This window comes from Chryseobacterium sp. WG14 (assembly GCF_024586945.1).
Taxonomy (GTDB): domain Bacteria; phylum Bacteroidota; class Bacteroidia; order Flavobacteriales; family Weeksellaceae; genus Chryseobacterium.
The window spans coordinates 1-57,671 of sequence record NZ_JALCZD010000014.1 but is presented as its reverse complement, the minus strand read 5'-3'; the positions used below and the strand labels follow the sequence as shown (position 1 = coordinate 57,671).

The window sequence follows — 57,671 nt, the reverse complement described above, 5'->3', positions numbered from 1 at the left end:
GACTTCATACCATCAGAATCTTATCTGAATGTAGTGCTTAAATTTATGAAAAGTAATGAGTTCAAAGAATCTGAAACGTATTTTATAGATCTGAAAAGCAGGCTTTATCCTAAAGTAAAATAATGCTGGGCGGATAAGGAATTGAGTTTAAATAATTGTAAAAATAAAAGAGGCCGTCTCACAACTCGTGAAAACGGCCTTTTTTATGAAATTTTCCTGTACTCCTATATGAGAAGGGTTTTCGTTTAAATGATTCTCAACCCACATCGTTTAGTTGTGAGACAGCTTCTTTTGTCATTATTAGATAATTATAATAAGTTTTGGCTAAAGCCGATGGATGATTAATAAAATATAAAACGGGCTAAAGCCCGTTCCAATTGATAAATATGCTGTAATGACAGAATTTCTCATAAATGCTGCTGAGTAAATTACTAATGTCTGTTATCACAATTGATTGTAAAATCTTTCTGATTTTTATCTAAAAATGTAATGGAAGGGCAGCCAAAAGACTGTGCAATAAATCCAAAAATTACAGGAGGTTTCCCTTTGAACAGATAACCGGTCCATTGAGAATTGTTGGCCTCATCAGTATTGATTCCATTAAGGGGAGTAAATTCTGCCCCGTCACCGCCGGCTGTAGTAATTGTTTTTTCAAATGTTTTTTCATTACGGTCATTGAGTATTACCAATTTGCGCTCCTGAACCATTTCATCCTGAAGATAGTCCTGCAGATAATAGGTGAGATCCTCATATTTTGCCTGATAGGTATCTCCAGGTGTAAGCCTGGAAGACGTAAAGTATTTCTTTGAAATGTCCGCACTTGCTTTCTTCCATTGGACAGGCTTCATTTTATGCTCAACAAAAGGGTTTTTATTCCCGAAATAGGCAACAGCATTCTCATATTTATTTCTGATATCCGGTTCTTTGTGAGCTTCAATCTGAAATCCTACCATGTATGAAGAGCCATCTACTTCTTCACCATCCATGGAATAGAAATCTAAATAAGCAACTGCTTTGAGCTTGTTTAATGGAAGTTTTTCCAGTTTGTTGAATTGATAATTGTAAAGGTAAAGTGAATCATTCTCTGTAAGATGAAGTCCGTTCAGTATTTTACTTCTGTGCTTTGAATCAAGCTCAATATACTGAAGCTGCTCAGGAGAAACATTTTTCTGATTGCTTAAAGCCTCTTTCTGTATAGGCTGGGGATCGGTATAAATATCTGATACAGAAATAAAAATATCTGACAGCGCATCTTTCTGTCCGGAGGAAATTACAGTGACACTGTAAATATTAAAGTTTTTATAATCTATTTTTTCTTCCGTTGCTTTTGGAGTTTTTACAGAATCATTAGTAGCAGTAATTGCTGTTTCGGAGGGCTTCTTTTCATCCTTTTTGCAACTGATAATCGCCAGTTGGGAAAATAAAAGAGCCGCGAAAATCCTAATCTTCTTCATAATTTTTTATTTGTAATGTTTTAGATCCTGTTTACATTTTATTCAGGAATTCTTATATATTTTGTTGACAAGACTCAATAGGTCAGTTTGAAATTATTTTTTGATTAAAAAGATGAACGCAAAGCTTATGAATAATTTCGCTTTATTTTAAGTGGGCAAAGTGATGCGGCTTCGTCGCTGATGAAGATGTATGCTTATCCATACGCTTCGACGAATCAACGAAGTTGATTCTATCCTTTGCTCCCTAAAAATATGGTAATGAAGCTAAAGCTTTACGTTAGAAAAACATATGTTTTAATTTATTTTATAATAAGGTTCTGAATAATACTTACTTGGCTTGATATAAGCTGTATTTCTGTCTGCGTCAAAGATCCATATAAATCTGCGCAGCATATCAGCACCAAAATAGCTGACATTTTGTGTTTTAAGATTTCCTGAGAAAAAAGCCACGGAAATATCTTTGAAAACAAAGTCTCCTAATTTTAAAAAAGGAAGAATTCCCTGTTTGATAGCTAAATTTTGTGCATTGGAATTTTTAAGTGTTTTTTCTCCTATTATTTTTAATTTTTTTTCCAGTTCTTTCTCTTCAGTAAACTCATTACTATATAATACCCCGCCTGAGTATCCGGATTGAAGAGCAAAATAAGACTCCTGTTGTTTCTCACCATCAACCACATTATCGGCAGCCACGATGAATACACCCTGATCCAGCATAATTTTAAGAGGTTGATAACCTGTAAGATCAGGGTTTTTGTCATAGATTACAAATTGACTGTTGTCATAATCAATTTTAAAAGTCTTTCCTTCAAATAGACTGGTTCCTATTTTTCCGTCCGATTCATAGCCTGAGAGCTGGTTGTCAAAAAATCGGACATCTTTCAGGGTTACCGGGCCAATATCCACCGTATTATGATCACTTATTTCTTCTTTATTGAAAATAATATGGTCTGCTTTTCTCTGCCGTTCCGGAGAAATAGAGCCATCTTTCATGGCAATCTGAAACATCAGGTCCAGTGAGTCTTTTTTGTTGACTTGGGACTTTACAATGATATTATTGTATTTTGTAATTCTGAAAGGAATAGTTTGCTGTGCCTGAATGCCAAGATAGCCGGCAAGAAGGAATAATAGGAGATTTGTTTTTTTGAGCATCGTTAGTAGTGATTGGTGTTAAAACTTTAAATTTACCCATTATCTTTGGATCAGCAAATAATATTGTGAAATGGTTGAGAAATTACTTCAAAGCGGCCTTCATTGGGAAAAGAAAGAATTCAAAAGGAATGAGTTCCTGAAAATTGCAGGAAGTACAGATACCTACATTTATTTTATAGAGAACGGAAGTGTCCGGATCTTTATGACAGATGAACATGAAGAAAGGATTATCCGTTTCGGATATACCGGTAATATTATTGTTTCCCTGGATTCTTTTCTTTCCGGAAAACCATCCGGTCTGTACATTCAGGCGATTAAAAAAACAAAGGTAAAACTCGCCTCAAAGAAAGATTTTTATGAAGTTATTCAGTCGGATGGAGAGCATATGAAGTTTTGGATACAGGTGCTGGAAGATTTGGTTTTGCAACAGCTGGAAAGAGAAAAAGATCTGCTGATCAATTCTCCGCGGGAACGTTATAAAAGAGTTTTAAGAAGAAGCCCGAAGCTGTTCCAGGAGATTCCCAATAAATACATAGCAAACTATCTCAGGATGTCACCGGAAACATTATCCAGGCTTAAAAAATCTTGAGTTCAATCAAGATTTAAGAACCCAACGATCTGGATATTTGCATAAAAAAGTGACTATGAAAATTTCAACTTCACAATTGTTGAATGAATTGAAAAATAAGACCCAACAACATCTTCAGTATGCAGAAATGCTCTTACGGAAAACTGAAGATGAGTTAAATTTCAGGATATCAGCAGATAGCTGGAGTGTCCTGGAATGTCTGGAACATCTCAACCGCTATGGAGAATTCTATATTCCGGAAATCAGCCGTAAAATTTCTTCCTCTGTCACTTCTTCCCAATTAACTTTTAAGCCGGGTATTTTAGGAAATTATTTTGCTAAAACGATGCTTCCTAAAGAAAAAATCAATAAGATGAAAACACTTAAAGCGATGAATCCCATTCATAGTCAGCTGAATAAAAGTGTTATTGACGAGTTTATCAGGCAGCAAAAACAGATGTTTGAACTTTTGGAAAAAGCCGGACATATTGATCTGGAGAAAACAAAAACAGGAATCAGTATTTCAAAATGGATCAGCCTGAAATTAGGGGATACCTTTCGATTTGTTATTTATCATAACGAAAGACATATAATTCAGGCCGGAAAAGTTTTGAAGAACATTTGAAACATTGATTGATGAATTCTAAAAAAGTAGTAATTTTAAACTAATGGAAATCATCTGTCAAAAAACCATACAAACTCCGCTTGGAGAAATGATAGCCTGCGCAGTAGATCAGGGGATCTGTTTACTTGAATTCACGGACCGGAAAAATATTGAAAAGCAGTTTAAATCTCTGTCAAAAGTCCTGAATGCTGAAATAGTAGAAAAAGAACACTTCCATTTCATACAGCTGGAGAAAGAGCTTAAAGAATACTTTGATGGAAAGAGACCGCACTTTGAAGTTCCACTATTCATCACAGGAACGGAATTTCAGGAAAAAGTATGGCAGCTCCTCCGTGAAATTCCAATGGGAGAAATAAGAACCTATAAACAGCAATCTGAATTTTTAGGAAATCCGAAGGCCATCCGTGCAGTAGGAACAGCCAATGGTATTAATAAAATTGCCATTTTAATTCCGTGTCACCGTGTGATTGGCTCAAATGGGGAGCTGGTAGGCTATGCAGGAGGAATCTGGAGAAAACAGAAATTATTGGAACTGGAAAAAGCTATTTTGTTTTAAGAATAAAGAATAAAAGTGGTTAATAGTACTGGCATTTCCTGCTTAGTACTAGTCATTCACATATTTTCCGTGCTTCAAAAATACCTGTCCATTTTTCGGTTGCGTACCGCCTGTCAATGTTGATACATTTGAAGAAAAATAATAATGATCAGTTTTAAAGATTTACATCAGGGTGAAGAACCTTTGTTATTAGGCAATGTATGGAATGTACAAAGTGCCGGAATATATGAAAAATCGGGCTGTAAAGGATTGGCGACCTCAAGTTCGGCAGTGGCTCTGAGCTTAGGATATGAAGACGGTGAGGAGATGAGCTTCGAAGAGTACTTTTATATCATTAAAAGAATAAAACAGTCGGTTTCTATTCCTTTATCTGTGGATCTTGAATCCGGATACGGAAATACAGAAGAGATCATTGTATCTAATATAATAAGGCTTCTGGAAATAGGGATTGCAGGAATTAATCTGGAAGATACGTATGTGGTGGATGGTAAAAGACAGCTGTTGGATAGAGAAGTATTTGCAGAAAAACTGAAGAATATTTTCTCAACACTGAAAGACAGAAGGAGTGACATTTTTATCAATATAAGAACTGATCCTTTTTTGTTGGAAATGGAAAATGCATTGGAAGAAACATTAAAGAGAGTGAAGCTCTTCGAAGATCTTAAAGCTGACGGAGTTTTTGTACCATGCATAAGTAATGAAAATGATATAAAAACCGTGGTAAGCGCTACCAGGCTTCCTGTAAATGTTATGGCAGTACCAGGACTTCCGGATTTTAGTGTCCTTAAAAAATTAGGGGTAAAAAGAATGACTTCCGGAGCTTTTTTAAACAGATACATTTACAAACAACTGGAAGTAATGAGTGAAGACATTACGAATAATAAAAGTTTTACCTCTCTTTTTGCTTAATCATGGAAATAAGTGACCAAATAATGTATGAAGCTTCTTTTAATAAAGACTCTTCATTTGAAGGAATCTTCTGGATGGCGGTAAAGACCACTGGAATTTTCTGTCGCCCCACCTGTACGGCACGCAAGCCCAAATTTGAAAATGTGGAGTTTTTTACCAATACAAAAGACGCCATATTAAAAGGATACCGCCCGTGTAAAGTGTGTAAACCCCTGGAAAATCCTGATGTAACCCCTGAGCATATAAAAAAACTGTTACAGGAAATTTCTGAGGATCCATCGTTAAAACTTAAAGATTATGATCTGGTGAAAAGAGGGTTGGAGCCTGCAACTGTTCGCCGGTGGTTCTTGAAACATCATGGAATTACCTTTCACACTTTTCAAAGAATGTCTAAGTTGAATGCCGCATTTAAAAAGCTTCAACAAGGTGAATCGGTTACAGAAGTGGCATTTGAAACAGGATATGAGAGTCTTAGCGGTTTCAATGAAAGCTTTAAAAATATTTTCGGGGTATCTCCTAAAAATAACAGGATAGAAAAGATTATTGATCTCAAAAGAATTGAAACCATGCTGGGAACCATGATCGCCTGTGCTGATGAGAAAGGGATCTGCCTTCTGGAGTTTTCCGATAGAAAAGCACTCCCTACAGAGCTGAAAAGTATTTCCAAACATCTTAATGCCAATATTGTACAAGGGGAAAATCCTCATTTTATGACCCTGGAAAAAGAACTTTCCGAATATTTTGAAGGAAAAAGAACCGTATTTACTGTTCCTCTTTCCCCCGTGGGAACCACCTTTCAGATACAGGTATGGGATATCCTGCAGACCATTCCTTATGGAAGGACAAGGAGTTATCAGGAACAGGCCGATATTTTGGGAAATCCTAAGTCTGTAAGGGCTGTAGCCAACGCCAATGGCTTTAATAAAATATCCATTATCATCCCCTGTCACCGTGTAATTGGAAGCAATGGTCAACTAACAGGTTATGGTGGAGGAATCTGGAGAAAACAAAAATTATTGGAATTAGAGAAAGCTATTTTGTTTTGATTTTCGTAATTTTAAACAAAAATTTACACGTGAAAAAGTTATTAGTTGCACTTTGCATCTCTGTTTCAGCATTCAGTTTTGCACAGGATTATTCCGTACCGGCAGCAAGCCCGCGTCAGAAGGTAGAACAGCAGTTTTCAATGTCTAAGATCTCTATAGATTACGGAAGACCAGGAGTGAAAGGACGTAAGATCTTCGGGGAATTGGTTCCCTATGGACAAGTTTGGAGAGCGGGAGCTAACTCGTCTACAAAAATTACATTCGGACAGGCCGTTAATTTTGGCGGAAAAACAGTTCCGGCAGGAACTTACGGATTATTCATTGTTCCTACAGAAAAAGAATGGAAAGTAATTTTGAATAAGGACTTCCAACAGTGGGGCGCTTACACTTACGACCCTAAACAGGATGTAGTAGATGTTACCGTACCTGTTAATAAATTAGCAGATAAACAGGAGTGGTTTGAAATTACCCTGAATCCTACAGATGAAAACTCAGGAAATTTAGTGATCAAATGGGACATGGCTCAGGCAGAAGTTCCATTGAAGCCCTCTAAACTGGATACCGTAATTAAGATTTCTGATAAACTAAAGGAAATCAAGAAGATAGAGTCAGATTCTACTAAAAAAAGCTAAACTATGAATTTTTCTGTTCAGCCTGTTTTAGAGAATGAAGAACTTCAATTAATCCCCTTACAGCAAGGGGATTTTGAATCTTTATATGAAGTAGCTTCCGATCCTAAGGTCTGGGAGCAGCATCCCAATAAAGACCGTTACCAGAGAGACGTGTTTGAAAACTTTTTTCTGGGTGCTATGGAGAGTGGTGGAGCTTTTAAAATCATTGAAAAAGCTACCGGAGATGTGTTGGGAAGCAGCCGCTACTACAACTTTGATGAAAATGACAGTCATATTTTTGTGGGCTATACTTTCTATGGGACAAAATCCTGGGGAAAAGGAATTAATCCGCAGGTTAAAAAGCTGATGCTGGATTATATTTTCCAATATGTAGATAAAGTTCATTTCCATATAGGAAAAGAAAATTTCCGTTCACAAAAAGCATTAGAAAAATTGGGAGGTAATAAAATAGCAGAAGAGGAAGTTGCCTATTTTGCTGAACCTACAAGAACCAACTTTGTATATGAAATCAAAAAAGAAAATTGGGCATGAAAAAATATAAAATCCAGCAATCGCCATTTATAGTTCCTACTACAGATGGTAAGCTGATTGAAGAGCACTGGGGGAACTCAACCGGAAATTCCAATGTTTCCATTGCTCACATGGTGGCACCTCCAGAGTGGAGCGAGCCTCATCAGACTCCGGAGTTTGATGAATTTACCTATATTATTTCAGGAAAGAAGCAATTTGAAATTGATGGTGAAATTGTAGAACTGGAAAAAGGGCAAAGCATTCTTATTGAAAAAGGAGCAAGAATACGTTACAGTAATCCCTTTTCAGAACCTTGCGAATATCTGTCCATTTGTCTTCCTGCATTCTCTATGGAACTGGTCAATAGGGAAGTGGAAGGAGTAGATTAGAATATAAACACTTAGAATCTAACAAAGCAATCTCAATTTTGAGATTGCTTTGTTTATTTAAATACCTGTTAATACTAGATTTTTCACAATAGTAGTGCTTGTTATCTCTAATTATTTTGTAAGTTCGCGGACTTAAAAAAATAATAACTATTTAAAATATATGAAAAACAATTTATCAATTGTATTACTGATGGGTATTGCCCTTTCTGCCACTTCATGCGCAAGTATGTTTACCGGTACTAAGGATAAAATCACTTTCAATTCCAGCCCTGAAGGCGCAAAAGTATTCCATAAAGGAGTGGAAAAATGTATGACCCCATGTACTGCTGAAATCTCAAGATCATTGAGTAAGCAAACCGTAACATTTGAAAAAGAAGGTTTTAATAATAAGGAGATAAAACTAACGAAGACTTTTAACCCGGTCACTTTGCTGAACATCCTTTTGGGTGGAGCTATAGGGATTGGAATTGATGCTGCAACAGGTTCCTTGACCAAATATTCTCCTAAAAAATATGACGTTGAACTGGAAGCTAAACCTTAATGAATTAAAATAAAAATAGCAAAAGGCAAATTCGAGAGTGAATTTGCCTTTTATATGTACTGTATTAGGTTATTTCTGTTGAACTAATGGTTTACTTCAGGATCTCTTTCAAAAACATCAATGTGTGATTCCATGCTCTTTTGGCCATCACTTCATTGTAATCCGGAGATTTCGGATCTGTGAAAGTATGTTTTGAATGGGCATAAGTGATGATCTGCCAATCGGCATTTCCTTCGTTCATTTCTTTGATCAGGTTATTATAATCATCGGGTGTTACGCTTCTATCATCTGCCGGATTTTCTACCAGAATTTTAGCCGCTAGCTTTTCATTTTTTCTGGTCTGATCTCTTCCCAAACTTCCATGAATAGAAACAACTCCTGCAACAGGTAAATTACCTCTGGCAGATTCTAAAGCTCCTGTTCCTCCAAAACAATATCCAATCACCGCTGTCTTATCGGAAATAGCTCCGTTTTTCTTCAGCTGGTCCAGTGCTAATCCGATTCGTTTTTGATATTCCTTATAATTCTGTTTATAATACCCTGAGCTTTTAGCGGCTGCATCGTTGTCAGCAGGGATCTTTCCCTCCCCATAAATATCGGCGATGAAAGCAATGTACCCCTGTTTTTCAAGCTCTAAGGCTGCCGTTTTAGCTTCTTCGTCAATACCTTTCCAGGCCGGAAGAATTAAAACCCCGGGCAGCTTTTTTCCTGCATTGGATGTGATTAAACCATTCAGTTTTTGGGAGCCGTCCTGATAGGAAACGGTTGCAAGTTTTTGGCTGAAAAGCGTTCCTGAAGCCATAATCAATGTGGTTAATAAGATTGAACGTACCATATTTTATAATTTAGTCATAATATACCTTATAGAGAAGTGCGGATTACAAATGAGGCTGTTTCATTATTTTGTTCCTTACAATGTCAATAAAAAAACCTCAACTAATTTACTTAAAATAACTTAATTGAGGAGATTTATATTTTATTTGGAAGACCTTATAGGGTAACTCCTAAACCGGCAAGTTCCTGTTCCAGATTGGTATCCGGGGTAACATGAATAGTGATAAAACCTAGATCTTTTGCCATCTCAATATTCTTTGCATTATCATCAATAAAAACGGATTCAGCAGCCTGGATATTATATCTTTCCAATAAAACATACCATATTTTAGGATCCGGTTTAATCAGTTTTTCCGTTCCGGAAACGACAATTTTTCCTTCAAAAATTTGAAAGAAATCATAGTTTTCCAATGCGTAAGGGAAGGTTTCTTCAGACCAGTTGGTCAGTCCGAAAAGCTGGTAGTCTGTATTTTTAAGCTTTCTCAGAATTTCTACGTTCTGGGGAATATCACTTTTCAACATGACGGTCCAGTTATCATAAAACGCTCTGATTTCTTTTTCCCATTCCGGAAATTTCTTCACCTGGATTTCTGTTCCTTCCGAAAGGCTTCTTCCTCGGTCCTGTTCGATATTCCATTCGTCCTGAGCGATGTTTTCAAGGAAATATTCCATTTTTTCATCGTCATTGAAATAATCTTTGAAGAAATACCTGGGATTCCAATCCATCAGTACGCCTCCGAAATCGAATATAATGTTTTTTATTTTCATATGAATTAATATTTTTGTAAACCTCCGTCAAAGATTCTTTGAATTTTCGCCACCCTTCCAGAGGAGGGGAATTCTCACAATTACAACTGTATTATTCGTGAGAAGGGAATGATATTATAGTTTTTACGCAGCATTTATCTACTCTGGTTTATAAAACCGATACTGTCCGTCTTCATAATAGGCATTGATGTGCTGAAGCCCATTGGTCAGGATAATTTCTTTGGCTCCAATAACAGAATTGTACCGGGCTGTTTGCTCAAATGTTTTTTCCGTCAGTTTGATTTGCGGAGCTTTACATTCAATCAGGATGACAGGCTCTGTTTTTTCTGTAATAAGAAGGTCAATCCTCTTGGTAAGTCCATTTAAAATGATCTTTTTTTCTGTAATAAGGGCTGATGCAGAATAGGCTTTTACAGTGAGATAATAATGTACCCAGTGCTGCCTTACCCATTCTTCAGGAGTAAGGAGAAGATAAGTTTTACGAATCAAATCATAAATAAAAAACTTATCTTTGTCTTTCTTGAATTTAAAATCAAAAGTTTCCTGAAAATTCAGTTTTGGAAGTTCCATTAATAAGATGAAAGAATTAGATTTAATCCTCAAAAATATTAAAAATAAAGAAGTTTTACCTATTTATTTTTTCCACGGAGAAGAAGCCTACTTTATTGATGTTGCTGTAAAAGCCCTTGAGCATAACTTTTTGGAGGAAGATGAAAAAGCTTTCAATCAAACGGTTACCTATGGAAAAGATACTTCTTACCAGGAAGTTCTTTCTCTGGCAAGGCAGTTTCCGATGATGGGAGACAAACAGGTGATCATCGTTAAAGAAGCACAGGATCTGAGGTTGAATGAAGACGAAAACCGAATTCTGGAATCCTATGTTGAAAACCCGGTACCTTCTACCGTACTGGTTTTCGCACACAAACATAAAAAACTGGACAGCCGGAAAAAAGCAGCTAAAGCTTTAGATAAAGCCAAAGCTCTTTTCCTTAGTGAGTCTGTAAAGGAAAATAATCTTCCGAAATGGATTGCAGATGAGTGCACAAAACTTAATATAAAAACAGCTCCCAATATTTCACATCTCCTGGCAGAATATCTGGGAAATGATCTTTCCAGAATTGCCAACGAGCTGAATAAATTAAAGATCATCCTTAAAGAAGGGGAAGTACTGGATGGAACAATTGTTGAAAACCATATTGGAATCAGTAAAGAATACAATGTTTTTGAACTTCAGAAGGCCTTGGGAACAAAAAATGCCAATGCAGCCTTTAAAATTGCCCATTTTATGGGAAAAAACCCTAAGAATAACCCTTTTGTAATGCTGCTTGCAAGTCTGTATAACTATTTTTCCAACGTTATTATTTATCAGACCATGGCTGGGCAGCCCCCGCAAACTATTGCTTCACAAATGGGAGTTAATCCGTATTTCATTAAAGATTATGCGGAAAGTGCCAGGTTATATCCTTTAAAACATGCCACAAGAGTGATATCTATTTTAAGAGAATTTGATATGAAAGGAAAAGGTCTTGGTGCGGTAAATATGGGGGAAGCAGAACTCATTAAGGAACTGGTGTATAAGATCATTAATGTAGATAAAATTAAGATGAAAGTCTAAATTTTTACGAATCAGGGGAATTTGAATTTTACAGGATATTTTTTTAGGTTTTAAAATATAGGTGTTGATGCGAAAAATTCTTTTTTTGATAGTTTTATCTGTGATTTTCCTAAGCTGTACAGCAAAGAAGGTTGAGGGCCAATTTATAAAAGGAGATCATTATGAATTGAAAAAATCTGAAAATCAAAAAGCGGTTCTGGTTTTATTTCCTTGTTTTCCTTGTGATATTGAGCATACAAAGATGGAAGCAGGCTTCCTGAAAGATATAGAGAAAGATGGAATTACAACGCTGCTTTTAGACTATAATCAGAAGCTCTTTTTAACGGAAGCTGAAAAAGAAGAATACTCAGAAACTTTACTTTCTATATTGGATCAACATAACGTTGATAAGAAAAATGTTTTCATCGGTGGTTTTTCCGGTGGAGGTAATATCGCGTTTTTACTTTCAGGTTATTTAATAAAAAATAATAATTCTGTTCAGCCCAAAGGGATGTTCGTAATAGATTCTCCTATTGATCTGGAACAGCTGTATTATAATGCTCAAAAGGATATTTCAGCTAATATAGATGCTGATGCCGCTGAAGAAGGGAAATTTCTGGTTGAGCTTTTTGAAAAAGAACTGGGGAAACCATCTGAAAATCAAGGGAAATATAAAACAGCTTCACCTTACCTGATTTTGTCTAATTCAATTGAAAATATTCAATATTTAAAAGGAATTAAAACAAGGTTCTACTGTGAACCGGACCTGGAATGGCAACAGCAAAATAAAGGTAGAAAATGGGAAGATCTTAATGCGTTTGTGCTTAAAAAAGCTAATAAGTCATTACTCAATCTTGGAAGTCAAAAGTCAGAATATATAGAAACCAAAAACCGTGGAATAAGAGCTAACGGAAAAAAACACCCTCATTCTTGGAATCTTGTGGAGCGTGGAGAACTGGTGAGATGGATGCTGCCGTGAGTTGGAAAACAGAACGTTGAAAAAATAGAGAATGAAATTTAACCAATAATTTCTTTAATTAAAATAAATACCGGACATTCTGTATTTTAATTTTGCACTATCAACTATCAACTATCAACTATCAACTATCAACTATCAACTATCAACTATCAATTGACAGCCGATATATCTGTTATTGACAAGTATCATTAAAATAACTTTAAAAAGACCATAAAAATTCCGAAATTAGCAGTCTTAATTTAATTAAATCTTTTCGAACAAGTAAATTATGGAGCAAAACATTTTAGATTGTGTGATCGTTGGATCTGGGCCTTCTGGCTTCACCGCTGCTATCTATGCAGCAAGAGCAGACTTGAAACCTGAATTATATACAGGTTTGGAGCCGGGCGGACAATTAACAACCACTACAGAAGTTGATAACTTTCCAGGGTATCCAGCCGGGATTACAGGTCCTGAAATGATGATGGATCTGCAAAAACAGGCAGAAAGATTTGATACCAAAGTTCATTATGAAATGATCACTAAGGCTGAGTTTTCTAAGGAAGTAGGCGGTGTTCACAAATTATATGCAGGAAACAAAGAAATTCTTGCCAAAACAGTAATTATCTCTACAGGAGCTACAGCAAAATATTTAGGTCTTGATGACGAGAAAAAATATGCAGGAGGCGGGGTTTCCGCTTGTGCTACATGCGACGGATTCTTCTACAGAGGAAAAGATGTAGTAGTAGTAGGAGCAGGAGATACAGCCGCTGAAGAAGCTACTTATCTGGCTAAATTATGCAGAAAGGTAACCCTATTGGTGAGAAAAGATGTTTTCAGAGCTTCAAAAGCAATGATCCACAGAGTGGAAAGCACTCCTAATATCGAAGTGAAGTTCCACCATGAGTTAATCGGGATAGAAGGAGAGAACAGCTTGGTAGAAAGAGCCGTAATCATTAATAACCAAACTCAGGAAATTTCTAAAGTAGAGGTTGAAGGAATTTTCATTGCTATTGGTCATAAACCCAATACAGATATCTTTGCAGGTCAGGTAGATCTTGACGAAAACGGATATATCTTAACTGAAAAAGGTTCTTCAAGAACGAATCTTCCGGGAGTATTTGCTGCAGGAGATGTTCAGGACCATATCTACAGACAGGCTATCACAGCTGCAGGAAGTGGATGTATGTCTGCAATGGATGCTGAGAAATATTTAGCTGAATTACATTAATAGTATTCAGTTTATAAAATACAAAGCGTACCAGAAGGTGCGCTTTTTGTTTGTCATATGGATTCTTAATATAGAGCGTTTACAATATAATACAGCGTTTATGTTTTTGTTGGAAAATCGCAAAGACGCAAAGTTTTTAATTTTTTATGTATGGTTGTAAGACGCAAGAAAATCAAAGACTTTTCAGCAAATGACAGCTAATATATTTAGTTATAAAATACAAAGCGTGCCTGAAGACGCGCTTTTTGTTTGTCATATGGATTCTTAATATAGAGCGTTTACAATATAATACAGCGTTTATGTTTTTGTTGGAAAATCGCAAAGACGCAAAGTTTTTAATTTTTTATGTATGGTCGTAAGACGCAAGAAAATCAAAGATTTTTCAGCAATATATTTAGTTTATAAAATACAAAGCGTGCCTGAAGGTGCGCTTTTTGTTTTCATATGGATTCTTAATATAGAGCGTTTACAATATAATACAGCGTTCATGTTTTTGTTGGAAAATCGCAAGGGCGCAAAGTTTTTAATTTTTATGTATGATTGTAAGACGCAAGAAAATCAGAAATTTTCAGTAAAAATATAGCATTATCAATTGTATCTGAGATACAACCTTTGCGCCTTTGCGTATTCCAACAATCACTTCGTGATTAATATCAAAAAATCAATTGAATAATGAAATGGGTAATAAAACATTGATATATTTGTGAAACTACAAAACGATATGAATTTTGCATTCCATTTAAAAGAACTTAACAAAAACTAAAAATGAAAAGAGTAACAGCCATCGGAGGAATTTTCTTTAAATGTAAAGAACCGGAACAAATCAATGAATGGTATAAGACCCATCTGGGATTGGAAACCAGCCCTTACGGAACCAAATTCGACTGGAAAGAAGTGGATTCGGATAAGAAAGGGTATACGCTGTGGAGTCCTTTTAAAGAGTCTACCCAATATTTTGAGCCTTCAACAAAAGAATTTATGATCAATTACCATGTGGAAAATATTGAAGCATTGGTAGAAGAGCTGAAAAAAGAAGGGGTAACTGTTCTGGATGAGGTGGTCACCTATGAATATGGAAAATTTGTACACATCCTGGATCCTGAAGGAAATAAAATTGAATTGTTCGAACCAGCAGGAGAGTAGACTGCTTATAGACAAACTTTCCTGATTTGTCATTTGTTAGGAATCCAGCCTGATTGGTTAGGATTTTGAGCTTGATGCTGTTTTTATTAAATAAGTAATAGAATTGTTTAGATTCCTGCAGAATGACAGAATGGAAATGTTGATTTTGTACATACAAACACCTCTCACGTAGAGTAAAATACCTAGATTTGGATTTCAAACTTTAAAAAAATAATATGGACAAAAAGATTATAAAAATCACCCATGTCACAGGGACGTATACTATTAAGATTGCAGAAGGAAGGCTTAATGAAATGAAAGCCCAGTTGGATAAATGCCTGAACGATGAGCAGGCAGCCATTGTAGTGAAGGGAGACGATGGAGATCAGTTTGTATATCCGTCGGATTTTATCAAAAATAGTTTCATTGCCATCGTAGACGGTGAATAGGGTGGATAAACTCTATACGAAATAAGGCCTGAAGACTTTTAAAGACTACGTTTTTAGTTGTAGAATATAATGACAGAGGTTTTACGGACACAATGAGTGAAAATAATTCACCTGATTTTAAGCTCCTTATTGATTTTTGTTAGAATTTGCGTGGTAAAAGTTTTGCAGAAATTAAAAATCGTTCTATATTTGCACCACTGAAAACAACGGTATAGCCGGGGTTTAAGGAGAGATGGCAGAGTGGTCGATTGCGATAGTCTTGAAAACTATTGACTGTAACAGGTCCGGGGGTTCGAATCCCTCTCTCTCCGCAATCGCGAGAATGATAAATCTTCTAAAGTGCGAAAAAGCTTTTAAAGCCTTCAATTTTTATAATTGGAGGCTTTTTGTTTTTGGAAAAATCGTTCGAAATCTTCAAAAACACTCTAAACTTTTGTGGCAAAATCGTGGCAATTTTTATTTGGAAAAAAAAATGCCGCAGAATACCACATAGCATACTGATAGTCAACATGTAAAATACATTTACGACTTGACTTGAGGGTACTTTAACTTGACATTTATTAACTTAAAAATGTTGAATCATGTTAGAAAAGCAGCTACGGACTAACCTTCAGTGATCTTCTGCCAGCCGGCGACCTGTTCCTGCGAAAAAATGCCGGGGATACGGGGATAGCCCAATGCTTCCGGACTTGGAGCGGTTCCTTCGGTTACGATCAGTCCCGCTGAGCTGCGTGTTCGTAATAGGCTGCCAATAGCTCGTTGGGGATATTGCCTATTGCGCGGCTACGAGTCATGGGAGCCATTACGATATGGTTCTTTAATTTAAATTTTCCTTTCATATAAGGCTCTAAAAGCTTTTTCATTTTGATCGTATATATTATTTTGTTAATACCACAAATGTAGCGTACATTTGCTAACCTATAGTAAGCGCTATACTATTAGTTAGTATATAACCAATTTGAATAAATAAGATTAAGCTTCGCTTGACCCCGGATGACGGGGAAGATTGCCCTCTCAATGAACTGATGGCAAAAAGGATGCGCTATATGCACTGAATGGAACATGGAAGCTACCCATCATCGTTGCCATTCTGGATGGCAATAGCAGGTTCAAAGAGATAGCCCGTGTTGTAGAAGGCATCAGCGACCGGATGCTATCCAAGGAGCTGAAAGACCTGGAGGTGAATAAACTGGTGAAACGCACCATTTATGATACGTTTCCTCCAACAGTGAAATATTCCGTAACGGAGCACACCAAGACGCTACGCCCGGTCATTACCGCATTGAGGGATTGGGGCAAGATACACCGGGCCATGATCACTTCATCGGTCGATTAAAATGATAGAAGCACAACCAGGAATTTGCTATGGATGAATACATATCTACAAGGAGGCCCTATAATGCATTCTTAGCAAGTATTGTTGAGGATTACTTTTTTATGGACATTCCTGTGGAAGCACTTTCCGGCAAAACGGAATTTATTGTGCCATTTCCAAGGATCACTTTTTGCTACTATTTTGACAGGCCTTTTTCCTTGACCAACCACAATACGCAGGAAACAGTTATTGAAAAGATCATTATCACCAAAGTTTCCACCACCCAAATCAGTATTCTGCCAACAACCGATCGTGTTAAAATACTGGGAACCCACATCAAGCCCTTTGCATTGGCCTATTTTACCAAACAGCCCATTCATAAATTGCCCTGGCTCATCAATACAGAGGATCTGTTTGGTGATATAGCCGTTAAATTTCAAAATAAGATCAATGTATGTACAGACCCGGAACAGATGTTTGATGTGATTGAAGACATATTTCTGGATAATGTCCTGGTAAGAGACCTATCGCTGATAACAAGAGCGGTCGAACTGATCGAAACCTCAGATACAAACCTCAGCATTGAAGAACTGTCAAGCCAGTTAAATACGACTGAAAGGACGCTACGCAATCATTTTTATGAACATATCGGATGTTCGCCCAAGGAATATTTGCAGATCGTAAAGATCAAGAAGGTTGCCTATCAACTTAAATATTCCGACCAATCCTTGACGGACATCGCCTTCGATAATCATTATTTTGACCAGGCACATTTTATCAATGACCTGAAAAAAATTACTGGGTATTCCCCCGGCGAGCTTCGCAAGCTCATATCGAATTTCCGATTTTTACAATTTTAAGGCTACACTTATCACTTCCTTTGTATTACCAATTCAGAGGAATATGAAACGAAAGTCATTAGTCAAAATTCACGTTGCAGCTACCATTGTTGCAGCACTTACTATTGTAGCCTTTTTTACAACTTCAGTGATAGCCGAGATCAAGGCTGACCCAGGCTTTATCAGGGAGGTGAAATTTTTCATTCTCTGTGCAATGCCGATAATGATTATTGCAATGCCTGCGCTGAATATTACAGGTACAAAACTGGCAGGCAAATCCCAAAATAAAATAATACTGGTCAAGAAAAAGAGAATGAAGCTGATGATGCTAAACGGCATTGGGCTAATGTCATTGGCGATCTTCCTGTTTTACCGATCGCATTACGGTAACATAGATGGTGTGTTTTTGGGAGCACAGATTGTAGAATTTATTCTTGGGCTAACCAACCTAACGCTGATTGGATTGAACGCAAGAAGTGGTTTTGAGTTGTCGGGAAGACTGAAAAGAGTTAAAAATTAGAAATTAAAAAAAATAATTAAACAATAAACGATGATATTAATAACAGGGGCAACTGGAAATTTTGGAAAGGCTACCATAGACTTTCTATTGAAAAAAGGAATTGCGGCAAACAAAATCGCGGCATTGGTTAGGGATGAGGCAAAAGCCGAAGATCTAAAAGATAGAGGTATCAACCTGAGAATTGGCGAGTACGATAACTATGTCTCGCTAACAGCAGCTTTCGATGGCGTCGAAAAACTATTGTTAGTTTCCGGTTCCGACACCGACAGCCGTGCAAAACAACAGGAAAATGTGGTCAATGCAGCCAGGGAAGCCGGTGTAAAACATATTTTCTATACCAGCTTCGAGCGAAAAAATGAAACGGAGTCATCACCAATTTCGTTTATTGCAAAATCGCATATTGATACAGAGCAGCATATCAAAGCGAGCGGCTTGCATTATACCATTTTCAGAAACAACCTTTACCTCGACGTATTGCCCATGTTAATGGGTGAAAAAGTGCTAGAAACCGGTATTTTTTTACCGGCAGGGGAAACAAAATTCGCATTTGCGTTACGTGCAGAGATGGCTGAGGCAATGGCCAATGTAATGACAACGAAGGAGCACGAAAGTAAAGAGTATGCTATCAGCAATACCGAAAATGTATCCTTAAAAGACATTGCTCTGGATTTAAGTAAAATAACAGGAAAAGAGGTGAAGTATGTCAGCCCTACGGTAGAAATCTACAAAGAGACTTTAACCAAAGCTCATGTTCCTGCGGAATATGTGGAAATGTTTGCAGGCTTTGCCGAAGCGATCAGGAAGGGTGAATTTCAAACTGAAAAAACAGATCTGGAATTTCTGCTGGGAAGAAGACCAACGACCACAAAAGATTTTTTGACCCAACTTTACAGTAAATAATAATAAAATGAAAGCAGCAATATTAAAAGAAATAGGCACAATACCCTTCTATGGAGAGCATGCAGAGCCTATCGTGGAAAGTAACGATCAGGTTTTAGTTAAGGTGAAGGCATCTTCGATCAAACATTTAGATTTGGCGAGAGCTTCCGGTAAACATTATACGACCTATGACAATTTACCCGCAGTTGTGGGTATGGACGGTGTAGCTGTATTAGAAAACGGACAACGGATCTATGCCATGGGCATTACGGGAATGATGGCGAAAAAAGCAATCGTGCAAAAAGACAATTGGGTCATTGTGCCTGAGGGGTTAGATGATTGCACTGCCGCAGCATTGCCTAATTTTTTGGTAGGATCAGATGCCGCATTACGGCTTAAGGGAAGCATAAAAGTCGGCGATATTATACTGATAAATGGCGCAACGGGTTCTACGGGAATGATGGCCGTGCAAATGGCAAAATTCCACCATGCAGGTTTCATCATTGCAACAGGACGTAATCCTGAAGTCCTTGAAAAATTAAAGGAATTGGGTGCCGATCTCATCATTTCGCTCAATCAACCGGAAGAACAAGTCATTAATGACTTTAAGGAAGCATACAGTACCCATCCTTTCGACATTGTTGTTGATTATCTGTGGGGAAGGCCTTCTGAAATGCTGTTGGAAGCCCTGTCAATGCTGCCGTCTCAAAAAGAAACAAAAATCATTACCGTAGGCGGAATGGCAGGACCAGCCATCAATTTAAATTCGGCTAACCTACGTAGCAAAAATATTGTGCTGATGGGATCAGGAATTGGTAGTATTTCAAAGCAGGAACTTTCAGGATACCTGCTGAATTCCTTACCCGAGATATTCGAATATGCTGCAACCGGTAAACTATATGTTGACCTGAAAATATTTCCATTGGAAGAGGTAACCAATGCATGGAGTTTGAACGAGAGTGGCATTGTGATTAAAATATAGATGAAGTTCAACGTGACTTTCGGTATTTGGGAAGGCACAGAAGGGAAATGGAAGTTTTCGGTGGACAACTGGGAATTTTGCCGTATTCTCTTCGGTGAATCCATTATTTCAGATGCCACAACGGGAAAAACCTTAAGGTGAAAGCGGGTGATAGTTTTATTCTTCAACCGGGTTTTTCCGGTACTTGGGAAGCAGTAGAAACCACGCGAAAAGAATTCATTGTGAAATAGCTTAATATTGTTATTTCCGAAAAGTAACGACGGGCATTTGTCCGGTCTTTTTTGCCCGGAACTCCTTGACAATTCTATTATATCTGGAATTTTCCGTAAAAACAGCAACCACTTAAAAAATTTCAAAAAGATTATTTTTTTTAAATATTATCGGTTTGCTCGAAAGTTGTTTCTGTTTGGACTTTAAAGAAAAAATAAATGGACTTTTAAGAAGTATTGTCGTCATTTAAATTGCTTATTTTTGTATAACAAGGGCATGCAGATAAACAAGTGTTATAAATGTTTGCCTTATAGGTTCTAATGTAGCATATGAAAAAAATAGTAAAGGTTCCAACATCACTGATCAGCGGGCCTGTTTCGCAGAATGTACTGATGCTCGATGGCTGTGCTGTCATTGAACAGTGCATTCACAGCATGGAGGCCAAGGGAACTATGTATCTCGAAGAACACCTGCTGCTTATTGTGCTAGATGGAACAGTTGCTTTGACCTATGGAAAGCAGGAATATAACGTTGGAAAGAATGAAATGATCCTTCTAAAGAAAGCAATGTTCGTGAAATATGACAAGGTTGGTAATCCTGATAATGACAATATCTATGACAGTCTGATGTTCAGTATAAAGGATGACCTTTTGAAATCCTTTTTGGCAACATCCGGTATAAAAATTCCGAAGATCGAGGGGGAGGTCAAAGCAGGTGTCTATCCTATGAACGAATGCCTGGTTGCTTTTGCCAATTCCATGAAGCCTTATTTTTTTGACCATTCGACTGTGCACCAGGGTCAGTTACGCCTGAAAATAATGGAGCTTCTGTATGATATTGCTGAGGGAAACCGCAATATGTTTTTACAAATACTGCAGTTGCATGAGCCCGTACGGGCAGATATCCGTCATGTGGTGGAACAGCATTATGCTTCACCGGTATCACTATCGGAACTGGCCTATCTTTCGGGCAGGAGCCTGTCCAGTTTTAAGCGGGATTTTCAGGGAATCTATAACATGACTCCCGCGACTTGGATACGGGAAAAAAGACTTGAAAAAGCCAAAGAGATCCTGGAGACTACGCATATGCCAGTCGCTGACATCTGCTATTCCCTCGGGTTTGAGAATGTATCGCATTTCTCAAGGATTTTCAAAGAACATTACGGACAGGCGCCAAGCGTCTTTCGAAACTAAAATAGATCTGACATGAAGGTATTGGTTATTGGCGCGAACGGGCGCGTGGGTTCTGCCCTGGTAAAAAAGCTGGCAGATAAGGATTATGAAGTGCTGGCAGGCTCTAGAAAAACAGAGACAGCTATTGCTCATCCTAATATTATGCTGGTCCACATTGATCTGTTGAGTGATGTTGAAACACTCTCAGCAGGTTTTAGGGGAGCTGATGCCATTTATTTTGTTTCGGGGTCACGAGGCAAAAACCTTCTGCAGATTGATCTGCACGGAGCGGTAAAAACAATGCAGGCGGCGGAAAGGGCCGGAATTAAAAGATATATCATGCTCAGTTCGGTCTTCGCATTACAGCCGGAACATTGGAATGAGCCGGGATTGGTAAATATTACCGACTACAATATTGCCAAGCACTATGCAGACCTCTATCTTTCCACCCAGACCCAACTGGATTATACCATATTACAGCCAGGGACATTAACGGATGAACCGGGAACAGGAAAAATCTCCCTTCAGGTCGAAAAACCGATGCCCAACTCAATATCAAATGTTGTTGATACCTTAGTAGCCATTCTTGAAAATAGTTCTACCATCGGGAAAGTAATCCTGATGAAGGATGGTGAAACTCCAATTTCAGCAGCATTCGAAACATTATAGTTCCTATTCATTTCCCACACTATTTTTTCCGCTGACGCCTCATACCAATTGCGTTAGCGATGGTATTCCTATATCCTGTTTTCAGAAGCAGCTATTCAGCAGATTATCAGATAGTCTTCTGATACCTTGAGGAATAAAGAACATCAAAAAGAGCTTTATAGTAAAAATACTTGGACGTATTAGAAAAATACTGCTCTGATTATCGCTGTAATTTTGTCTTATGAAAACAACGGTTACCTTTCTTGTAGTGATTTCCTTATTGACAGTGATTTCCTGCGGGAACAGTAATGAAACAAGAATTAAAGATAATAATAACATTATGCAAAGTACAGAAGAACAAAAAACTGGAATACTGCAAGCCATAGACCTGTATGTAGAATCCGGGCGTAGCGGGGATAGCAGTTCGGCAAAAGAAGCTTTTGCCAAGACGGCTACGATGTCATGGACAGAAAACGGCGAATTAAAAAGTGTTCCCATACAGACATTGTATGACATTTTTGACACTAACGGCCCGGGTGAAGCAAGCTATGAGCTAACCACTTTAGACGTTGAAGAAGATGTGGCAATCGTCAGAATTGAATCGCAGTTTGGGGCGACCAGATTCGCCGATTTGTTTACCCTGGTAAAGGAAGGAAACAAATGGAAAATCATCAGTAAAATTTATCATACTAAAAAATAAAAATTATGTCATTAAATAAGAATATCAATACCGTTCAGGATTACCAGGATGTATTGGACGTTGTAGAAGGTTATGTGCAGGGATTGAAAACAGGTAATGTGGAACAGCTGCGTAAAACATTCTATAAGGATGCTGTGATGTATGGACATCTTGGGAGTGACCTATCGCAAGGCAGCATAGAAAACCTGTATACCTACGTTGAAAAATACGGCGCTGCACCCAATATTGTTACGAATGTAACTGTGTTGCACAAAACACCGACCACAGCCACCGTGCGCGTAGAGATGGAGCACGATGCCGCAGATGAGGATTTTACGGATTACCATTCACTCATCAAGATCAACGGCGAATGGAAGGTGGTTGCCAAACTGTTCCATCTTTATAACAAGTAATAATAAATGTATAGTCTTAGGTAATATCGAAAGGCTCTGAGCCCAATCCGATGTTACCTTTCTATTTTAGAAAATTATTTTATGTCAAAATTATTTAGCCCGTTGACTGTAAGATCAGTCACGTTCAGAAACAGAATTTTTACCTCACCAATGTGCATGTATTCATCAGTAGATGGATTTGCCACAGACTGGCATCTGGTACATTATGGATCGAGGGCAATGGGTGGTGCCGGAGCAGTGATGCTTGAAGCTACAGCCGTTATGGAAAATGGTCGGATCGGCGTAGGCGACCTGGGCATCTGGAAAGATGAACATATTGTGCCATTGGGCAAGGTCGCAGATTTTATTAAAAACAATGGCAGTGTTCCAGGTATCCAGCTTGCGCATTCAGGCCGTAAAGGGAGCCAGCTGGTTGCAGGAAAAGATAGCAAGCCTCTGATGCCCGGCGATGCACAAGGCTGGGAAGTGATAGCACCTTCATCAATTCCCTTTTCTGCAGAAATGCAGACACCAAGAGCAATGAGTGCCGACGATATTGCTACCGTTAAACAGGCTTTTGTCGATGCGACTATCAGAGCCTTGAAGGCAGGTTTCGAACTGATCGAAATCCATAGTGCACACGGCTACCTTTTAAATGAATTCCTTTCACCTATTACCAATAAAAGAACAGACGGTTACGGTGGAAGTCTGGAAAGCCGTTCGAAGCTCCTTTTTGAAGTTATCGCGGAGGTGAAAAAAGTATGGCCTGTTGATCTTCCTATCGCCGTACGTATTTCGGCAACTGATTGGATGGAAGAAGGCTGGAAAATTGAGGATTCTGTCTGGCTGAGCAGGAAACTGGTCGACGCCGGTATAGACATTGTGGATGTGTCAACAGGAGGTACGGTTCCCAATGCTAAAATTACAGTGGGCTCGGGTTACCAGTTACCCTATGCAAGTGCAATCAAACGCGAAGTTAAAGAGCAACTATTGGTCGGAACGGTAGGTATGATCACCAATGCGCATCAAGCTGAAACGATTTTAACAAATGGTGATGCCGATCTTATTTATATGGCCCGTGAACTTTTAAGAGATCCTTATTTTCCTTTAAAAGCGGCGAAAGAACTCCGGTCAGAAATTCCGGCACCTAAACCATATGAACTGGCTTTTGGCAGTAAATAATACTAAAGTCAAAAAAACAGCCGGTCAATTAACATCAAAAGCATATATCTATGAGCATTTTTTTAACGGCTATCGTGAAAGCGAAGCCTGAACACCTTGAAGAAATTAAGTCAATGCTGGAAGCTCTTCCCAGCGCTTCAAGACAGGAGGAAGCCTGTATCCGGTACGATGTACATCAGAGCATAGACGATGAAAATGTTTTCATCCTCAATGAAGAATGGACAAATGCCGAGGGGTTGGCAGTCCACAATGAACAGCCTTATTCAAAAGCTTTTTTTGCTTCGTTTGATAGATTGCAGGAAAACCCTATAATCTATCTTTCAAAATAAAGAATTCTACTAACAATACTCATTCAATAAAATAGAACGAAATGGAAAATTTAAAAGATTCTGTAACGATCATCACCGGTGCCTCATCGGGTATCGGAGCAGCAACAGCACTGAAACTTGCGCAAGCAGGCAGTAAAATCCTATTGGTATCAAGGGCTGATGACAAAATATCAAAAGTGAAACAGGAAATCGAAAAGGCGGGCGGACAGGCAGAAGTGTTTGTTGCAGATGTCACAGATGCTGAGCAGATGAAGGCGATGGCAGATTTTGCCATTGCTACTTATGGAAGGATTGACAATCTCGTGAACAATGCGGGTCTTATGCTTTTTTCGCAATGGAAAGATGTGGCCGTTGACGAATGGAATAAGATGATCGATACCAATATCAAAGGATATCTGAATGCAATAGCAGCTGTTCTTCCTGGATTATTAGAGCAGAAATCAGGTCATATCCTCAATATGGGCTCTGTCGCAGGGATCAATATCAATGTGGGTGCAGGAATATACCACGGAACCAAATTCTTTGTAAGAGCGATAACAGAAAGTCTCCGAAAAGAAGTATCAGTACATAATGGCATTAAGATAAGCCTGATCAGCCCCGGTGTCATCAATACCGGATGGGCGGATAAAGTGACCAATAAAGAGGGGGCTTTGATTGCAGCTGAACTCAACAAACAGGCAATAGAGTCTGAAGATGTTGCCAATGCGGTCTTATTTGCATTGAGCCAACCTGCCAATGTCAACGTCAATGATATTGTGGTTAGCCCAACCTCTCAGGACTGGTAGCAATGTCAGAATCTTAACAAAGTATAATCGAGGCCGTCTCACAACTCATGAAAACGGCCTTTTTTATGGAATTTTCCCGTACCCCTATATGAGAAGGGTTTTCGTTTAAACGATTCTCAACCCACTTCGTCTAGTTGTGATACACCTTCGATTTAAAGTTATATACTTTAAATCTATTTGTAAATCGCATGTTTCAGTGATTTAATCTCATTAAACAGGTCGAAATTGAATTAAGAATTCATTTTAGTCCGCTAAAGAATGTATTTATATTTATTTGGATTGTATATGTAATTGTTTAATTATTATAAGAATTGGCACCTGCTAAGATATAAATGTATTATAAAAAGCATTTAGTTTTCTTAAATCCTCCAAAAAAGAGTTCGAGTTTTTTTAATCCGTACTCTAATATTAGAAAGCAAACCACATTTATTTTATTGGCAGTTCAATTAAAAATTATCCAATTTGGAGTTGTTTACTATAATTTTAAAGAACAAAATGTGTACAAAGTTACTTCTGGTTGACCCTACAGATTGAAGATAATTAAGTTGTTTTAAATCAACTATTTAATATTGTTTAAGAATGTTAATAATGGTATTAAGAGTTCGACAGGACTCCCTCTCTCTCCGCTGAGAGGGTCTTTTATTAAAAGATCCTCTTTTTTGTTGTATATAAGCAAACCCCGATCCTAATTTTTAATAACAGTCATTTTCTGTGATCAAATAGTTCAGAATTTAATCTTATTTTTTTATTTTCCTACCGCCCCAAGTCATGCTTGAAAATATCCCATCTTTTATTACCAATGCATGCAAAAATGCTATGGAAAGGTGCCCAACTACAATAAAAAAAAGTAACCAAGCCAAAACTCTGTGGATGTCATGAAGCCATGCATACAAAAGAGGACTTTGATTAAGGATTTCTGGAAGTATTATAGTGGGGGATAATTTGACTTGAAATCCACCTGCAGATAACTGTGCCCAACCAGTTAAAGGTAAAGCAATCATTAATGCATACATGACCCAATGTATACAGTGAGCCAACTTTTTTTCGAATTTTGGCATTTCATCCGGTAATTCAGGAATAGGATTAGCAATTCTGTTAATAAGGCGCAATACGCAAAGAACAAATATTGCAACACCTATTGGAATATGAAGATCAATCAACCAAGGACGGCTATCAAGAGATGTCATCATACCTAAACCTATAAAAATTGTTGATAATATCATGGTAGCCATCAGCCAATGAAGAATTCTTGCAACAATATTAAAATGCACAATAGTTTGGGGTTTTGGACTTTTACGTTGTACCATATTATTTGTTTTTACTGTTCTTCTTTTTACCAATGGCATCTGTAGCTTTTCCGTATCCTATCTCTCGTACCCGGGCATTATATGAATGAGCGTAGATACCTGCTCTTGCTGTTAATACAGGATCCTTGGATATTTCTATCCCCGATGGTACCTTTGTTGGATCAAAGTTAATATCCCTGCAGCCACCTTCAGTTTGATCAAAAACTCTTTTTATTTCCAGTACACCTGCAACTACTTGACGACGGTTTTTGGGCCAAGGTTTTGCTGAATTTTCAATTTCATCACCTGGCTCAGCAAAAGTTATAACCAAATCCCAATAAAGGGATTCTTTTGTAAGACGTCTTTTTAGCTCATCAAAAAGGTAATCATGACTGGCATGTTGGCGTTCCTCCTTCGTCCAAGAATTAAACGAAGCATGTGGTCTCATGGACCAGCGAACAGCATGTTTATCACCATCTGAATCAACTAAAAAGAACGAATTAATAACATTATATTCAGCCCCTGCAAAACTATTTACCCACGGTGCGCTCTCTGCCCAATCATTAAATTTTTGAGCTTCGGGATAGTCTTTAAGAAATGCTGCAACTAGCTCTGGATTTGGCTTGCCGGTCGTGCTGTCGATTTTGTAAGCATCTGAGCGTCTAATAACACCTTCAACATCATGCGTTACAAAAAATGGCTGATTATTAAGTTTCATTCTCCATTGTTGATTATCTTCTGATGATATCATCAAAGCCATGCTAACTGTTCGTGTTGAATTGTCCGCAGCAAAAGGATCAACACTTCCGAGTGAAAAGCGACCTATTACGGAAGAGGAGTCCTGTGAGAATACTCTTGCTTTTGAAAAAGGAGATAGTTTTCCTGTTGGACGAAAAGTACCTTCAAAGCAAATTCCTTTTGAATGTGCCCGCCGGTAGCCGGCAGGGAAGGATTCTGGTGTATCTTTAAGAAAACTTTTTGTAGTAGTTCGGTTTCCAATCAAATCTGCCGACCAAGCAAAGATTAACACTAGCCCTCCCGCAATAATCAGGATAAAAACTAACGGTATAAGTACTTTCTTTGATTTAAAATTCTTTTTATCCATGTGATTTATTTAATATACTAAGACTTTATTCAACAATTTAAGTTGAGATACTTTTGTTGATTTAACAATATTTTCAAAGTTATTGTTTAAGTGACAATGCTTCACTATAGATTACCTTATGGTAATTAGTTACTTTTAAGTAAGCTGCTATACTTTTTAAGAATATTACTTATATTTATATAAAAAAACAACAAGTGAAGAAAGCAAAATTTGAACTCGGTGAAAAATGTTTAAGACAAATTCGAGGAATTAAAGATACAAACCAGTTACTAAGTGGTAAATGGAAGAGTTTGATTATAAGCCATTTGTATTATGACGAAACTTTGCGTTTTATGGATTTAAAAAGAAAAACTGAAGATATTGCTCCGAAAGTCCTTTCGAAGGAGCTCAAAGAGCTGGAATTAAATAAACTTATAAAACGTACCGTTAAAGATACAATGCCTATAACAGTAGAATATGAACTTACTGAATTTGGAAAAGGGCTTCATTCAGTAATCAAAGTGATGAGTGAATGGGGAATAAATTATAGAGAACAATTGTATAATAAATAGATTTTGCTTCGATATTAATAAACCTTAAGAAATTTAATTCATAATAATCGATTTTTTACATATAAACTTATAAGATTAATAAGTATAATCGAAAAAAGAGAGAAATTGGAATATGTCTTTATCATATCCAATTTTTCATTTTTTTTGAAAACCTTTGTCAATGTAACTTCAATTTTTACTTTTGAGATGTGTAAGTGCAGGAATTGTAACTGATAAATTATCAAATGCTTATCTTTCAATATTGCAAAAAATAAATAAAAATTATTTTTAAGTTTGTATTTCAAATTAAAGAGTTTTTTAAATCAAGGAAGTTTATTTTACAAATTATCAAAATATAAGAATTGTGGTAATTTGGTGGCAATGTTCTAAAAGTAAGTTGTAAATTTTATGTTTTCAGTTATTTAATGTTAAGTTCGAATCCCTCTCTCCGCAAGATGCGAAAACGGAAGTTTTCAAAAAGCATCAAAAATAGATAAATCCTGCAAATCACTGATTTTGCAGGATTTTTTATTTATAGCAGTTGCTGTAATTTTCAAAAATACTCCAAAAGCTTGTGGCTCTTCTGTGGCAGTTTTTAAATCGCTTAAAAATTGCCACAAAAAGAATCAGTCTCAAAAGTTGTGGACTCAGCAAAATAACGGTATTAAGTGCTCGATTATAATCCCTATTTTCGTGCAGCTATTCAATCAACATAGAACAAAAAGCTGTAAAACACCTATTTTAGCTTTTTGTTGTATGCCGGGTTTTATCAGATTATTGTAAATAGGGTTGATTAAGCCTTATTTTCTATAGAGTTGTTGATATTTGAGAGGGCTTTTACCGGTAATATTTTTAAAGCATTCATGGAAGCTGGTGAAATTGTTGAAACCACTGGCAAAACAAATTTCTTTTACAGACATTTGGTCTTCTATTAATTTTTGGCAGGCATCTCCTATGCGTATTTCATTCACAAACTGGGTGTAGGTTTTCCCGGTTTTAGACTTAAAGAATTTACAAAAAGAATTAGGACTGAGGCTGGCGATTTCTGAAATTTCTTCCAAACTGATTTTTTCCATATATCTGGATAAGGTATAATTGTAGATTTCCTGGATCCGTCGTTTTTCATCCTCATTAAAGTGGTATTTGAAATGAGAGGAAGCCAAAAAATCATATTCTAAAGAATTACTGATACAGGATAATGCTTCTAATAATTTGATGATTTTCATCGTACCGTCACTGTTGATGACCTCCGGAATTAATTGAGTTAACGTTTCCCGGGATCCACCTTTGACTTGCAGTCCCCTTGAGCTCAGAATAAGCATTTTTTTAAGGTCATGATTTTCGGGAAGTTGTAAAAATTCTTCACCCCAGAAATTTTCATCAAAATGAACCACAAAAACCTCTACCTTATTTCTTTTGGGGCTTTCAAAATATTTGGTATCAAATTGCCAGTAATGAGGCAGGTTTTTCCCGATGAGTACTACATCCCCTTCCTTAAACCTTTCAATAGTATTTCCTACATATTGAGTTCCCGATCCCTTTCGAAAATAGATAAGTTCCAGAACTGTATGATAATGCCATTTATTATTCACATCAGGCATTACATCCTTTCTTGCACTGAAAGAATGTAAAGTGTCAGATGATATTTCCAGAAACTGAGGTTTCATTACTTAGTTATTTCGTCATAAAAAAGTAAAAATAGAATTTTTTTGGATAATATACCTTAATAATTGGATAAAATGAGAGAATTTTGTTTTCGATATAAAGTCTAATTTGGTTGAATAAATTTTAATACTTTGTTTAAATATTTGTTGAATTGATATGAAAGTTGGATTATTTATACCATGTTATGTAGATGTGCTGTATCCTAAAGTTGGAATAGCTACTTATTCTCTGCTGAAAAAATTAGGTGTAAATGTGACTTATCCAATGGGGCAAACATGTTGTGGGCAGCCAATGGCTAACTCCGGTTACGAGAATCTCACCTGTGAAACCAATAAAAATTTTATTAAACAGTTCAAAGACTTTGATATAATAGTTGCTCCTTCAGGGAGCTGCGTTTTACATATAAAGGAACATCTGAAGGGAGATAAGGAGAATCAGGCTGTACCTATTCAGGAAAATATCTATGAGCTGACAGAATTTTTGACAGATGTATTAAACATTAACAATCTGAAGGCATCTTTTCCCCATAAAGTTGGTTTTCATCAAAGCTGTCATGGGCAGAGAGGCTTGCATCTTTCAGGAATGAGCGAGTTGACCGCGGCTTACTTTTCGAAACCAGAACAATTATTACAGCAGGTGGAAAATATTGAGCTGATTCGGCTGGATAAGCAGGATGAATGTTGTGGTTTTGGCGGAACTTTCTGCATTACAGAAGAAGCTGTTTCTTCCAAAATGGGTAAAGACAGGCTGGCAGACCATATTAAGAACGGTGCAGAATATATTACGGCTTGTGACATGTCCTGTCTGATGCATCTGGAGGGTATTGCAAACAGAGAAAAAAAAGAGGTGAAAATAATTCACATCGCTGAAATTTTAAATACTGAAAATGTAAACAGATGAAAAGCCATGCCTCTTTAGCAGAACAATTTAACCGGGATGAAAATCGTGTGGACTGGCATAATGAAACGCTATGGTTTATCCGTGAGAAAAGAGATAAGCAGAGTCATCAGATACCCGATTGGGAAAAGCTAAGGGAAACGGCTTCAAAGATAAAACTGAATGTTCTTTCAAACCTCGATACCTATTTAATGGAATTTGAGCGAAATGCTTTGATTAATGGCATAAAAGTACATTGGGCTGAAGATGCTGAAGAGCATAATAAGATCGTACTTTCAATTCTTCAGGAACATCAGGTAAGATATATGGTAAAGAGCAAATCTATGCTGACAGAGGAATGCCACCTGAATGATTATCTGGAAAAAAATGACATTGAAGTAACTGATACTGATCTTGGCGAAAGGATCGTTCAGCTGGCTAAAGAACAGCCAAGTCATATTGTGCTTCCTTGTATTCATAAAAAGAAAGAAGAGATAGGAGATATTTTTCACGAAAATCTCAGTAGTCCTAAAGGACTTTCGGACCCTCAGCAGCTTACTGAAATAGCACGTCAGGATTTAAGGAAGAAATTTTTACAAAGCCATGCAGCATTGACGGGAGTTAATTTTGCCGTGGCAGAAACAGGTGAGTTTATAGTATGTACCAACGAGGGAAATGCAGATATGGGTGCTCACCTGGCCAAGGTACATATCGCCTGCATGGGATTGGAAAAAATAATCCCCAGGCGGGAACATTTAGGAGTTTTTCTTCGCCTGCTCGCAAGAAGTGCTACCGGGCAGCCAATGACAACCTATACCAGTCATTTCAGGAAACCAAGAGGCGGGCAGGAAATGCATATAGTTATTGTTGATAACGGCAGATCAGAACAATTGAGTAAAGAAAAATTTAGAAATTCATTAAAATGTATACGTTGTGGAGCTTGCTTCAATACCTGTCCTGTGTACAGACGGAGTGGCGGGCATAGCTATCATACAGCTGTAGCAGGCCCAATCGGGTCTGTTCTGAATCCGGTACGGAATATTGCAGACTATAAAGACCTGCCCTTCGCATCTACCTTATGTGGTTCCTGTACCCATGTATGCCCGGTAAAGATTGATCTGCATAATCAGCTTTATGAATTAAGACAGGAAATAATCAATTCCGGCATGGGACAACCCGTGAAAAGTTTCTCAATGAAGCTTCTGGCGAGAACTTTAAGCAATGCGAAAAAATATGAGAAGCTGAAAAAAACAATAAAATTAGGCTATCGGTATGTTCCATTTCTTCTTAAAAACAGTGCTAATCCCTGGTATAAACATCGGGAAATGCCGGAAATGCCAGAAGAAAGTTTTAAAGAATGGTATCAAAAGAATATAGGAAATGGGAAGTAGAGAAGATATCTTATCAAGAATAGCAAAGGTTAAACCTATAGGAAATGAGTTATCATCAGATGTATCATTTATTTCCATATCTGAAAATCTTTTGGAGAACTTTGCGCTGGCAGCTCAGAATAATGGCTCACAAGTAACATTGATAGAAGATAGTACAGAAGTTCTGGCCTACATCAATAAAAATATCGCTCCTGATAAGAGAGTGATTTATAATATCAGAGAATGGCAGGAAAAAAATGAAGAGATAACGGATCAGGAAATAAATGATCCACATACGTTGGAAGATGTAGAGGTAGCAGTAATAGAAGGTAGCATAGGCGTAGCAGAAAATGCCGCTGTCTGGATTACGGAAAGCCAGATGAAGTACAGGGCTCTGCCATTCATTACCCAGCATCTAATGGTGATATTGAAGGCGGATAAAATAGTTCCTTTATTACATGACGCCTACAAAATCTTAACGGTAGAAGAAGGATTCTCATGTTTTATTTCAGGACCTTCTAAAACAGCTGATATTGAACAGTCGTTAGTGATTGGTGCACATGGGGCAAGAAGCCATCACTTATTTATAATAACACAAAATAACGCAACATAACAGAAAATAATATAACATAAAAATGATAAAGCTTACTTATAGCAATAATGAAGAGGGTAACTTACAGATTATCAGACTATGCAAAACATGACACCAGGACCATCAACGAAAGTTTCATCAGAAAGAAAAAGTTATCTCTTTCCACTGATTCTTGTTACCAGCCTCTTCTTTTTTTGGGGCTTTGTTCATAATTTGGACCCTGTGCTTATTCCCCATTTGCGGAAAGCATTTCAATTGACTGATTTAGAATCATCCCTGGTAGATTTTTCTATATTTATTGCCTATTTCCTAATGGCTATTCCTGCCGGGAATGTGATGCGTAAATATGGCTATAAAAGTGGAATTATTTTGGGATTATGCCTCTTTGCATTGGGAGCTTTTCTTTTTATTCCGGCGGCTAATACAAGGATGTATATTTTCTTTTTGGGAGCGCTCTTTATCATCGCCTGCGGGCTGACATTTCTGGAAACCGCGGCCAACCCTTATGTCACCATACTGGGACCACCGGAAACAGCAACACGCAGGCTTAATTTTTCACAGTCTTTCAATGGGCTGGCAGCATTTATAGCGCCTATTGCAGGAGGGAAATATATATTAAGTGGAGAACCGCTTACTGATGCGCAGATAAAGGCACTCTCTCCGCAAGATCTTAATATGTATATCACACAGGAATCTGCCAGTGTGAAAGGACCTTATCTTGTATTGGGAATTATAATTGTAGTGGTAATGCTGCTGTTCGTTTTTACAAAGCTACCGGACATTAAACAGGAAGATGATGGTGATCCATCCAAAATTTCCAATGCCTGGAAACATAAACATTTAAGATGGGCCATAGCAGCACAGTTTTTTTATGTAGGTGCTCAGGTTTGTGTACTCAGTTTTTTTATCCGGTTTATTGTTGTTTCTGCAGGAATTACAGAAAAAAATGCAGTTTTCTATTCCGGATTGGCGGGACTGGCTTTTATGTTGGGACGCTTTGTAGGAACTTTCTTTATGAAATTTATAAAACCCAACAGGTTATTAATGATATATGCTGCTCTGAGTATGCTGCTCACCTTAATAGCCATATTCGGGAAAGGGAGTATTACCATTTATGCATTAATTGGAGTGGCTTTTTTTATGTCCATTATGTTTCCCACTATCTTTTCACTGGGCATTGCAGGTTTGGGTAAAGATACTAAAATAGCTTCTTCACTTATTGTAATGTCTATTGTTGGTGGAGCTATTTTACCATTGGGATTAGGGTATATATCAGATCTTACCCATACTATACAATATGGTTATTTGGTACCATTACTCTGTTTTATTGTTGTATTTGTATTCGGTATGTATGGCTGGAAGCCCACCGGTAACACTTTAGAAAAAAGACCATGAAAAATAAAGTTTTAAAAGTTCATCAAAAAGATAACGTTTTAGTAGCGTTACAGGATATTAAGACCGGAGAAAAAATCCTCTTCGAAGGGCAGGAGTATAATGTATTGGAAAATATTCCAGCAAAGCATAAATTTTTTATTCAGGATCTTCCACAGGGAAGTGACGTATTGATGTATGGTGTATTGGTTGGCAAAACACAGGTGGAGGTGAAGAAGGGAGAGCGTATGAATGTAGAAAATACCAAACATGCCGCAGAGCCATATGCTTACAGGACAGCAGAATACCATTGGATAGCTCCTGAGGCATCTAAATTCAAAAACAGAACATTTGATGGCTACCATAGACAAAATGGAGAAGTGGGAACGGCCAACTACTGGCTTTTTATTCCTACTGTTTTTTGTGAAAACCGAAATCTTGATGTCATTAAAGAAGCGTTGCATAATGAATTGGGCTATGCAGTAGGAGACAAATATAAAGAATATACCCGTCATTTGCTGGAAGCGTACCAGAAAGAAGAAGATTTGGAAAATATCTCTTTAACTTCAGTTATAGAACCCAAAAAGAGGGTTTTTAAAAATGTAGATGGTATTAAGTTTCTGAACCATAGTGGAGGTTGTGGCGGAACGAGACAAGACTCTGCAATATTGAGTAAATTGTTGGCTTCATATGCGGACCATCCTAATGTAGCTGGGGTTACTGTATTAAGCCTGGGCTGCCAGCATCTTCAGGTGGAAGATTTTAAAAGAGACTTGCGGGAAAGAAATCCGAAGTTTGACAAACCACTATTTATATTTGAACAACAAGGATCACAAAGTGAAGAAGCTTTGATTAAACAGGCTATTCATGATACTTTTATAGGATTGACTGAAATCAATACAATAGAACGGAAACCTGCTGGACTGGATAAGCTGGTATTGGGAGTAAAATGCGGAGGCAGTGATGGATTCAGTGGTATTTCTGCAAATCCGGCAGTAGGCTATACGGCAGATTTATTGGTAAGCCTCGGAGGTAAGGTATTGCTGGCCGAATTCCCGGAACTTTGTGGTGCCGAACAGGAAATGATCGACCGGGCTGTAAATAAAGAAACAGCTGAAAAATTCATCAGGTTGATGACGGAATATGATGCACTGGCCCATCAGGCAGGTTCAGGGTTTTATATGAATCCTTCACCCGGAAATATTAAGGATGGGCTGATTACAGATGCCATAAAATCTGTAGGAGCTGCCAGAAAAGGTGGGCATTCCCCTGTTACGGATGTGTTGGATTATACTGAAAAAGCAACTAAACCAGGGTTGAACCTGGTGTGTACTCCTGGTAATGATGTAGAAGCAACAACTGGAAAGACTGCTTCAGGAGCAACGCTGATACTCTTTACAACAGGACTCGGAACACCAACCGGAAATCCGGTTTGTCCCACCATAAAAGTAGCAACCAATTCAGCGCTGGCGATGAGAATGCCTGATATTATTGATATTGATACAGGCCCCATCATTGAAGGTGAAAAAACAATAGCCGAAATGGGAGAGGATATATTAGACTACTGTATAGAAGTAGCAAGTGGAAGGATAACACCTAAAGCAGTGCTGCTGAATCAGGATGATTTTATTCCCTGGAAAAAAGGGGTTAGTTTGTAATTTTAAAAATAAAATAAAATGTTTTCATTAAAAAATAAAAAAGCAATTGTTACCGGAGGTGGAAGTGGTATAGGAAAAGCCATTTCTGAACTGTTTGCAGAACAGGGAGCAGAAGTTCATATCCTGGAACTCAATGAAGCCAATGGAGCAGAAGTTTTATCCAGTATAGAAACTAAAGGTGGTAAAGCATATATACATGCCTGTGATGTTTCTGACCATCAGCAGATTCAAAATGTATTTACCCATATCGGGGCTATTCATATTCTGGTGAACAATGCCGGTATAGCCCATGTAGGAAAAGCAGACAATACCTCAGAAGAAGATTTTGATAAAGTGGTTTCCGTGAATATAAAAGGAGTATACAATTGCCTGCATGCCGCAATCCCTCAGTTGAAGGCATCTGGTAACGGAGTCATTCTTAATATGGCTTCCATTGCAGCTTTGGTAGGAATTCCCGACAGATTTGCCTACAGTACAGCAAAAGGAGCCGTAAAAGCGATGACGATGAGCGTTGCCAAAGATTACATTCATGATAATATCCGTTGTAATTCTATTTCCCCGGCCAGGGTTCACACCCCTTTTGTAGATGGTTTCCTGCAAAAAAACTATCCCGACAGGGTGGAAGAGATGTTTCAGAACCTTTCCAAAACCCAGCCTATAGGAAGAATGGCAGCCCCTAAAGAAATTGCAGCATTGGTATTATATTTATGCAGTGATGAAGCCTCCTTTATTACAGGATGCGATTACCCTATTGATGGAGGCTTTACAACATTAAATAACTAATTTGGACATATGAAATTAATAAGATACGGAGCCGCTGGCCAGGAAAAACCGGGCATAATCATTGATGAAAAATACTATGATGTTTCTCATCTGGTGAATGACTATGATGAAAAATTTTTCTCCGGTAATGCTATTGATGAGCTGAAAGAGAAAATTGCTACAGGAGGACTTACAGAAATTGATAAAACGGTAAGGTTGGGAGCACCACTGGCAAGACCCTCAAAAATTGTCTGTGTAGGTCTGAACTATAAAGACCATGCCGCGGAAACCAATATGCCTATTCCTTCAGAACCTATTTTGTTTTTTAAATCAACTTCGGCCATAGTAGGCCCTAATGATGATCTGATTATTCCTAAAAACAGCACAAAAACAGACTGGGAAGTAGAACTGGCGATTATAATCGGTAAAAAAGCCAGCTATGTGGAGCCTGAGGATGCTTTTGACCATATTGCAGGATATGCTCTTCACAACGACTACAGTGAAAGGGCTTTTCAGATCGAAAGAAACGGACAATGGGTAAAGGGAAAAAGTGCAGATACTTTTGCACCTATAGGACCTTTTATAGCAACAAAAGATGAAATAAGTAATATCAATAATCTCCAGCTTTGGCTAAAAGTGAATGATAAAATGATGCAGAATGGAAATACTTTAAACTTTATTTTCGATGTGGCCTATATGGTAAGCTATATCAGCCAGTTTATGACCCTATTGCCGGGAGATGTTATTTCAACCGGCACACCGGCCGGAGTGGGAATGGGGCAGAAGCCTGAAGCCTGGTATCTGAAGCCTGGAGATGTTGTGGAATTAGGCATTGAAGGGTTGGGCACCAGTAAACAAAATGTGAAATCTTATTTTTAATGAAGAGATATACACTGGCTTTGGACCTTAAGGATGATGAAAATCTGATCCGTCAATATGAGGAATACCATCAGGAAGTATGGCCGGAAGTTCTGGAAAGTATAAAATCTTCCGGAATACGGAATATGGAAATATACCGCACCGGAAACCGCCTCTTTATGATTATGGAAGCTGAAGATCATTTCTCTTTTGAAATGAAAGCTCAGGCTGACAAAGCAGACCCTAAAGTTCAGGAATGGGAAACTTTAATGTGGAATTATCAGCAGGCATTGCCCAATTCCAGGCCGGGAGAAAAGTGGATCGTAATGGATAAAATTTTTAGCTTATAAAAATGATTGATACCCATGTGCACTTCTGGAGATATGATGAGGTTCGGGACTCCTGGATCGATGGCAGTATGTCCACTATTCGGAAGGATTTTTTACCTTCAGATATTGATGAATTGCTGATCCATAATAAGATAGATGGAATTGTTGCTGTTCAGGCAGATCAAAGCCTGGCAGAAACCCGGTTTCTACTGGAACTCGCAGAAGAATATCCTAAGATCCTGGGTATTGTAGGATGGATTGATTTTTTGAGCGGTAATTTCGAAGATCAGTTGAAAGAATTTAAAGGATACCCTAAAATAAAAGGCTGGCGCCATATTGTTCAGGCAGAAGCTAAAGGCTTTCTTATCCATCCTGAATTTGTGGATAATATCAGAAAATTGAAAGCGTATGATTATACCTATGATATTTTAATCCACCATTCGCAGATGGAAGAAGCCATAAGCTTTGTGAGAAAACTTGAGGATCAGAAGTTGATTCTGGATCATATCGGAAAACCTGATATCAAGAATTCAGAGATTAAAAACTGGAAAAGGAATATTTCCATTTTGGCTCAGTCAGAGAACGTTTACTGTAAGCTTTCCGGATTAGTGACTGAAGCCGAACGGGGGAAATGGACAAAAGAAATGCTGGAACCTTATCTGGATATTGTTTTTAAATATTTTGGAACATCCAGAATAGTATTTGGGAGCGATTGGCCGGTAATGCTTTTAAATACAAATTATTCCGAATGGCTGCAGTGTATAAAAGATTATTTACAACAGTTTAACAAAAAAGAACAAAAACAGATACTTGAAGGAAATGCTATTCATTTTTACAATTTATAAAGTATGGATTTACAACTCGAAAATAAAATAATTGTCGTAAGCGGCGGCGCCAAAGGAATTGGAGAAGGAATTGTTCGATTGTTGGCTCAGGAAAAAGCTATTCCTGTTATTATAGGTAGAAATGCAGAAGACAACCAGCAGTTAATCGATGCGCTGGCTGCTGAAAATCTTATAGCCCATGCTGTGGAGGCCGAGCTTACACAACCTGTAGAATGTCAAAGAGCAATTGGTGAAGTCATGTCAAGATTTAGCAGGATAGACGGTCTTGTCAACAATGCAGGAGAAAATGACGGCGTTGGATTAGAAAACGGAAGCTATGAAGCCTTTATGCAGTCATTACATAAAAACCTTGTTCATTACTATCTTTTGGCCCACTATGCTCTTCCTGCTTTGAAATTAACTAAAGGAAGTATTGTAAATATAGGAAGTAAAACAGCAGAAACCGGTCAGGGAGGAACATCTGCTTATGCCGCTGCTAATGGTGGACGAAATGCGCTGACAAGGGAATGGGCCGTGGAATTATTGCCCTATCATATCCGGGTAAATGCTGTGATTGTAGCAGAAGCTTATACTCCATTGTATGAAAAGTGGATCAAAAGCTTTGATGACCCGCAGGCAAAGCTTAAGACAATAACAGATAAAATCCCTTTTGAAAAAAGAATGACCACTACTGAAGAGATCGCCGGTATGGTAGCATTTTTACTGTCTGAAAAGTCCAGCCATACTACAGGTCAGCTGATCCATGTGGATGGCGGCTATGTACATCTGGACAGAGCATTATAAAAAAACAAACGATCAGCAAGTAACTAAACAATAATCTTTAAATAATAAAAGGGAACAATTCAGTTGGTTGTTTAGTTGTAATATTTCTTTTTCAACCAAAGACTGGCTCTAACCAGTAGGATAAGTACAGGGACCTCTACAAGTGGGCCTATAACTCCTACAAACGCTTGTGGTGAGCTGATTCCAAAGACTGCAATAGCTACAGCAATAGCCAGTTCAAAATTGTTTCCTGTGGCAGTAAAAGCAATAGAGGCATTTTTGTCGTAAGGTACTTTCAACGATTTGTTTACAAAGAAACTTACGAAGAACATAAGGATAAAATAGATTACCAGTGGAATAGCTACTTTTAATACATCCATTGGCAACTCTACAATTTTTTCACCTTTGAGACTGAACATCAGGACAATCGTAAATAAAAGAGCGTAAAGGGTGATTGGTGAAATTCTGGGTACAAATTTTCGGTTATACCATTCTATACCTTTTGATTTTACTAAAAAGTATCGGCTTAAAAAGCCAGCTAGAAAAGGAATACCAAGATAGATAAGTACACTCTCCGTAACATCCTTCATGGATACACTGACATTGAAATTTGCTAAACCTAATCTACCCGGAAGTATATTGATGAATAACCATACAAAGAAGCTGTATGTGAATATCTGAAAGATACTGTTTAAAGCAACCAGTAGAGCTGCATATTCTCTATTTCCTTTTGCTAAATCATTCCATACAATTACCATGGCAATACATCGGGCCAAACCGATAAGGATTAGCCCAATCATATAATCAGGCTCATCTCTCAAAAATAAAATAGCGAGCACAAACATTAAAATAGGCCCTATTACCCAATTTAACAATAGTGATATACTGATTACTTTTTTATCTTTAAATGCCGTTGGTAAAAGGGAATAGTCTACTTTAGCAAGAGGAGGATACATCATTAAGATCAATCCAATTGCTAATGGTATATTGGTTGTACCTACGGATAAGGAGTCTGTGACCTTTGAAATGCCCGGAAATAAAAATCCTAAGCCTACTCCGATTGCCATAGCAAGAAATATCCATAAGGTAAGGTATCGATCAAGAAATTTTAATTTTGGTTGCATGCTGTTTTAATTTATTCCTATTGTTTTGCTTCTTCTTTCCATAATTATGGTGTCACGCCAAGTATTTCCAAGTTTTCCAATTTTTTCTCGATGGCCGATGATCCTAAAATCTAAACTTGTATGAAGCGCTACCGTTTCCTTATTCTCTGGAAACATTCCACTCTGCAGTGTCCAGATTCCATTTATTTCACTTTCAGAAATCAACTTCGTCATCAGCATTTTTCCTATTCCCTTACCTTTATGGTCATTAGCGACGTAAATACTAATTTCTGCCACACCGCCATATACACCGCGATCACTAACTGCTGATAGTGCATCCCATCCCACGACGACATTGTCAATGATAGCTGCTAATCGGCTATGCTTTAATTTACTTTTGTCCCAATCTTCCCATGTTGGAACTGTGGTTTCAAAAGTTGCATTTCTAGTTTCAAGGCCTTGCCTATAGATTTCTACGATTTCCAGAAATTGTTCTTTACCAATAAAAACTATGTCCATTCTATTTCTTTATTTGTGAAAAAACATAAAGCATCTCTGTCGCTATCTGTGAACTTCTTTCTGTGTAAACCTGAGTCTGTTCCGGGGTATTGTCAGAAGCTTTAGGATCGTCATATTTTATAGAAAATCTGGCTTCTGCTCCAAATATTATGGGACAGCCTACATCCGCATTGTTGCAGGTCATTATAGCGCCAAATTCATTTTTAGGATTGAATTCGTTATTATATTCTTTAGAAAAACAAATGATAGCTGATTCATTTTGTGCGTATTTTACAGTGTAAACAGGATTTTCAGTTTCGCTAAGTTTTTGGATCTGAAAGCCTTGGTTATCCAGTGTTTCTGCTACTTTTGGGAACATAGCCGTTGCCTCTGTACCTCCTGAATAGCAATACACATTTTTAATGCCAAAATGATGAGACATTGTTTGGGCCCAGATCTGAGACAGGTGGCTTCTTCGGCTATTATGTGTACAGATGAAATTTAACCGGATAGTCTGGTTAGTCTCCACTTTGCTTTGTATGTAATTAACTAATGGCTGTAAAATTGTTTTTCTTTCCTCTGAAATTGTGTCAATTGAAAGAGCCTCAATACTTTCTAAGATTATTTGGTTCATTTTTAGTATTTTAATTTAGACTTCTCTTACTATGTTATATGCACTTTGATAAATAGCCTGTCTTCTTAGCAGCATCCACCTCCAGGTGTACAAGAGTTACTTTGGTTTACCGTAAGCTCAGAAAGATTTTTCTTTTGTTTTTCAGGAGGAATACCACAAGCATCCTGAGCAAGACAGGCTGTAGTTTTGCTTTTCAGCACAAAAGTCTTTCCATTAAACTCCAGATCGTATTTTCCGATGGTGTCACTCTGATATTCCACTTCAATCTCCCTATCTTCAATTCCCAGTTTTTCTTCGGAAATCTTGATAATATGCAGTAACTTTCCGGGTTTTAGACGGTGATCATAATCATTTGCATTCCATAGCTGAAAGTTGACCACTTTCTCATTACGGATGACACCCCCGCAATCAATAAAGTTTTTAGTGACCTGACCTACTTCTGTTACATGAAAGTGTTCAGGAACAAATCTCCCGTTTTCCAATTGAAATTCAACATTTTCCAATGTTGGCAAAATTTCTTTGATTTCTGATAATTTCATTTTATTTAATGTAAATATTTAAATTATATATTGCAATATAACGATGTTAAAAAGTAAAAAAGCTATGAACAACAGCTCGATACTGTAACTTCCTGGTTGAAAAAGCCGTTAAACTCATATTGAAACTGTTTCCAGATCTTCTCATTGATACAGTAGCAAACTGATTTACCCTCGATGGTTCCCTGAATAATACCTGTATTTTTCAGCTCTTTAAGATGCTGCGAAATGGTAGCTTGTGCCAAACCTAATTCTTCCACCAGATCATTACAGATACAGGCTTTTTTGTCAATAATATATTGGAGTATAGCGACTCGTGCGGGATGTCCTAACACCTTAAATGCTATAGCAAGTTTGTTGTGCTGATCTGCAAAAATTTCGGTCTTGGTAAGTCCCATACTACAGTAATTTTAATATTGCAATATTACGATATATTTTAATATACTCTTATATCATCAAAATAATTTTATTGAAGTTCTTGCAGTTAGCTGTAAAGTATATTGATTTGTAATTTGTGGCAGAGGTTATAAAACCTTTTCTATAAGAATAATGCTTGCCCCCCAAAAGTCTAAGCTATGAATTAGCCGGGGACTACAAAGGCCTTTAACTCGCCATTTTTTTATTTTCAAATCTACAGATATCACAATAAGAGTGGTCAGAAGATTGCCCGTTTTTATTTTTTACACGTATTTTCCCAACAGCTGTTACAAATTCACTCTCCGCAACTATAATTTCCACACTGAAATTTGGAGGTTTAAGGTATGTTTTTGCCATGTACTGCCGTACTTCTTCTTTGCCACGTAAAATCTGATCTCCCACAAAAGTCCATATAACGTCATCAGTACAAAAAGCCAGAAAATCTTCATAATCTCCTTTAGAGATAGCAGAATTTGCCTTTTCTAAAATTTCCTTATTGGTCATAGGTATTGATGTTGTTCATTTCTAAATAAACTTGATAGAATTTTTACCAAGGGTAGCCGCACATTAGGGTAATCCGAAAATATATCAAATTACTTTTTGTATTGCCCCGGTGCATATTGTTTTGCTGACTTAGCACCTGTAACCTTTTTTACCTGTCCCGGAGGAAGACCATGATTTCCATTGGGCTTCAGTCTGGGTGCACAGGAAAAAACAAACGATCCGAGAAGAACAGCAAGGCCTAATTTTTTAATTGCATTCATAATGTTTTTTCTTAGTTCATTAAAATATTATGCCAAGTTATAATTAATAGACATTCTTCGAAGATGATAAATGTTGCCAGTATTGCTGATAACCTATAGTAAATGGTAATTAACATAGATTCGATATATAAAAAGCTGGTTTCTAATTATTTATTGGAGTTATTTTTGTTGTAACTTAGTGACATTTATGAATCGCTATGCAAATCACAAAATACATACCATCTTTCAGAGAGAATTGTATCGAAATCTTTAAAAGCAATCAACCCCAATATTTTGCTGTTGAAGAACTCCGGCTATTTGAAAATTTTTTGGATTATGAAATTGAAGAAAACTACTATGTAATTAAGACTAATGGTCTGTTAGTAGGCTGTGGCGGAATTTTTTTCGATGCAAAAGAATAATGAGACAGGACTGTCCTGGGGAATGGTACATGCTGACTACCATGGGCAGGGTATAGGTAAGTTATTAACTCAATTCAGGCTGGATCTATTGAAAAACATGTACCCTGATAAAAGTCTCAGAATCGAAACCTCACAACATACGGCAGAATTTTATAAAAAAATGGTTTTAGCATTGCGGATATTGTTCCGGATGGTTTTGCTGAAGGAATTGATAAATATAGTATGAAAATGGAATTCAAAAGCTAGCCCAACAACTGATAGGAGAAGAGCTTTATGCTATTTCTAAAAATTGAAATTCAATTCACTACAGAGGAAATAATAGCTATAGACAGTGCTTTGTTTTTTATTTGGTGAATTAATATAAATTTTTCTATATTTGCACCACTGAAAACAACGGTATAGCCGGAGTTTAGGGAGAGTTGGCAGAGTGGTCGATTGCGGCAGTCTTGAAAACTGTTGACTGTAACAGGTCCGGGGGTTCGAATCCCTCACTCTCCGCAAGAAAAGTGTAAAAACCGATGAATAGAGAAAATATTCATCGGTTTTTTATTTTAACTCCAAAAAACTGCACAAAATGTTTTTCACTATCATTCAAAAATAAAAGTCTTTTGATATTCTGTATGATTATATGACACCTATGAAAAATGAATATATAAAAGATATTATTAATAAAAAATAATTGTACCAGGTTAGTATTATTGTTGACAAAAATAAATACTTATAAACTTTGCAATACTTATAAAAATACAAAAGCATCCTATTATTGGAAGCTTTTAGTTTATTTAGCCTTGTTAATCAAAAATCCCGGAAGAGCTCCGGGATAATAAATTATTGTTTGGTATGAAGATTTTCCCTTTTTCAAACAGTTAATAAATATAAAAGACTGATGGTTAAAACAAAATGAAGGTCATAATGCTTTTTTGAAAGAGGGAAAAAAGCGGAAGCAATTGAGAGTTGGAGTATTATCATTGAAATGTAACAGAAAGGTTGTATGAGTTGTCATTATATCAACAGAGAAAAGAAACCATACATTCAATTATTGACCTATGAGAAAAATACAAGCAATCATCATACTGTTTTTGTCGCTGAACATTTTTGCACAAAATGTCAACGATAAAATCAAATTATTTGAAAACGATTTCTACCATTGGGACCAATCAAAAAAGAAGACCTCTTTAAAAGATAGAATGTCTTTTTATAATGTCAACGCAGTAAGTATTGCAGTGATTAAAGATTACAAAATAGAATGGTCGAAAGCGTACGGTTTTGCGGATGCATCTGAAAAAAGAGTAGCGACTCCCCAAACGCTGTTTCAAGCAGGGTCTATTAGTAAGACTATTAATAGTTTAGGTATTTTAAAGTTAGTTCAGGAAGGAAAATTAGGTTTGGATGATGATATTAACAATGATCTGAAAACCTGGAAATTCCCTTATGATGATGTTTCAAAAGGCAAGAAAATCACTATAGCCAATTTATTGAATCATACCGCAGGTTTGTCGGTTCATGGTTTCGGAGGATATGAAAAAGGGGCAGCTTTACCTACGATAATTCAAATCCTTGAAGGTCTGAAGCCTTCCAATTCCGGTCCCGTCAGGTCTGTGTTTGAGCCAGGTTTGAAGCTTCAGTATTCTGGTGGCGGAACGACGATTACTCAATTAATTCTCGAAAATACAACCGGCGAAAAGTATGAAGACTACATGCTGAAAAATGTTTTGACTCCATTGGGAATGAATAACAGTTCTTTCAGCCAACCTCCTGTAAAAGATAAAGAAAATTTGTTGGCAACGGGCTATAATTATGATAAAGAGGTGAAAGGGAAGTATCATATTTACCCTGAAAAAGCGGCTGCCGGTTTATGGACAAACCCAACAGATTTAGCAAAATATGTTATTGAAACCCAATTGTCATTATTAGGAAAATCAAATAAAATTTTGTCTAAAGAAATGTCGGAAAAAAGATTGAAAAAAGATTTTGGAACATTTTCAGATGATTTTAGTGGCGTGAGATATTTTAGGCACGGTGGCGGAACTGACGGTTTTATTTGCTTCTATTTGGGAAGTGTCGAAGATGGAAATGGAATTGTTGTAATGACCAATGGCAATAGCAATAAGATGGTAGAAGAAATTGTGGCAAGTATTGCAGGATTGAATCAATTTAAAAATTACCCTTTACAATCAAGTAAAGAGTCAATTGCTGCAACAATAAGAAAAGAGTTGTCAAAAAGTGTAGACAAAGGAATTGAATTGTACAAAAATCTGAAGAAAACTAACCCTAATGATTACAATTTCTCGGATGAAAGTGAACTTAATATGTTGGGGTATGAATATTTGAATAATGGTCAAATAGATTCTGCCATCAAAATTTTAACTTTGAATATGAATGAATTTCCAAATTCAGCAAATGTTTACGACAGCCGTGGTGAAGCTTACTTCAATAAAAAAGAATATCAGCTATCAAAAAAAGATTATCAAAAAGTTTTAGAATTGGAACCAACAAATCCAAATGCAAAAGAAATGCTCCTGAAAATAGAAAAAGAGATAGGAAAGTAATGGATGATTATAGAATTCCTAAGGCTACATTATACAAATAGATGTCCCCAGTATAAAATGGCAAAACAGAATAGGTGAGAAATACTTTTGCGGCAATTTTGATTTTAAGCATAAACAGGCATATAAGCAATCCGGTTGAAATTGTATTTTTGTAATTGACTGATATATAGATCGGCAGGACGGGACAGGATACTCATTATTGGTTTTGTGAATAGATTAGTTAACACAAAATTAATATGTATGAAAAACAAATCTTTACTGTTTAAGCCAACTCTTAAATCTTTACTTTTTTGTGGATTAGCATTATCCACTATTGATTTCAGTGCTCAGACATTAGCATTTCCGGAAGCTACCGGGTTTGGAAGATATACTACGGGAGCAAGAGGTGCTGCAAACCCTCAAATTTATTTAGTGACAAATTTAAATGACAGTGGACCCGGTTCATTTCGTGATGCCGTGAGCCAGCCGGGGCGGTTTGTCATTTTTAAAGTAGGAGGTATTGTTAATTTACAGTCGATTGTTGCTGTGGCTGCTAATACAACGATTGCCGGACAGACTGCTCCCGGAGAAGGAATCGTATTTTTGGGCCCCAGAGTATCATTTACAGGAGCCAATAATACGATTGCCCGATATCTTCGCATCCGTTATGGCGGAACATCTCAAAATCAGGATGCATCAGGAATCGCCAATGGAGCAAATATCATCTTGGATCATATGACTTTTACATGGGGTACAGACGAAGTATTTTCAGTTAACTGGGATAATAACGGTACGAGTCCTGATAATATAACGATTCAGAATTCTATTATAGGACAGGGAATGCACCGTCATAATCATTCTGCAGGAGGATTAATGCAGCCGCCGCCAGGAGGTAAGATCAGTTTAATCGGAAATTTATATATCTGTAATAAAACCCGTAACAATAAAATAAAAGGAATTAATGAATTTGTCAACAATGTGGTTTACAATTGGGGAAATTACGGGAACACCTACGGTCACACTCAATCCGGGGAGGCATACATCATGGGAGGAGATTCGGCAGGAAGTTCTTTTGCCAATATCATCAACAATTATTTCATTGGAGGACCCAATACAAGCACTACAGTTACAACACCTTTCAGTGTAGGTAATGCCAACTTCAATTTATACGGTTCCGGAAATTATTTTGACAATAATAAAAACGGAGTACTAGATGGTACTGCGGTCCCTCAAAACTTAACGGGATACCCTGTAGGAGATCCGGCAGCAATAATGGCTAATCCGTACGATTATCCAATGAAAACCCCCACATTAACCGCTCAGGAAGCATACAATAAAATTGTTACCAGTGTTGGGGCATCCTATCCAAGACGGGATCAGGTAGATGGTTTAATGATTTCAGATTTACTGTCGAAAGGGACAACAGCTACTTATGTTTATGTGCAAACAGATCTAACGACTCAATTTGGCTTTACTAATGGCGGTGCAGGACACGTTTATGGTGCACCGGCGCCTATGGATACGGATAATGATGGAATGCCGGATGCATGGGAAACAGCCAATGGACTGAATCCTAATGTTTTTGATGCTTTGGCAGTAAGCACAACCCATGCTCCGTATCTGAATATTGAGGTTTATATTAACAGTTTACCCAATACAACTCCTCCGGATTTTATTATTCCGCCAACAAATGTGAATTTTACCAATGCAGTGACAACAACAGGAACTTCACCTTCAAGCTCCTTAACCGTGAATTGGAATGATAATGCTGCGAACGAAACTAATTACGTGGTAGAACGCTCTACCGATGGTACTAATTTTACTGTCATTGCAACATTGGCCGCTAATGTAACAAATTATAATGAAGTCGGTTTAACGCCCAATACCCAGTATTATTATAGAATTAAAGCAACGAATGCCTTAGAATCTTCGGTTTACACCTCAAATACCTCAGTAACCACGCCGCCAGTCCCATCAGCTCCCACAAAAGCAATTAACCCAATTCCGGCAACCGGCAATAATAATGTTGATCTGAACGGTGGAAACCTGCTTTTAAAATGGAATGGCAGCTCAAATACAATAACGTACACCGTTTATTTCGGAACAAATCCTTTAAATTTAAGCAATATTGCTACCGTACCTTATTCTGCTACACCGTCGTATCAGCTTACTAATTTAAATACAGCAACCAATTATTATTGGAGAATTGATGCTTCTAATACCCTTGGTGTTACTACAGGAGATGTATGGAGTTTCCGGGCATTGACGCCGGAGCTTGTCGGAAACTGGCCATTTGCTGAAGCTCCTTCCGCAGGGTCACAGATTACAGATGTAACATCTTTTGCTAATCATGGTATACTAGATACAGCTTATGATAATGCCAGTGTAAGAGTACCGGGAAAAGAGAACAATGCCCTCAATCTGGCAACTTCACCTGCTAATATGTACATCGCCAGTATTCCTCATCAGGATCATATTTTATTTGATAATCATTCTTTTACCGTTTCTTTCTGGATGAAAGCGCCAACCAGCATGATTCCATCATCTTCGGCTACAAGCCTTTATGTGTTGTGTAAAGGTTCTTTCACTAAAAATACGGCAACAGGAGCTACCGGCAAACGTTTCAATGTAGAAATCAAAGGAGGTCAGCTGCGATATGCTATTGATGATGATGTTACGAAAAAGGAAATCACATCACCTGTTGCGAATTATTTTACCGATAGCTGGGTACATGTTGTGATCCAGAGAGATATTGCTGCGCATAAAATGAGAATTTATACTAATGGTGTTTTAAGCACTGAAGGAGACGAAACGGCAGTTACAGGTATCGGTGAAGCAAGTGATCTGATCATCGGGAATATTGGTGAACTTGAATTTTTATCAACGGCCAATGCTCCGGCTTCTTACAAAGGTGCTTTCGACGAACTTAAAATGTACAATTATGCATTATCTCCGGCGGAAATTTTTGCTTTGTACAATCAGGCAGTATTGAGTAATGATGAATTCAGTATCAGCAAAAATGCAGGGACAGTATATCCAAATCCAGCAAAAGACCAGATTTCCATTAAGCTTCCTGAGTATAAAAAATCGAGTTTAACAGCAACAATTATTGACTTGGCAGGAAAAATCGTTGTCAAAGAGAAGATTAATACGGATGGAAACGGATTATTTAAATTAAATATTGACGACAAAAAAGTCTCAGGCAATTATCTCCTCAATGTTTCAGGAGAAAACCTGAATAGTAATTTTAAAATTATTATTAAATAAAATCATCAAAGCTTAATTTTGTTCATATTTAAAAAGAAGTCCTTTCAAACCATTTGGAAGGACTTCTTCTTTTAACATTATTTTGAATTTTTCTAACCTTTAGATTTAAAATATTATTTTTTTTTTACGTTCATAAGAAAGTTATCATTATTTTTGAGTTTTTACAATTCAAATGAATAATATGCTTAGGACAAAATTTTTAATTTCCGGCTTCATTTGTGCAATCGTTTGCATTGATTCTTCTCTGAAGGCACAAAATTCTATTCAGATAAAAAATACGTTGAGTTTTTCAAGGAATGAAGTTGTTTCAATACCCGTTTCTCAATTCGCTTCTTTTTTAAAAACGAGCAGCGAATCTGACCTCAGAATAAAAGACGGCAGTAATAAGATACTGCCAATTCAATGGATCGATTATAATGGAGACGGAAAAAACGATGAACTGCTTTTTCAGGCCAATATTGAAGCGGAAAAAACAAATTCCTATACCATTATTGCAGACGCAAAAATTCCAATTCCTGAAAGTAAAATTTCAACATATTCAAGATTGGTTCCCGAAAGAGTAGATGATTATGCCTGGGAAAATGATAGAATAGCATTTCGTGTCTATGGCCCGAAAGGTCAGAAAGAAGCCTTGGAAGGGATAAAAGGAAGCACACTTTCCAGCGGAGTTGATATCTGGCTCAAAAGAACCGACCAACCCGTGATCAACAAATGGTATAAAGGATACCTGACCGATCCTTTGTACTACCACAAAGACACAAGAGGTGAAGGCTACGATCCTTACCACGTTGGCGATAGTCGCGGAACGGGTGGAATTGGGATTTGGGTAAATGAAAAACTTCAGGTGTCACAAAATTTTGTTAGCTCCAAAACTATTGCTGAAGGTCCGTTGAGAACGGTTTTTGAATTAACATACAATTCCTGGAGTGATTTTGGAGTGAAAGAAACAAAACGGATTTCTTTAGATCTTGGTTCCAATTTTTCAAAATTTGAGTCGAATTTTCAGACTGAAAAGCCAGTTCCAAACTACACAATCGGGATAACTCTCCATAAAAATGAAGGCGAAACAAAACTCAATGATAAAAACGGATATTATCTTCATTGGGAAAAAATAGATGATGCTTTTGTCGGAGAAGGTATTGTTGTAGATCCTAAAATTGTTGAAAAATCTATCGCTTTTATATCTGAAATTCCAGACCAGAGTAATCTATTGGTTGTTACAAAACCTCAAAATAAATTGACATATTACGCCGGATTTGCATGGCAGAAAAGCGGGCAGATTCAGACACAAAAAGATTGGGAAAACTTGTTACAAAAACAATCTCAGATCATAGCAAACCCTTTAATGATTAAGGTTAAATAAAAATTTAATGATAAAATTAAAACTTTCTATAGCCGCTTTTTCTTTAATAAGTTTGAGTTTTTCTGCTCAGGTTAAAGATACATTGGCGGAAAAAATACTTGTTTATCAGCTTCCAAACGGAGGTTGGGGAAAACAGCTTAATGATAAATCTGTGGTGAACTATAATTCACCTTTAGATAAAAATCTTTTAAAAAAGATCAAAGAAACGGGTGATGATCACGCAACAATCGATAATAATGCGACATCAAGAGAAATCAATAGCTTAATAAGAGCCTATAAATTCACAAAAAATACAGAATATTTAAAGTCTGCCGAAAAGGGAATTCAATATCTTCTTTTGATGCAGTATAAAAATGGTGGCTTTCCTCAGTATTACCCCAATTCGGCGATTTACAGAAAGCAAATCACTTACAATGATAATGCAATGATCAACGCTTTAACGGTTTTATATAACGTGGCGGAAGGCAAAAATGATTTTGATGTGGTGGATTCTAAATTAAAGGAAAAATCAAAAATTGCCGTTCAAAAAGGAATCGAATGTATCTTAAAAACTCAGGTTTTACAAACAGGAATTCCGACAATCTGGGCAGATCAATACAATGAAATTACCCTTCAACCCGACAAAGCCAGAGCTTTTGAGCCTATTTCTCTGGCCACTGCAGAATCCGTGGGAATTGTAAGATTTTTGATGCAGCAACCTGTTACTCCCGAAATTGAAAAGTCGATAAAATCTGCCGTCAATTGGTTTAAACAGAATAAAATCGAAGGCTACAGCTATAATGTTTCAAAAGTAAATGGAAAAGCAGTCCGCACATTGGCTGAAGATAAAAATTCAGTGATCTGGGCGAGATTTTATGATATAAATACCAATAAACCTCTTTTCGGCGACCGCGACGGAAGTGTAAAATACAACTATCACGAAGTTTCTGAGGAAAGAAGAAACGGCTACAGCTGGTTTGGTGATTTTGCGGATAAACTGATCAATAAAGAGTTTCCAAAGTGGGCGCAGAAGAATAATGTGATGCCTTAGTTTGAAGGTTGAGTGTTTGACTATGAGGAGAGTTTTAGGGTTTTAGAGTGAGAGTGTTTGAGAGTAGAGAGTTGTAGTATTTTTGGTGTCATTGCGAGGAGCGAAGCGACGAGGCAATCTCTTTGTAGAACCTATCGTCTTTCGAAGTAAAGACATTTTATAAGTAACATAAAAAAGAGCTTAACCATAAAGTTTTCATCCTGGAAGGATCTCAACACTTGAAATAACATATATAAAAATAACATAATGAGATTGCTTCGTTGTTCCACTCCTCGCAATGACGGAGCGCACCAGGTGGCTGAGGTTCTCGAAGTAACCATTCCTAATACTCTAGCCCCGATTGAGTGAAAATCCTTTTTTGAAAAAAAGGGTGCAATACTTCGACTCAGCTCAGCATAAACTTCAAGCGGGAAAAAGCTCCTAAAATAAAAGAAAAATATGACTGTAAATAGAAAATGACTGAGTACTACGCTCAGTCATTTTCGTTTCTAATTCTAATTTTTATTTATAAAGTATTACAAATATTGCCTCCTAAAGTTGCTCCAGCTTTTGCCGTCACATCAGATTTTACGGAAGATAAAGACAACATTGGAATTGCATAAGGTGGAGTAAAAGCTGTTCCGCTTCCTGCCGTATTTCCGGTAACATTCGTAAACGTATTGTTTGAAGTAACGGTTACAGCAGTATATCCGGTCATTAAATTGATGGGCTCTTTTACATTTTCAAACACGTTTCCGTCTACACGAATATTTGCCTGAACGCCTGCAGCAATACATTTATTGCTCACAGAACTGTTGAAATAGCTGTTAACGATATGGATTTTTCCAAATCTCACTCTAGGCATACGCTCCCTGCAGCCCGGTGCCCACCAGCAGCGAACGAATGTCACATTCAGTTTTCCGGCATCTGTTGTTGAAGTGTCACTTGAACCGATAAGGTTTGAAAATCTGTGATCAGCAGTTCCACCTGAACCACCGGCTTTTGGAGGCTTTAAATAGTGAAATTTCGTGTAGGAAACCGTGATGAAATCTGATTTGTTTTTAATGTCAAAATTTCCATCAACGCCGTCTCTAAACTCACAGTGATCAATCCATACATTTCGGCAATCGTCTACAATAGCGTTATCCCAACCGTCTGTATCATACGCTCCGGGACCTTCGAAAATCAGGTTTCGGATGATGATATTGTTACATCTTTTAATATTGATAATTCCAGAACCGTCTTTTGTCTGATCCGTTGAAACCAATTTGGCACCGCTCGTTCCGTAGATTGTTTTTCCGGTTTGATCCTGAAATGATAAACGGGCAGTAATCGTAATTGTTCCGGTTACTTTGATGACTTTTATGGCAGTGTTTTCGATAGCGGCTTTTAATTGAGCGTAGGTGGTAACTGTAGTTTCAGCTGCGGTTCCGCCACCGGTTGTTCCGCCGTTTTGAGAAGCCCATCCCGGAGCGAGACAATCAGCCAAAGGAGCCACTGCGTTCGTCATAAGGGTGCTTTTCAGGGCAAAATCGTTTGGGTTTTCCGTCAGATCTGTTTTGATGTCTTCCTGTCCGCAGCCCGTCAGGGTAAAAGCCGAGCATAGAGCCGCCGTTAGAAAGGCAATCTTACATGTTGTTTTCATAGTAATTTTTTGGTATTTGATTAGAAATTAAAATTACATATTCTGTATTTAAATGTTTTATATATTATGGTATTAATATTTATATAATTATAATGTTATTTATTTTGTTTATTCAATCGGTTGCATTTTGATGTATGTTTATTTTAATTTAAATAACTTCTAATTAAAATAAAACTCCTGCAAATTCCAAATGTTTTACAGGAAAAGATCTGCGCAATCCGTGAAATCTGCGGGAGATTTATTATTTATTGAAGACTATTGTACTTCAAAAATATAGGTTTTGCCTTTCTCAGTATCAAAATCAAAAACCTGAGTTTCAGGAACGGGAAAGCCTTTTAATTCAGCTTGATCAGAAACCAAAGGAGTTTTAATGGTATTAATCTGATAATATTCATTCGGGTTTTCTCCTGTTGAATCTTTTAACTGAATCTTAGATTTCAGATTAATATTTTTAGCCATTCTAATTCTCGCATTTCCTCCTAAAGTAGATTTTATAACTAATTTCGTCAGCTTAGAATTTTTCCATTCGATATCAATTTCAAAACCACCTCTTGCTTTTAAACCTTTAACAGAACCGTTTAGAAGAGCATCAGGAAGTGCCGGCAAAATATAAAGATAGCCGTCATAACTTTGAATCAACATCTCTGCAATTCCCGAAGTACAGCCAAAATTTCCATCGATCTGAAACGGCGGATGTGCATCCAGAAGATTCGGATAAGTTCCTCCCGACTGATCTTTTGTGTCCATAGAAACAGGAGATAATTGGTCTGAAATTAATTTAAATGCTCGATTTCCATCTAATAATCTTGCCCACCAGTTCACTTTCCAGCCCATCGACCAGCCTGTAGATTTGTCACCACGATAGATCATTGAATTTTTGGCAGCTTCTGTTAAATCTGGATTTCTGAAAGGTGAAATCTGACCTGAAGGAAACAATCCGTACAAATGCGAAATATGCCTGTGTTTATCATCAGTTCTGTCCATATCTTTCAACCATTCCTGCAACTGGGCGTGTTGCCCGATCTGCATGGGTGGAAGTTTTTGTAATGCAGCTTTTACTTCATCCGAAAGATTTTTGTCTTCATTAAGAACCTTTGAAGCATTAATAAAATTATTAAAAACATCAAAAACCAACTGATTATCCATCGTTGTTCCCGCAGTAATTCCGACACTTTTCATATAGGTATTTTCCGGCGACATGGAAGGCGAAACGACCAGATATTTTTTAGAAGGATCTTGTTGAAGAACGTCTAAATAAAATAAAGCCGAACCTTTTAAAGCAGGATAATATTTCTTCAAAAACTCTTTGTCTCCGGTGTATAAATAGTGATTCCAAAGATGCTGTGTAAGCCAGGCTCCACCCATTGGCCACATTCCATAGAAACCGCCGTCCACAATGCCTGTGATCCTCCATAAATCGGTGTTATGGTGCATATTCCAGCCTCTGGCGTGATACATTTCTTTGGCAGATTCCTGTCCTGTAACCGACAAATCCTGAACCATGTCGAATAACGGTTCGTGCATTTCACTTAAATTCGTATTTTCCGCAGGCCAGTAATTCATTTCTGTATTGATATTGACTGTGTACTTGCTGTCCCAAGCGGGATTGAGTTGATAATTCCAGATTCCCTGTAGATTGGCGGGCTGAGTTCCCGGTTGTGAAGATGAAATCAAAAGATAACGGCCAAACTGGAAATATAAAGCTACCAGATCAGGATCTTTTGAATGGGCAAATTCTTTAATTCTGACATCGGTTGTTTTTTTTGCCTGATCTGTTGTTCCCAAATTTAGGCTTACCCGATTAAAATAGTTCTGATATTTTTCTATGTGAGCTTTTAATTCAGCATCATATTTTTTGCTTAAAGCTGATTTTAAGTATTCCGAAATTTTTTGATCTGGATTTCCTGAAAGATCATTGTATTTTTTAAAATTCGTAGCGATTGAAATATAAATTACCACTTCATCTGCTCCGGAAACATACAATTGGTTTTCAGTTGACGTCAATTTCCCACCTTTTAAAACAGGAAAAGCCACCGTTTTGAAATTAATTCTGCCAGTTTTATTGTCAGCTGAACCGCTCGTTCCGTTAATTATTAGTCGATTTTTCTCTGTAAAAATTGATTTTTTCAAATGTGGAGTAGAAGCATTAATAGAGAAATCCAAGCCTCCTTTTTTACTGGAAGATAGTTTGATCACAACCACATTATCAGCAAAAGAAGTGAAAATTTCACGTTTAAAAGTCACGTCATTCACTTCATAAGAAACGGTGCTTAAAGCTTTTTCAATATCTAAAGTCCGGTTGTAGTTGCTGAAATTTTCATGACCTTTGAAATCCAGAAACAAATCGCCCATCGTTTGATAAGGCATTCCGTAATTCAGATCTTTTGGTGCGGCTCTCGGATAGGTTTTGTTGGAAAGTTTTTGCGCTTCTTCAAACCGACTCTCATTCAACAGTTTCCTGATTTTTTGGATGCTGTCAAACGTATTTTTCGGAACATTATTTCCAGGTTCTCCTGCCCAGATTGTTTCTTCATTAAGCTGAAGATGTTCCTGTGAAACTCCGCCAAAAACCATTGCTCCCAATTTTCCGTTTCCGATGGGAAGTGCTTCGTTCCAGTTTTCTGCAGGTTTGCTATAGGTTAACTTTAAATTCTGTTGTGCCTGAACAGAAATAGAAATAAAAGTTCCAAAAGCCAGCAAAGATATTTTATGTTGAATGATTTTTAGCATAGTTTAAAGTGTTAAATTGTTTGTTGGTTAATCGCAAAGGCGCAAAGTTTTTTTTAATTTTAATAATGCTTTAAGGCGCAAGGATTTTATCTCCGATAAAATTGATTATGGTAAAACTTGTTGAAAATATTATGTTATTGATGTTTGAACAAAATCAGCATGACAGTATTGAAATCAACAGTTAGTATTAGGAATGTCACACTGAGCTCGTCGAAGTGTTCTTGCGTCTTAAAAAATAAATATGTTTAAAATCTTTGCGCCTTTGCGAAAACCAACAAACGATTATTTTAATTACTTATTACCAATTATTTATTACCAATAGTTTTCAGCCAGTCTGAGCATAATTTTTTCCAGTTATCCGTCAATTCGGTTTTATTCATAATTCCGATTTTATGTTCACCTTCAGGAAAAATGAACAACGCGCCTTTCACTTTATTTTTTATCATTGCCTGATAATACAGCATGCTGTTCGTTACAGGAACTGTTTTATCATTTTGCGCATGAATCAACAGGGTAGGCGGTGTTCTTTCCGTTACCCGGTTTTGCATAGAATATTCACTGATTTTTTCCGGAGAGGCATTTTCACCAAGCAAACTGTTGCGACTTCCCAGGTGTGCAAATTCGCCTAAGTCGATAACAGGAGAAAGTAGAATCGCAAAATTCGGAATAGTAGAAATATTCTCCCAATCACCTTTTAATTCTGTGTAATCTGTAGAAATATTACTTGCCATTGCAGCCAAATGTCCACCTGCAGAAGTTCCTATAACTCCAACCTGATCTGGCGAAATACCATAGTGTTCAGCATTTTTTCTAAGATATTTTATAGCCGCCTGAATATCCTGTAAAGGAGCGAGTTCTCTTTGCCTGACATCGGGAGATATGGGTAATCTATAATTTAAAACAAAAGCAGAAATTCCCAATGTGTTAAACCATTTTGCAATTTGGAAACCATTCAGATCGTAGGTAAGTTTGTAGTATCCGCCACCGGGAATGATGATGACAGCCATCTGTTTTCTATCTTCTTTGGGAGGTAAAAACGCGAAAAGCTCGGTTTCTTTTATCTGTACAATTCTGCCGTCTTTTTCTTCGGTTTTTAATGATAATCCTTTAGAATTTGGCATCTGACCTTTTGGCCAGATATTTATTTTTTCCTGTGCGGATATTTGATTAAAAAGTATAATTATTAAGATGAAAACAGATTTCTTCATAGCTTATTAATTTTTTTAATTACTGTAAAGTATATTTGCTAAACCTAACAGGTTTTTAAATTGGTTTAATTTTAAAGAATCTATATTTTTGGTTAATCGCAAAGGCGCAAGGATTTAAGTGTATTTGAATTTTTTAGGGCGCAAGAAAATCATAGATTTTCAGCAAGTTTTTACGGTAATCAATTTTATCTTCGATAAAATCCTTGCGTCTTAAAGCATTATTAAAATTTAAAAAAACTTTGCGCCTTTGCGATTAACCAACATTCCATATTAAGAATTAAGAAAATCTTCT

General features: G+C 37.2%; 62 protein-coding genes, 2 tRNA genes and 2 pseudogenes (1 of these 66 running past the window's edge). 47 read left to right on the top strand and 19 right to left on the bottom strand.

Annotation, left to right across the window (positions count from 1 at the left end; all coding sequences use genetic code 11):
- A protein-coding gene (locus MP478_RS19480; RefSeq protein WP_257201381.1) for an alpha/beta hydrolase crosses the window boundary here: on the top strand, positions 1-123 show its final stretch. It extends 936 nt beyond the left edge of the window; the window shows 123 of its 1,059 coding nt (coding positions 937-1,059); the start codon falls outside the window, past its left edge; its stop codon occupies positions 121-123.
- Between the two features lie 308 nt (positions 124-431).
- Here MP478_RS19480 and MP478_RS19475 read toward each other — a convergent pair whose 3' ends face one another.
- A complete protein-coding gene (locus tag MP478_RS19475; protein ID WP_257201380.1) occupies positions 432-1,454 on the bottom strand; it encodes a hypothetical protein in 1,023 nt (340 codons plus the stop codon).
- Between the two features lie 294 nt (positions 1,455-1,748).
- Positions 1,749-2,603 carry a hypothetical protein gene (locus MP478_RS19470; RefSeq protein ID WP_257201379.1) on the bottom strand — a complete coding sequence of 285 codons (855 nt, stop codon included), beginning with the start codon at positions 2,601-2,603 and terminating at the stop codon, positions 1,749-1,751.
- Between the two features lie 70 nt (positions 2,604-2,673).
- Here MP478_RS19470 and MP478_RS19465 point away from each other — a divergent pair, with 70 nt between their 5' ends.
- The 9 genes from MP478_RS19465 (at position 2,674) to MP478_RS19420 (ending at position 8,379) form a co-directional block, all read left to right on the top strand.
- Positions 2,674-3,192: a Crp/Fnr family transcriptional regulator gene (locus MP478_RS19465; protein WP_257191083.1), complete on the top strand. Its 519-nt coding sequence runs from the start codon at positions 2,674-2,676 to the stop codon at positions 3,190-3,192.
- A 55-nt stretch (positions 3,193-3,247) separates the two neighbouring features.
- Positions 3,248-3,796, top strand: a complete 549-nt coding sequence (locus MP478_RS19460) for a DinB family protein (protein WP_257191084.1) — start codon at positions 3,248-3,250, stop codon at positions 3,794-3,796.
- A 43-nt stretch (positions 3,797-3,839) separates the two neighbouring features.
- Positions 3,840-4,352, top strand: coding sequence for a methylated-DNA--[protein]-cysteine S-methyltransferase (locus tag MP478_RS19455; protein WP_257201378.1), 513 nt, complete (start codon positions 3,840-3,842; stop codon positions 4,350-4,352).
- A gap of 144 nt (positions 4,353-4,496) precedes the next feature.
- Entirely contained in the window at positions 4,497-5,261 is a 765-nt protein-coding gene (locus MP478_RS19450; protein WP_257201377.1) for an isocitrate lyase/phosphoenolpyruvate mutase family protein, read from the top strand.
- Positions 5,262-5,263: 2 nt separating this feature from the next.
- Entirely contained in the window at positions 5,264-6,307 is a 1,044-nt protein-coding gene (locus MP478_RS22550; protein ID WP_306592875.1) for a bifunctional transcriptional activator/DNA repair enzyme AdaA, read from the top strand.
- A 29-nt stretch (positions 6,308-6,336) separates the two neighbouring features.
- A complete protein-coding gene (locus MP478_RS19435) occupies positions 6,337-6,939 on the top strand; it encodes a DUF2911 domain-containing protein (RefSeq protein WP_047485699.1) in 603 nt (200 codons plus the stop codon).
- A 3-nt stretch (positions 6,940-6,942) separates the two neighbouring features.
- Positions 6,943-7,470 (top strand): GNAT family N-acetyltransferase, encoded by a 528-nt coding sequence (locus tag MP478_RS19430; protein ID WP_257201376.1) that lies wholly within the window; start codon positions 6,943-6,945, stop codon positions 7,468-7,470.
- Positions 7,467-7,838, top strand: coding sequence for a cupin domain-containing protein (locus MP478_RS19425; RefSeq protein WP_257191087.1), 372 nt, complete (start codon positions 7,467-7,469; stop codon positions 7,836-7,838). The genes MP478_RS19430 and MP478_RS19425 overlap by 4 nt, the downstream gene beginning before the upstream one ends.
- Positions 7,839-7,998: 160 nt before the next feature.
- A complete protein-coding gene (locus MP478_RS19420; RefSeq protein ID WP_230034820.1) occupies positions 7,999-8,379 on the top strand; it encodes a PEGA domain-containing protein in 381 nt (126 codons plus the stop codon).
- A gap of 91 nt (positions 8,380-8,470) precedes the next feature.
- On the opposite strand, the gene MP478_RS19415 is transcribed toward MP478_RS19420, so the two are convergent.
- The 3 genes from MP478_RS19415 to MP478_RS19405 all read right to left on the bottom strand — a co-directional run bounded on the left by MP478_RS19415 (position 8,471) and on the right by MP478_RS19405 (position 10,551).
- Positions 8,471-9,214: a dienelactone hydrolase family protein gene (locus tag MP478_RS19415; protein ID WP_257201375.1), complete on the bottom strand. Its 744-nt coding sequence runs from the start codon at positions 9,212-9,214 to the stop codon at positions 8,471-8,473.
- A 155-nt stretch (positions 9,215-9,369) separates the two neighbouring features.
- Positions 9,370-9,981, bottom strand: a complete 612-nt coding sequence (locus MP478_RS19410) for an HAD family phosphatase (protein WP_257191089.1) — start codon at positions 9,979-9,981, stop codon at positions 9,370-9,372.
- A gap of 138 nt (positions 9,982-10,119) precedes the next feature.
- The gene (locus MP478_RS19405) at positions 10,120-10,551 is read right to left on the bottom strand and encodes a type I restriction enzyme HsdR N-terminal domain-containing protein (protein WP_230034826.1); all 432 of its coding nucleotides are present in this window, start codon (positions 10,549-10,551) and stop codon (positions 10,120-10,122) included.
- 7 nt (positions 10,552-10,558) lie between these two features.
- On the opposite strand from MP478_RS19405, the gene holA reads away from it, so the two are divergent.
- The 6 genes from holA to MP478_RS19375 all read left to right on the top strand — a co-directional run bounded on the left by holA (position 10,559) and on the right by MP478_RS19375 (position 15,646).
- Complete coding sequence (gene holA / locus MP478_RS19400; RefSeq protein ID WP_257191090.1) at positions 10,559-11,596, top strand: DNA polymerase III subunit delta; 1,038 nt, start codon at positions 10,559-10,561, stop codon at positions 11,594-11,596.
- A gap of 85 nt (positions 11,597-11,681) precedes the next feature.
- Positions 11,682-12,554, top strand: coding sequence for a hypothetical protein (locus MP478_RS19395; RefSeq protein WP_257201374.1), 873 nt, complete (start codon positions 11,682-11,684; stop codon positions 12,552-12,554).
- 268 nt (positions 12,555-12,822) lie between these two features.
- A complete protein-coding gene (gene trxB / locus MP478_RS19390; protein ID WP_230034832.1) occupies positions 12,823-13,764 on the top strand; it encodes a thioredoxin-disulfide reductase in 942 nt (313 codons plus the stop codon).
- A 765-nt stretch (positions 13,765-14,529) separates the two neighbouring features.
- Positions 14,530-14,907, top strand: coding sequence for a VOC family protein (locus MP478_RS19385; protein ID WP_230034834.1), 378 nt, complete (start codon positions 14,530-14,532; stop codon positions 14,905-14,907).
- Positions 14,908-15,122: 215 nt separating this feature from the next.
- Positions 15,123-15,335, top strand: coding sequence for a glyceraldehyde-3-phosphate dehydrogenase (locus MP478_RS19380; protein ID WP_230034836.1), 213 nt, complete (start codon positions 15,123-15,125; stop codon positions 15,333-15,335).
- Between the two features lie 226 nt (positions 15,336-15,561).
- Positions 15,562-15,646, top strand: a tRNA-Ser gene (locus MP478_RS19375).
- A gap of 298 nt (positions 15,647-15,944) precedes the next feature.
- Here MP478_RS19375 and MP478_RS19370 read toward each other — a convergent pair.
- Positions 15,945-16,198: pseudogene (locus MP478_RS19370) on the bottom strand (alkene reductase); the annotation flags it as partial.
- A 188-nt stretch (positions 16,199-16,386) separates the two neighbouring features.
- Between MP478_RS19370 and MP478_RS19365 the strand changes: the two are divergent.
- The 13 genes and pseudogenes from MP478_RS19365 to MP478_RS19305 all read left to right on the top strand — a co-directional run bounded on the left by MP478_RS19365 (position 16,387) and on the right by MP478_RS19305 (position 25,267).
- Positions 16,387-16,671: a helix-turn-helix domain-containing protein gene (locus MP478_RS19365; protein WP_257201423.1), complete on the top strand. Its 285-nt coding sequence runs from the start codon at positions 16,387-16,389 to the stop codon at positions 16,669-16,671.
- Between the two features lie 29 nt (positions 16,672-16,700).
- Positions 16,701-17,510, top strand: a complete 810-nt coding sequence (locus MP478_RS19360; RefSeq protein WP_257201373.1) for an AraC family transcriptional regulator — start codon at positions 16,701-16,703, stop codon at positions 17,508-17,510.
- A 43-nt stretch (positions 17,511-17,553) separates the two neighbouring features.
- Positions 17,554-18,009, top strand: a complete 456-nt coding sequence (locus MP478_RS19355; RefSeq protein ID WP_257191093.1) for a hypothetical protein — start codon at positions 17,554-17,556, stop codon at positions 18,007-18,009.
- A gap of 30 nt (positions 18,010-18,039) precedes the next feature.
- Complete coding sequence (locus MP478_RS19350; RefSeq protein WP_257191094.1) at positions 18,040-18,909, top strand: SDR family oxidoreductase; 870 nt, start codon at positions 18,040-18,042, stop codon at positions 18,907-18,909.
- Positions 18,910-18,916: 7 nt separating this feature from the next.
- On the top strand, positions 18,917-19,870 hold the full coding sequence (locus MP478_RS19345) for a zinc-binding dehydrogenase (RefSeq protein WP_257191095.1): 954 nt from the start codon (positions 18,917-18,919) through the stop codon (positions 19,868-19,870).
- A pseudogene (locus MP478_RS22625) lies at positions 19,871-20,100 on the top strand (cupin domain-containing protein).
- Positions 20,101-20,409: 309 nt separating this feature from the next.
- Complete coding sequence (locus tag MP478_RS19335) at positions 20,410-21,273, top strand: AraC family transcriptional regulator (protein WP_257191097.1); 864 nt, start codon at positions 20,410-20,412, stop codon at positions 21,271-21,273.
- A 12-nt stretch (positions 21,274-21,285) separates the two neighbouring features.
- Entirely contained in the window at positions 21,286-21,921 is a 636-nt protein-coding gene (locus MP478_RS19330; protein WP_257191098.1) for an SDR family oxidoreductase, read from the top strand.
- 220 nt (positions 21,922-22,141) lie between these two features.
- Positions 22,142-22,600 (top strand): nuclear transport factor 2 family protein, encoded by a 459-nt coding sequence (locus MP478_RS19325; RefSeq protein WP_257191099.1) that lies wholly within the window; start codon positions 22,142-22,144, stop codon positions 22,598-22,600.
- 5 nt (positions 22,601-22,605) lie between these two features.
- Positions 22,606-22,992: a nuclear transport factor 2 family protein gene (locus tag MP478_RS19320; protein WP_257191100.1), complete on the top strand. Its 387-nt coding sequence runs from the start codon at positions 22,606-22,608 to the stop codon at positions 22,990-22,992.
- 81 nt (positions 22,993-23,073) lie between these two features.
- Positions 23,074-24,153 (top strand): NADH:flavin oxidoreductase/NADH oxidase, encoded by a 1,080-nt coding sequence (locus MP478_RS19315; protein WP_257191101.1) that lies wholly within the window; start codon positions 23,074-23,076, stop codon positions 24,151-24,153.
- A gap of 50 nt (positions 24,154-24,203) precedes the next feature.
- Complete coding sequence (locus MP478_RS19310) at positions 24,204-24,482, top strand: putative quinol monooxygenase (protein WP_257191102.1); 279 nt, start codon at positions 24,204-24,206, stop codon at positions 24,480-24,482.
- Positions 24,483-24,523: 41 nt separating this feature from the next.
- On the top strand, positions 24,524-25,267 hold the full coding sequence (locus tag MP478_RS19305) for an SDR family oxidoreductase (protein WP_257191103.1): 744 nt from the start codon (positions 24,524-24,526) through the stop codon (positions 25,265-25,267).
- 737 nt (positions 25,268-26,004) lie between these two features.
- On the opposite strand, the gene MP478_RS19300 is transcribed toward MP478_RS19305, so the two are convergent.
- Both MP478_RS19300 and MP478_RS19295 read right to left on the bottom strand, forming a co-directional pair.
- Positions 26,005-26,574 (bottom strand): cytochrome b, encoded by a 570-nt coding sequence (locus tag MP478_RS19300; protein WP_257191104.1) that lies wholly within the window; start codon positions 26,572-26,574, stop codon positions 26,005-26,007.
- A 1-nt stretch (position 26,575) separates the two neighbouring features.
- Positions 26,576-27,658, bottom strand: coding sequence for a catalase family peroxidase (locus tag MP478_RS19295; protein WP_257191105.1), 1,083 nt, complete (start codon positions 27,656-27,658; stop codon positions 26,576-26,578).
- A 194-nt stretch (positions 27,659-27,852) separates the two neighbouring features.
- Here MP478_RS19295 and MP478_RS19290 point away from each other — a divergent pair, with 194 nt between their 5' ends.
- Positions 27,853-28,209: a helix-turn-helix domain-containing protein gene (locus MP478_RS19290; RefSeq protein WP_257201372.1), complete on the top strand. Its 357-nt coding sequence runs from the start codon at positions 27,853-27,855 to the stop codon at positions 28,207-28,209.
- A 779-nt stretch (positions 28,210-28,988) separates the two neighbouring features.
- Here MP478_RS19290 and MP478_RS19285 read toward each other — a convergent pair.
- The gene (locus MP478_RS19285; protein WP_257201371.1) at positions 28,989-29,855 is read right to left on the bottom strand and encodes an AraC family transcriptional regulator; all 867 of its coding nucleotides are present in this window, start codon (positions 29,853-29,855) and stop codon (positions 28,989-28,991) included.
- A 154-nt stretch (positions 29,856-30,009) separates the two neighbouring features.
- Between MP478_RS19285 and MP478_RS19280 the strand changes: the two genes are divergently transcribed.
- The 10 genes from MP478_RS19280 (at position 30,010) to MP478_RS19235 (ending at position 39,297) form a co-directional block, all read left to right on the top strand.
- Complete coding sequence (locus MP478_RS19280; RefSeq protein WP_257201370.1) at positions 30,010-30,753, top strand: (Fe-S)-binding protein; 744 nt, start codon at positions 30,010-30,012, stop codon at positions 30,751-30,753.
- A complete protein-coding gene (locus tag MP478_RS19275) occupies positions 30,750-32,120 on the top strand; it encodes a lactate utilization protein B (protein WP_257201369.1) in 1,371 nt (456 codons plus the stop codon). Before MP478_RS19280 ends, MP478_RS19275 begins: the two co-directional genes overlap by 4 nt.
- On the top strand, positions 32,110-32,712 hold the full coding sequence (locus MP478_RS19270; protein ID WP_257201368.1) for an LUD domain-containing protein: 603 nt from the start codon (positions 32,110-32,112) through the stop codon (positions 32,710-32,712). The genes MP478_RS19275 and MP478_RS19270 overlap by 11 nt, the downstream gene beginning before the upstream one ends.
- A 78-nt stretch (positions 32,713-32,790) precedes the next feature.
- Positions 32,791-34,086 carry an L-fucose:H+ symporter permease gene (gene fucP, locus MP478_RS19265; protein ID WP_373691730.1) on the top strand — a complete coding sequence of 432 codons (1,296 nt, stop codon included), beginning with the start codon at positions 32,791-32,793 and terminating at the stop codon, positions 34,084-34,086.
- Complete coding sequence (locus MP478_RS19260) at positions 34,083-35,720, top strand: UxaA family hydrolase (protein ID WP_257201366.1); 1,638 nt, start codon at positions 34,083-34,085, stop codon at positions 35,718-35,720. Before fucP ends, MP478_RS19260 begins: the two co-directional genes overlap by 4 nt.
- An 18-nt stretch (positions 35,721-35,738) precedes the next feature.
- Complete coding sequence (locus MP478_RS19255) at positions 35,739-36,503, top strand: SDR family NAD(P)-dependent oxidoreductase (protein ID WP_257201365.1); 765 nt, start codon at positions 35,739-35,741, stop codon at positions 36,501-36,503.
- A gap of 9 nt (positions 36,504-36,512) precedes the next feature.
- Positions 36,513-37,361, top strand: coding sequence for a fumarylacetoacetate hydrolase family protein (locus MP478_RS19250; RefSeq protein WP_257201364.1), 849 nt, complete (start codon positions 36,513-36,515; stop codon positions 37,359-37,361).
- Complete coding sequence (locus MP478_RS19245; protein ID WP_230041273.1) at positions 37,361-37,690, top strand: L-rhamnose mutarotase; 330 nt, start codon at positions 37,361-37,363, stop codon at positions 37,688-37,690. Before MP478_RS19250 ends, MP478_RS19245 begins: the two co-directional genes overlap by 1 nt.
- A 2-nt stretch (positions 37,691-37,692) precedes the next feature.
- Complete coding sequence (locus tag MP478_RS19240; protein WP_257201363.1) at positions 37,693-38,514, top strand: amidohydrolase; 822 nt, start codon at positions 37,693-37,695, stop codon at positions 38,512-38,514.
- 3 nt (positions 38,515-38,517) lie between these two features.
- On the top strand, positions 38,518-39,297 hold the full coding sequence (locus MP478_RS19235; RefSeq protein ID WP_230041271.1) for an SDR family oxidoreductase: 780 nt from the start codon (positions 38,518-38,520) through the stop codon (positions 39,295-39,297).
- Between the two features lie 71 nt (positions 39,298-39,368).
- On the opposite strand, the gene arsB is transcribed toward MP478_RS19235, so the two are convergent.
- The 7 genes from arsB to MP478_RS19200 form a co-directional block, all read right to left on the bottom strand.
- Positions 39,369-40,400 (bottom strand): ACR3 family arsenite efflux transporter, encoded by a 1,032-nt coding sequence (gene arsB / locus MP478_RS19230; protein WP_257201362.1) that lies wholly within the window; start codon positions 40,398-40,400, stop codon positions 39,369-39,371.
- A gap of 6 nt (positions 40,401-40,406) precedes the next feature.
- The gene (locus tag MP478_RS19225) at positions 40,407-40,898 is read right to left on the bottom strand and encodes a GNAT family N-acetyltransferase (RefSeq protein ID WP_230041269.1); all 492 of its coding nucleotides are present in this window, start codon (positions 40,896-40,898) and stop codon (positions 40,407-40,409) included.
- A 1-nt stretch (position 40,899) separates the two neighbouring features.
- Positions 40,900-41,511, bottom strand: coding sequence for a low molecular weight phosphatase family protein (locus tag MP478_RS19220; RefSeq protein WP_257201361.1), 612 nt, complete (start codon positions 41,509-41,511; stop codon positions 40,900-40,902).
- Positions 41,512-41,576: 65 nt separating this feature from the next.
- Positions 41,577-42,050 carry a DUF6428 family protein gene (locus tag MP478_RS19215; protein ID WP_230041267.1) on the bottom strand — a complete coding sequence of 158 codons (474 nt, stop codon included), beginning with the start codon at positions 42,048-42,050 and terminating at the stop codon, positions 41,577-41,579.
- Positions 42,051-42,112: 62 nt separating this feature from the next.
- Complete coding sequence (locus MP478_RS19210) at positions 42,113-42,445, bottom strand: helix-turn-helix transcriptional regulator (RefSeq protein ID WP_230041266.1); 333 nt, start codon at positions 42,443-42,445, stop codon at positions 42,113-42,115.
- A 205-nt stretch (positions 42,446-42,650) separates the two neighbouring features.
- The gene (locus MP478_RS19205) at positions 42,651-42,968 is read right to left on the bottom strand and encodes a nuclear transport factor 2 family protein (protein WP_257201360.1); all 318 of its coding nucleotides are present in this window, start codon (positions 42,966-42,968) and stop codon (positions 42,651-42,653) included.
- A gap of 89 nt (positions 42,969-43,057) precedes the next feature.
- The gene (locus MP478_RS19200) at positions 43,058-43,228 is read right to left on the bottom strand and encodes a hypothetical protein (protein WP_230041264.1); all 171 of its coding nucleotides are present in this window, start codon (positions 43,226-43,228) and stop codon (positions 43,058-43,060) included.
- A gap of 197 nt (positions 43,229-43,425) precedes the next feature.
- On the opposite strand from MP478_RS19200, the gene MP478_RS19195 reads away from it, so the two are divergent.
- The 7 genes from MP478_RS19195 to pelA all read left to right on the top strand — a co-directional run bounded on the left by MP478_RS19195 (position 43,426) and on the right by pelA (position 51,817).
- Positions 43,426-43,629, top strand: a complete 204-nt coding sequence (locus MP478_RS19195; protein ID WP_257201359.1) for a hypothetical protein — start codon at positions 43,426-43,428, stop codon at positions 43,627-43,629.
- On the top strand, positions 43,616-43,855 hold the full coding sequence (locus MP478_RS19190; protein ID WP_257201358.1) for a GNAT family N-acetyltransferase: 240 nt from the start codon (positions 43,616-43,618) through the stop codon (positions 43,853-43,855). Before MP478_RS19195 ends, MP478_RS19190 begins: the two co-directional genes overlap by 14 nt.
- Positions 43,856-44,042: 187 nt before the next feature.
- A tRNA-Ser gene (locus tag MP478_RS19185) sits at positions 44,043-44,127 on the top strand.
- A gap of 548 nt (positions 44,128-44,675) precedes the next feature.
- Entirely contained in the window at positions 44,676-46,178 is a 1,503-nt protein-coding gene (locus MP478_RS19180) for a serine hydrolase (RefSeq protein WP_257201357.1), read from the top strand.
- A 240-nt stretch (positions 46,179-46,418) separates the two neighbouring features.
- The gene (locus MP478_RS19175; RefSeq protein ID WP_257201356.1) at positions 46,419-49,424 is read left to right on the top strand and encodes a LamG-like jellyroll fold domain-containing protein; all 3,006 of its coding nucleotides are present in this window, start codon (positions 46,419-46,421) and stop codon (positions 49,422-49,424) included.
- 181 nt (positions 49,425-49,605) lie between these two features.
- Positions 49,606-50,787: a DUF4861 domain-containing protein gene (locus MP478_RS19170; protein WP_257201355.1), complete on the top strand. Its 1,182-nt coding sequence runs from the start codon at positions 49,606-49,608 to the stop codon at positions 50,785-50,787.
- Positions 50,788-50,794: 7 nt separating this feature from the next.
- Positions 50,795-51,817: a pectate lyase gene (gene pelA / locus MP478_RS19165; protein ID WP_257201354.1), complete on the top strand. Its 1,023-nt coding sequence runs from the start codon at positions 50,795-50,797 to the stop codon at positions 51,815-51,817.
- Positions 51,818-52,322: 505 nt separating this feature from the next.
- Here pelA and MP478_RS19160 read toward each other — a convergent pair.
- The 3 genes from MP478_RS19160 to MP478_RS19150 all read right to left on the bottom strand — a co-directional run bounded on the left by MP478_RS19160 (position 52,323) and on the right by MP478_RS19150 (position 57,379).
- The gene (locus tag MP478_RS19160) at positions 52,323-53,441 is read right to left on the bottom strand and encodes a polysaccharide lyase family 1 protein (protein ID WP_257201353.1); all 1,119 of its coding nucleotides are present in this window, start codon (positions 53,439-53,441) and stop codon (positions 52,323-52,325) included.
- 255 nt (positions 53,442-53,696) lie between these two features.
- The gene (locus MP478_RS19155) at positions 53,697-56,171 is read right to left on the bottom strand and encodes a glycoside hydrolase family 95 protein (protein ID WP_257201352.1); all 2,475 of its coding nucleotides are present in this window, start codon (positions 56,169-56,171) and stop codon (positions 53,697-53,699) included.
- 305 nt (positions 56,172-56,476) lie between these two features.
- On the bottom strand, positions 56,477-57,379 hold the full coding sequence (locus MP478_RS19150) for an alpha/beta hydrolase (protein WP_257201351.1): 903 nt from the start codon (positions 57,377-57,379) through the stop codon (positions 56,477-56,479).
- Positions 57,380-57,671: the final 292 nt, after the last annotated feature.

Bases quoted from the DNA above. Each gene is read 5' to 3' on its own strand.
- MP478_RS19300 (WP_257191104.1), bottom strand. From the start codon at position 26,574: ATGGTACAACGTAAAAGTCCAAAACCCCAAACTATTGTGCATTTTAAT.
- MP478_RS22550 (WP_306592875.1), top strand. From the start codon at position 5,264: ATGGAAATAAGTGACCAAATAATGTATGAAGCTTCTTTTAATAAAGAC.
- MP478_RS19235 (WP_230041271.1), top strand. From the start codon at position 38,518: ATGGATTTACAACTCGAAAATAAAATAATTGTCGTAAGCGGCGGCGCC.
- MP478_RS19450 (WP_257201377.1), top strand. From the start codon at position 4,497: ATGATCAGTTTTAAAGATTTACATCAGGGTGAAGAACCTTTGTTATTA.
- MP478_RS19475 (WP_257201380.1), bottom strand. From the start codon at position 1,454: ATGAAGAAGATTAGGATTTTCGCGGCTCTTTTATTTTCCCAACTGGCG.
- MP478_RS19355 (WP_257191093.1), top strand. From the start codon at position 17,554: ATGAAACGAAAGTCATTAGTCAAAATTCACGTTGCAGCTACCATTGTT.
- MP478_RS19310 (WP_257191102.1), top strand. From the start codon at position 24,204: ATGAGCATTTTTTTAACGGCTATCGTGAAAGCGAAGCCTGAACACCTT.
- holA (WP_257191090.1), top strand. From the start codon at position 10,559: ATGAAAGAATTAGATTTAATCCTCAAAAATATTAAAAATAAAGAAGTT.
- MP478_RS19330 (WP_257191098.1), top strand. From the start codon at position 21,286: ATGAAGGTATTGGTTATTGGCGCGAACGGGCGCGTGGGTTCTGCCCTG.
- MP478_RS19205 (WP_257201360.1), bottom strand. From the start codon at position 42,968: ATGACCAATAAGGAAATTTTAGAAAAGGCAAATTCTGCTATCTCTAAA.
- MP478_RS19460 (WP_257191084.1), top strand. From the start codon at position 3,248: ATGAAAATTTCAACTTCACAATTGTTGAATGAATTGAAAAATAAGACC.
- MP478_RS19335 (WP_257191097.1), top strand. From the start codon at position 20,410: ATGAAAAAAATAGTAAAGGTTCCAACATCACTGATCAGCGGGCCTGTT.
- MP478_RS19465 (WP_257191083.1), top strand. From the start codon at position 2,674: ATGGTTGAGAAATTACTTCAAAGCGGCCTTCATTGGGAAAAGAAAGAA.
- MP478_RS19315 (WP_257191101.1), top strand. From the start codon at position 23,074: ATGTCAAAATTATTTAGCCCGTTGACTGTAAGATCAGTCACGTTCAGA.
- MP478_RS19270 (WP_257201368.1), top strand. From the start codon at position 32,110: ATGGGAAGTAGAGAAGATATCTTATCAAGAATAGCAAAGGTTAAACCT.
- MP478_RS19260 (WP_257201366.1), top strand. From the start codon at position 34,083: ATGAAAAATAAAGTTTTAAAAGTTCATCAAAAAGATAACGTTTTAGTA.
- MP478_RS19150 (WP_257201351.1), bottom strand. From the start codon at position 57,379: ATGAAGAAATCTGTTTTCATCTTAATAATTATACTTTTTAATCAAATA.
- MP478_RS19350 (WP_257191094.1), top strand. From the start codon at position 18,040: ATGATATTAATAACAGGGGCAACTGGAAATTTTGGAAAGGCTACCATA.
- MP478_RS19320 (WP_257191100.1), top strand. From the start codon at position 22,606: ATGTCATTAAATAAGAATATCAATACCGTTCAGGATTACCAGGATGTA.
- MP478_RS19190 (WP_257201358.1), top strand. From the start codon at position 43,616: ATGCAAAAGAATAATGAGACAGGACTGTCCTGGGGAATGGTACATGCT.
- MP478_RS19470 (WP_257201379.1), bottom strand. From the start codon at position 2,603: ATGCTCAAAAAAACAAATCTCCTATTATTCCTTCTTGCCGGCTATCTT.
- MP478_RS19155 (WP_257201352.1), bottom strand. From the start codon at position 56,171: ATGCTAAAAATCATTCAACATAAAATATCTTTGCTGGCTTTTGGAACT.
- MP478_RS19360 (WP_257201373.1), top strand. From the start codon at position 16,701: ATGGATGAATACATATCTACAAGGAGGCCCTATAATGCATTCTTAGCA.
- MP478_RS19285 (WP_257201371.1), bottom strand. From the start codon at position 29,855: ATGAAACCTCAGTTTCTGGAAATATCATCTGACACTTTACATTCTTTC.
- MP478_RS19200 (WP_230041264.1), bottom strand. From the start codon at position 43,228: ATGAATGCAATTAAAAAATTAGGCCTTGCTGTTCTTCTCGGATCGTTT.
- MP478_RS19225 (WP_230041269.1), bottom strand. From the start codon at position 40,898: ATGGACATAGTTTTTATTGGTAAAGAACAATTTCTGGAAATCGTAGAA.
- MP478_RS19170 (WP_257201355.1), top strand. From the start codon at position 49,606: ATGCTTAGGACAAAATTTTTAATTTCCGGCTTCATTTGTGCAATCGTT.
- MP478_RS19325 (WP_257191099.1), top strand. From the start codon at position 22,142: ATGAAAACAACGGTTACCTTTCTTGTAGTGATTTCCTTATTGACAGTG.
- MP478_RS19275 (WP_257201369.1), top strand. From the start codon at position 30,750: ATGAAAAGCCATGCCTCTTTAGCAGAACAATTTAACCGGGATGAAAAT.
- fucP (WP_373691730.1), top strand. From the start codon at position 32,791: ATGCAAAACATGACACCAGGACCATCAACGAAAGTTTCATCAGAAAGA.
- MP478_RS19455 (WP_257201378.1), top strand. From the start codon at position 3,840: ATGGAAATCATCTGTCAAAAAACCATACAAACTCCGCTTGGAGAAATG.
- pelA (WP_257201354.1), top strand. From the start codon at position 50,795: ATGATAAAATTAAAACTTTCTATAGCCGCTTTTTCTTTAATAAGTTTG.
- MP478_RS19215 (WP_230041267.1), bottom strand. From the start codon at position 42,050: ATGAAATTATCAGAAATCAAAGAAATTTTGCCAACATTGGAAAATGTT.
- MP478_RS19425 (WP_257191087.1), top strand. From the start codon at position 7,467: ATGAAAAAATATAAAATCCAGCAATCGCCATTTATAGTTCCTACTACA.
- arsB (WP_257201362.1), bottom strand. From the start codon at position 40,400: ATGCAACCAAAATTAAAATTTCTTGATCGATACCTTACCTTATGGATA.
- MP478_RS19210 (WP_230041266.1), bottom strand. From the start codon at position 42,445: ATGGGACTTACCAAGACCGAAATTTTTGCAGATCAGCACAACAAACTT.
- MP478_RS19240 (WP_257201363.1), top strand. From the start codon at position 37,693: ATGATTGATACCCATGTGCACTTCTGGAGATATGATGAGGTTCGGGAC.
- MP478_RS19345 (WP_257191095.1), top strand. From the start codon at position 18,917: ATGAAAGCAGCAATATTAAAAGAAATAGGCACAATACCCTTCTATGGA.
- MP478_RS19220 (WP_257201361.1), bottom strand. From the start codon at position 41,511: ATGAACCAAATAATCTTAGAAAGTATTGAGGCTCTTTCAATTGACACA.
- MP478_RS19380 (WP_230034836.1), top strand. From the start codon at position 15,123: ATGGACAAAAAGATTATAAAAATCACCCATGTCACAGGGACGTATACT.
- MP478_RS19405 (WP_230034826.1), bottom strand. From the start codon at position 10,551: ATGGAACTTCCAAAACTGAATTTTCAGGAAACTTTTGATTTTAAATTC.
- MP478_RS19180 (WP_257201357.1), top strand. From the start codon at position 44,676: ATGAGAAAAATACAAGCAATCATCATACTGTTTTTGTCGCTGAACATT.
- MP478_RS19280 (WP_257201370.1), top strand. From the start codon at position 30,010: ATGAAAGTTGGATTATTTATACCATGTTATGTAGATGTGCTGTATCCT.
- MP478_RS19430 (WP_257201376.1), top strand. From the start codon at position 6,943: ATGAATTTTTCTGTTCAGCCTGTTTTAGAGAATGAAGAACTTCAATTA.
- MP478_RS19195 (WP_257201359.1), top strand. From the start codon at position 43,426: ATGCAAATCACAAAATACATACCATCTTTCAGAGAGAATTGTATCGAA.
- MP478_RS19385 (WP_230034834.1), top strand. From the start codon at position 14,530: ATGAAAAGAGTAACAGCCATCGGAGGAATTTTCTTTAAATGTAAAGAA.
- MP478_RS19420 (WP_230034820.1), top strand. From the start codon at position 7,999: ATGAAAAACAATTTATCAATTGTATTACTGATGGGTATTGCCCTTTCT.
- trxB (WP_230034832.1), top strand. From the start codon at position 12,823: ATGGAGCAAAACATTTTAGATTGTGTGATCGTTGGATCTGGGCCTTCT.
- MP478_RS19175 (WP_257201356.1), top strand. From the start codon at position 46,419: ATGAAAAACAAATCTTTACTGTTTAAGCCAACTCTTAAATCTTTACTT.
- MP478_RS19250 (WP_257201364.1), top strand. From the start codon at position 36,513: ATGAAATTAATAAGATACGGAGCCGCTGGCCAGGAAAAACCGGGCATA.
- MP478_RS19410 (WP_257191089.1), bottom strand. From the start codon at position 9,981: ATGAAAATAAAAAACATTATATTCGATTTCGGAGGCGTACTGATGGAT.
- MP478_RS19305 (WP_257191103.1), top strand. From the start codon at position 24,524: ATGGAAAATTTAAAAGATTCTGTAACGATCATCACCGGTGCCTCATCG.
- MP478_RS19160 (WP_257201353.1), bottom strand. From the start codon at position 53,441: ATGAAAACAACATGTAAGATTGCCTTTCTAACGGCGGCTCTATGCTCG.
- MP478_RS19255 (WP_257201365.1), top strand. From the start codon at position 35,739: ATGTTTTCATTAAAAAATAAAAAAGCAATTGTTACCGGAGGTGGAAGT.
- MP478_RS19415 (WP_257201375.1), bottom strand. From the start codon at position 9,214: ATGGTACGTTCAATCTTATTAACCACATTGATTATGGCTTCAGGAACG.
- MP478_RS19245 (WP_230041273.1), top strand. From the start codon at position 37,361: ATGAAGAGATATACACTGGCTTTGGACCTTAAGGATGATGAAAATCTG.
- MP478_RS19295 (WP_257191105.1), bottom strand. From the start codon at position 27,658: ATGGATAAAAAGAATTTTAAATCAAAGAAAGTACTTATACCGTTAGTT.